General features: G+C 49.7%; 45 protein-coding genes and 1 rRNA gene. 13 read left to right on the forward strand and 33 right to left on the reverse strand.

Translation table 11 applies throughout. The features are described 5' to 3' along the window. Nucleotides 1-362: 362 nt before the first annotated feature. From ACO0K8_RS06425 to ACO0K8_RS06435, 3 genes are all read left to right on the forward strand, one after another. Nucleotides 363-878, forward strand: coding sequence for a DUF6160 family protein (locus ACO0K8_RS06425; protein ID WP_422945789.1), 516 nt, complete (start codon nt 363-365; stop codon nt 876-878). Nucleotides 879-1014: 136 nt separating this feature from the next. Next, nucleotides 1015-1770: a hypothetical protein gene (locus ACO0K8_RS06430; protein ID WP_422945790.1), complete on the forward strand. Its 756-nt coding sequence runs from the start codon at nt 1015-1017 to the stop codon at nt 1768-1770. 258 nt (nt 1771-2028) lie between these two features. Beyond that, nucleotides 2029-2661 carry a DUF2242 domain-containing protein gene (locus ACO0K8_RS06435; protein WP_422945791.1) on the forward strand — a complete coding sequence of 211 codons (633 nt, stop codon included), beginning with the start codon at nt 2029-2031 and terminating at the stop codon, nt 2659-2661. 70 nt (nt 2662-2731) lie between these two features. On the opposite strand, the gene ACO0K8_RS06440 is transcribed toward ACO0K8_RS06435, so the two are convergent. The 6 genes from ACO0K8_RS06440 to ACO0K8_RS06465 form a co-directional block, all read right to left on the reverse strand. Next, nucleotides 2732-3118, reverse strand: coding sequence for a hypothetical protein (locus ACO0K8_RS06440; RefSeq protein WP_422945792.1), 387 nt, complete (start codon nt 3116-3118; stop codon nt 2732-2734). Between the two features lie 253 nt (nt 3119-3371). Further along, nucleotides 3372-4193: an SAM-dependent methyltransferase gene (locus tag ACO0K8_RS06445; protein ID WP_422945793.1), complete on the reverse strand. Its 822-nt coding sequence runs from the start codon at nt 4191-4193 to the stop codon at nt 3372-3374. A gap of 78 nt (nt 4194-4271) precedes the next feature. Then, complete coding sequence (locus ACO0K8_RS06450) at nt 4272-5630, reverse strand: GGDEF domain-containing protein (protein ID WP_422945794.1); 1359 nt, start codon at nt 5628-5630, stop codon at nt 4272-4274. A 413-nt stretch (nt 5631-6043) separates the two neighbouring features. Then, nucleotides 6044-6259, reverse strand: coding sequence for a hypothetical protein (locus ACO0K8_RS06455; protein WP_422945795.1), 216 nt, complete (start codon nt 6257-6259; stop codon nt 6044-6046). Nucleotides 6260-6477: 218 nt separating this feature from the next. Then, complete coding sequence (locus ACO0K8_RS06460) at nt 6478-6687, reverse strand: hypothetical protein (RefSeq protein ID WP_422945796.1); 210 nt, start codon at nt 6685-6687, stop codon at nt 6478-6480. 17 nt (nt 6688-6704) lie between these two features. Then, the gene (locus tag ACO0K8_RS06465) at nt 6705-8429 is read right to left on the reverse strand and encodes a M14 family zinc carboxypeptidase (protein ID WP_422945797.1); all 1725 of its coding nucleotides are present in this window, start codon (nt 8427-8429) and stop codon (nt 6705-6707) included. Between the two features lie 150 nt (nt 8430-8579). On the opposite strand from ACO0K8_RS06465, the gene ACO0K8_RS06470 reads away from it, so the two are divergent. After that, nucleotides 8580-8810, forward strand: coding sequence for a DUF3820 family protein (locus tag ACO0K8_RS06470; protein ID WP_422945798.1), 231 nt, complete (start codon nt 8580-8582; stop codon nt 8808-8810). 11 nt (nt 8811-8821) lie between these two features. On the opposite strand, the gene ACO0K8_RS06475 is transcribed toward ACO0K8_RS06470, so the two are convergent. The 6 genes from ACO0K8_RS06475 to ACO0K8_RS06500 all read right to left on the reverse strand — a co-directional run bounded on the left by ACO0K8_RS06475 (nt 8822) and on the right by ACO0K8_RS06500 (nt 14752). Beyond that, nucleotides 8822-10147 carry a TAXI family TRAP transporter solute-binding subunit gene (locus ACO0K8_RS06475; RefSeq protein ID WP_422945799.1) on the reverse strand — a complete coding sequence of 442 codons (1326 nt, stop codon included), beginning with the start codon at nt 10145-10147 and terminating at the stop codon, nt 8822-8824. 29 nt (nt 10148-10176) lie between these two features. Next, a complete protein-coding gene (locus ACO0K8_RS06480; RefSeq protein WP_422945800.1) occupies nt 10177-10962 on the reverse strand; it encodes a competence/damage-inducible protein A in 786 nt (261 codons plus the stop codon). 227 nt (nt 10963-11189) lie between these two features. Then, nucleotides 11190-12002: an EI24 domain-containing protein gene (locus ACO0K8_RS06485; RefSeq protein ID WP_422945801.1), complete on the reverse strand. Its 813-nt coding sequence runs from the start codon at nt 12000-12002 to the stop codon at nt 11190-11192. Then, nucleotides 11999-13003 carry a sterol desaturase family protein gene (locus ACO0K8_RS06490; protein WP_422945802.1) on the reverse strand — a complete coding sequence of 335 codons (1005 nt, stop codon included), beginning with the start codon at nt 13001-13003 and terminating at the stop codon, nt 11999-12001. The genes ACO0K8_RS06485 and ACO0K8_RS06490 overlap by 4 nt, the downstream gene beginning before the upstream one ends. Then, nucleotides 13004-13819: a polysaccharide deacetylase family protein gene (locus ACO0K8_RS06495; RefSeq protein ID WP_422945803.1), complete on the reverse strand. Its 816-nt coding sequence runs from the start codon at nt 13817-13819 to the stop codon at nt 13004-13006. A gap of 12 nt (nt 13820-13831) precedes the next feature. Beyond that, the gene (locus tag ACO0K8_RS06500; RefSeq protein ID WP_422945866.1) at nt 13832-14752 is read right to left on the reverse strand and encodes a cytochrome D1 domain-containing protein; all 921 of its coding nucleotides are present in this window, start codon (nt 14750-14752) and stop codon (nt 13832-13834) included. Nucleotides 14753-15053: 301 nt separating this feature from the next. On the opposite strand from ACO0K8_RS06500, the gene ACO0K8_RS06505 reads away from it, so the two are divergent. The 3 genes from ACO0K8_RS06505 to ACO0K8_RS06515 all read left to right on the forward strand — a co-directional run bounded on the left by ACO0K8_RS06505 (nt 15054) and on the right by ACO0K8_RS06515 (nt 20478). Next, entirely contained in the window at nt 15054-15410 is a 357-nt protein-coding gene (locus ACO0K8_RS06505) for an FKBP-type peptidyl-prolyl cis-trans isomerase (protein WP_422945804.1), read from the forward strand. 315 nt (nt 15411-15725) lie between these two features. Next, complete coding sequence (locus ACO0K8_RS06510) at nt 15726-19793, forward strand: Pls/PosA family non-ribosomal peptide synthetase (RefSeq protein ID WP_422945805.1); 4068 nt, start codon at nt 15726-15728, stop codon at nt 19791-19793. Nucleotides 19794-19809: 16 nt separating this feature from the next. Continuing rightward, on the forward strand, nt 19810-20478 hold the full coding sequence (locus tag ACO0K8_RS06515; protein WP_422945806.1) for a 4'-phosphopantetheinyl transferase family protein: 669 nt from the start codon (nt 19810-19812) through the stop codon (nt 20476-20478). Nucleotides 20479-20652: 174 nt separating this feature from the next. Here ACO0K8_RS06515 and ACO0K8_RS06520 read toward each other — a convergent pair whose 3' ends face one another. Continuing rightward, nucleotides 20653-20880: a hypothetical protein gene (locus tag ACO0K8_RS06520; protein ID WP_422945807.1), complete on the reverse strand. Its 228-nt coding sequence runs from the start codon at nt 20878-20880 to the stop codon at nt 20653-20655. Nucleotides 20881-21151: 271 nt separating this feature from the next. On the opposite strand from ACO0K8_RS06520, the gene imuA reads away from it, so the two are divergent. From imuA to ACO0K8_RS06535, 3 genes are all read left to right on the forward strand, one after another. Next, complete coding sequence (gene imuA, locus ACO0K8_RS06525; RefSeq protein ID WP_422945808.1) at nt 21152-21982, forward strand: translesion DNA synthesis-associated protein ImuA; 831 nt, start codon at nt 21152-21154, stop codon at nt 21980-21982. A gap of 34 nt (nt 21983-22016) precedes the next feature. Next, nucleotides 22017-23429, forward strand: coding sequence for a Y-family DNA polymerase (locus tag ACO0K8_RS06530; protein ID WP_422945867.1), 1413 nt, complete (start codon nt 22017-22019; stop codon nt 23427-23429). Nucleotides 23430-23649: 220 nt separating this feature from the next. Then, the gene (locus ACO0K8_RS06535; RefSeq protein ID WP_422945868.1) at nt 23650-26820 is read left to right on the forward strand and encodes an error-prone DNA polymerase; all 3171 of its coding nucleotides are present in this window, start codon (nt 23650-23652) and stop codon (nt 26818-26820) included. A gap of 131 nt (nt 26821-26951) precedes the next feature. Here ACO0K8_RS06535 and ACO0K8_RS06540 read toward each other — a convergent pair whose 3' ends face one another. The 19 genes from ACO0K8_RS06540 to rpsB all read right to left on the reverse strand — a co-directional run bounded on the left by ACO0K8_RS06540 (nt 26952) and on the right by rpsB (nt 46730). Then, nucleotides 26952-27446: an energy transducer TonB family protein gene (locus tag ACO0K8_RS06540; protein WP_422945809.1), complete on the reverse strand. Its 495-nt coding sequence runs from the start codon at nt 27444-27446 to the stop codon at nt 26952-26954. Nucleotides 27447-27496: 50 nt separating this feature from the next. Then, nucleotides 27497-28792 (reverse strand): AAA-associated domain-containing protein, encoded by a 1296-nt coding sequence (locus tag ACO0K8_RS06545; protein ID WP_422945810.1) that lies wholly within the window; start codon nt 28790-28792, stop codon nt 27497-27499. Between the two features lie 55 nt (nt 28793-28847). Beyond that, entirely contained in the window at nt 28848-30581 is a 1734-nt protein-coding gene (locus ACO0K8_RS06550; RefSeq protein ID WP_422945811.1) for an ABC transporter permease, read from the reverse strand. Between the two features lie 515 nt (nt 30582-31096). Further along, nucleotides 31097-31798 carry an ankyrin repeat domain-containing protein gene (locus tag ACO0K8_RS06555; protein ID WP_422945812.1) on the reverse strand — a complete coding sequence of 234 codons (702 nt, stop codon included), beginning with the start codon at nt 31796-31798 and terminating at the stop codon, nt 31097-31099. A gap of 27 nt (nt 31799-31825) precedes the next feature. Next, nucleotides 31826-32605: a TatD family hydrolase gene (locus tag ACO0K8_RS06560; protein WP_422945813.1), complete on the reverse strand. Its 780-nt coding sequence runs from the start codon at nt 32603-32605 to the stop codon at nt 31826-31828. A gap of 82 nt (nt 32606-32687) precedes the next feature. Then, entirely contained in the window at nt 32688-33842 is a 1155-nt protein-coding gene (gene lpxB, locus ACO0K8_RS06565; RefSeq protein WP_422945814.1) for a lipid-A-disaccharide synthase, read from the reverse strand. 21 nt (nt 33843-33863) lie between these two features. Beyond that, a complete protein-coding gene (gene lpxA / locus ACO0K8_RS06570) occupies nt 33864-34652 on the reverse strand; it encodes an acyl-ACP--UDP-N-acetylglucosamine O-acyltransferase (RefSeq protein WP_422945815.1) in 789 nt (262 codons plus the stop codon). Nucleotides 34653-34654: 2 nt separating this feature from the next. After that, on the reverse strand, nt 34655-35137 hold the full coding sequence (gene fabZ, locus ACO0K8_RS06575; protein WP_422945816.1) for a 3-hydroxyacyl-ACP dehydratase FabZ: 483 nt from the start codon (nt 35135-35137) through the stop codon (nt 34655-34657). 2 nt (nt 35138-35139) lie between these two features. Continuing rightward, nucleotides 35140-36204 (reverse strand): UDP-3-O-(3-hydroxymyristoyl)glucosamine N-acyltransferase, encoded by a 1065-nt coding sequence (gene lpxD / locus ACO0K8_RS06580; protein WP_422945817.1) that lies wholly within the window; start codon nt 36202-36204, stop codon nt 35140-35142. A gap of 3 nt (nt 36205-36207) precedes the next feature. Beyond that, nucleotides 36208-36738, reverse strand: a complete 531-nt coding sequence (locus ACO0K8_RS06585; protein ID WP_422945818.1) for an OmpH family outer membrane protein — start codon at nt 36736-36738, stop codon at nt 36208-36210. 58 nt (nt 36739-36796) lie between these two features. Continuing rightward, nucleotides 36797-39127 carry an outer membrane protein assembly factor BamA gene (gene bamA / locus ACO0K8_RS06590; RefSeq protein ID WP_422945819.1) on the reverse strand — a complete coding sequence of 777 codons (2331 nt, stop codon included), beginning with the start codon at nt 39125-39127 and terminating at the stop codon, nt 36797-36799. An 82-nt stretch (nt 39128-39209) separates the two neighbouring features. Continuing rightward, entirely contained in the window at nt 39210-40577 is a 1368-nt protein-coding gene (gene rseP / locus ACO0K8_RS06595) for an RIP metalloprotease RseP (RefSeq protein WP_422945820.1), read from the reverse strand. Next, nucleotides 40571-41746 (reverse strand): 1-deoxy-D-xylulose-5-phosphate reductoisomerase, encoded by a 1176-nt coding sequence (gene ispC / locus ACO0K8_RS06600; RefSeq protein WP_422945821.1) that lies wholly within the window; start codon nt 41744-41746, stop codon nt 40571-40573. Before ispC ends, rseP begins: the two co-directional genes overlap by 7 nt. Before the next feature lie 23 nt (nt 41747-41769). Next, a complete protein-coding gene (locus ACO0K8_RS06605; RefSeq protein ID WP_422945822.1) occupies nt 41770-42600 on the reverse strand; it encodes a phosphatidate cytidylyltransferase in 831 nt (276 codons plus the stop codon). Between the two features lie 36 nt (nt 42601-42636). Further along, nucleotides 42637-43380 (reverse strand): polyprenyl diphosphate synthase, encoded by a 744-nt coding sequence (uppS, locus tag ACO0K8_RS06610; RefSeq protein ID WP_422945823.1) that lies wholly within the window; start codon nt 43378-43380, stop codon nt 42637-42639. 40 nt (nt 43381-43420) lie between these two features. After that, nucleotides 43421-43981 carry a ribosome recycling factor gene (gene frr, locus ACO0K8_RS06615; protein WP_422945824.1) on the reverse strand — a complete coding sequence of 187 codons (561 nt, stop codon included), beginning with the start codon at nt 43979-43981 and terminating at the stop codon, nt 43421-43423. A gap of 114 nt (nt 43982-44095) precedes the next feature. Then, the gene (gene pyrH, locus ACO0K8_RS06620; protein ID WP_422945825.1) at nt 44096-44812 is read right to left on the reverse strand and encodes a UMP kinase; all 717 of its coding nucleotides are present in this window, start codon (nt 44810-44812) and stop codon (nt 44096-44098) included. 159 nt (nt 44813-44971) lie between these two features. Then, on the reverse strand, nt 44972-45853 hold the full coding sequence (tsf, locus tag ACO0K8_RS06625) for a translation elongation factor Ts (RefSeq protein ID WP_422945826.1): 882 nt from the start codon (nt 45851-45853) through the stop codon (nt 44972-44974). A gap of 130 nt (nt 45854-45983) precedes the next feature. After that, nucleotides 45984-46730: a 30S ribosomal protein S2 gene (rpsB, locus tag ACO0K8_RS06630; protein WP_422945827.1), complete on the reverse strand. Its 747-nt coding sequence runs from the start codon at nt 46728-46730 to the stop codon at nt 45984-45986. A 257-nt stretch (nt 46731-46987) separates the two neighbouring features. On the opposite strand from rpsB, the gene map reads away from it, so the two are divergent. From map to ACO0K8_RS06645, 3 genes are all read left to right on the forward strand, one after another. Further along, nucleotides 46988-47800 (forward strand): type I methionyl aminopeptidase, encoded by an 813-nt coding sequence (map, locus tag ACO0K8_RS06635; protein ID WP_126128985.1) that lies wholly within the window; start codon nt 46988-46990, stop codon nt 47798-47800. Then, nucleotides 47797-50355 carry a [protein-PII] uridylyltransferase gene (locus ACO0K8_RS06640; RefSeq protein WP_422945828.1) on the forward strand — a complete coding sequence of 853 codons (2559 nt, stop codon included), beginning with the start codon at nt 47797-47799 and terminating at the stop codon, nt 50353-50355. Before map ends, ACO0K8_RS06640 begins: the two co-directional genes overlap by 4 nt. Before the next feature lie 81 nt (nt 50356-50436). Continuing rightward, nucleotides 50437-51183 carry a pseudouridine synthase gene (locus ACO0K8_RS06645; RefSeq protein WP_422945829.1) on the forward strand — a complete coding sequence of 249 codons (747 nt, stop codon included), beginning with the start codon at nt 50437-50439 and terminating at the stop codon, nt 51181-51183. Nucleotides 51184-51740: 557 nt separating this feature from the next. On the opposite strand, the gene rrf is transcribed toward ACO0K8_RS06645, so the two are convergent. After that, a 5S ribosomal RNA gene (gene rrf / locus ACO0K8_RS06650) occupies nt 51741-51843 on the reverse strand; the annotation flags it as partial.

Consider the following 51843-nt stretch of genomic DNA (forward strand, 5'->3'; position numbering starts at 1 on the left):
TTTTTAGCATTTCTATGTATTCAATGGCGTCAAAGCGTAACGCGATCATAGAGAAAACAGTGCGGACCGCTGATCTATTTTTTTGACAGTTTTTTTCAAAAAATGAGCGCAATTTATTACCCACCAGAAATCTGGAATAAATATTCTAAATAAAATCTGTGAGTGTAAAAACAATTCAATTAATCTTTATTACGTGATGCAGCGAGACGGAGCAAAACGCAAAATCTCTTGCAACACCTAGCAACACTGACGCTAATAGCCAGCGCCTTGTGAAGCGAGATGTCTTCCGAAGCGACATAGAACATCATGTTTGCTTGAGTAAAAAAACCTAGAAAACTAAATTAAATAACTGGAGATTTACTATGAAACTGATCAAAAAACTCGCACTCGCAGCAGCTTTGTCTTCTTTCGCAATGGCAGCATCTGCCATGACAACAATCGAAGATTCCGATCTGAGCCAAGTCAGCGGTCAAGACGGTGTATCTATCGCCGCCAACCTGAACATCAATGTCGGTTCTTTTGTCTACACAGACACTGATACTGCTGGTGGTTCTGTAAGCTTCAACAACATCGCTATCACAGGTTCATTCGCTGCGACTATCGACATCATCAACAACGCAACTTTCCAAGCTGACGCTAGCGCCGCAAGTGGCCCTAACTCAGTATTGGGTGTTACTGGTGGTGCTGGTTTAGCTGCTTTCATGCCAGCTGGCGATGTCGTAAAAATCGCTATTCCACAAATCACTGTGGCTGCTGGTCATGAGTTGAACATGTCCGTTGCTTCTATCAAAATGGGTAACAGCGCAGCATCTTATGGTTCATTCGCTATGAATGACATCAAATTGCAAGGCACTACAGTGTATATCTGGGCTCACTAATCTTTAGTTTCGACTAAAGTATAGCCAGAAGATGGCGGACATCGACTTAGCTTGATGTCCGCCATCTTCTGTTGGTAGCAACCAGCGCTGGCCTGGCGCATAATACAAATCATGCAAATCATGACGGGTGGATACCATGGAATGGCTTAAACAAAATCAAAAAAAATCTCTGCTTGGTCAATTATTGATCAGTAAAAAACTGATCTCTGAAGAGCAACTGACAGAGGCGATCAAGTTACAAAAAGAGACCGGGCAACGCTTAGGTGATATTTTCGCCGAGTGGAATCTGATTACCCAGCGCCAGATACAAGGCATATTGCGCAAGCAGCGCACCCTGCGTTTGACCGCCACCATTGCCAGCTCTTTACTGGCACCGATCCAAGCCTATGCCGCCGTGGTGCCAGCACCGGTGACGCAGCTAACGCAAACCTCAAACAGCCAGGGCCAAAACAATTGGCGCACACTGACCGAGCAAGAGCTCTCAGAAATATCGGGCCAGGGTATACTCGATGACACCCTCAACGACGCCCTCAATCTGAACCCGCAAAACGACAATAACCGCAATTTTCAGAACACCCAACATCAGCAAGTCAATCTGCAACAGCGTAAAGACCCGGGTCTACAGGTCTTGGGCAGCGTCGCCAAATTAATGAATCCCATGCTGATGATGCTCGATGCCAAAACCACTATCTCGGATGTGGTCTACGACTCAGCCAATGCGGCGGCCGTGATCAATAAAGATGGTTCTATCACGCTGAATCTGCCAAGTTCTATTGGTGAAATGAAGTTTGAAAACATCCGCATCAAAGGCAGTACCGGACCCAGCTTTGGCAGCATAGACATCAAGGGCATCGATTTGCGTGGCACCACGCTGACCATCAAATCACATTAATTTTTATCGCGCAAAATGACCGTATTGCAGAGCCGCAGAGATAACCATTCAGGTCAACTCTACCTCTCTGCATTTTTATATTTTGCGCGCTGTATGTCAACCGCCCACTGGCAATAGCAAAAACCCCGCGCCAGTCTGGCCTCACTCTCTGCTCAATTAAATTGAACTATTCGTGCAAGCGCCCGCCTAACTGGCAAATGCCGTAAAATTCGTGACGCAATAAAACCAGTTCATTTAGATTTTTGCAGGAAATTTTGTATGTATTCATTCTTAGGTAACGGCACCCGCCGCGTGGCGATGGCAGTCGCGACTATCGCCCTACTCTCCGGCTGTGCTGGAAATAAATCTGTCACCTTACAGCAAGAAGAATTTGGCGCTAGCAACGTCTTCTCTAACACCTTTGCCGGCTCAGAAACAGCGGCGTGCGAAGCGGCCAGGCGAGCCTTATTGAGCCAGGGCTATGTAATTTACGACGCCAAGTCCTCGTATATCAAAGGTCGCAGAAAATTTCAACGCGATAGCGATGTCCATGTAGAAATCGATTTTACCGTGGTCTGCGCTAAAGATGGCAAAGGCAGTAATAGCAGCAGCGTGTTTGCCAATGCGGTACTGGATCGCTACACCCTCAAAAAGAGCAGCAACGCCAGCTTAGGGGTGGGTGGTTTTGGCTCGGTCTCGCTGCCTTTCGGTGCTAGCGATGATGCGCTGGTCAAGGTATCGAGCGAAACAGTAGCCACCGGGAAGTTTTACCAGCGTTTTTTTGAGCTGCTAGAGCGCTATATGGATGACTCATCGATCGATAGCGATGAGAGCGAAACGATGAAAAAAGACCTGGCCACCAGCGCAAACCCGATTGTGAAGAAGCCCGACTCTAAAACGGAACAAAATTAAACGGCATAGCGCCACCAAAAATAAAAAAGGCAGCCGAGGTTGCCTTTTTGCATACAAAGAATAATCTCAATTAACGCTTACCCGCCGCAGTTGCTGGCAAATAATTCAGTGGATCGTTCATGCCAGCGGCATACGCGGTCTGCACCGAGCGTGGGCGCAAGCAAGTTGCGCTCAGCACTTTAACGTCAGGTGAGATTTCATTCACGCACACTTGCAGATCTTGGACTTTGTTTTGCGGGATACCGGCTGCAGCGGCGATAGACACCACCGTATGCAAGTTGGCACCGTGAGCGATCAGGGTATCGACAGTGTATTGCAAATCATTACTGGAAGTAAGCGCAGTAAAGATACCGTCCATAGAAATATCGACCGCAGCCTTAGGCGCTTGCGCCTGAGCCAGCGACAAAGTTACCAACAAAGCCGCACCAACTACCGTATTTTTTATCATTTTCTTCATCGCATATCTCCTCGTTAAGACAAACCACTTTGTCTGACCCGTCTGATTCTAAATAAAGTCGGCATAAATTCAAAGCACTAATTGCTCAGCATCAAAAAATCCATGAATTCAGAAAAATCAATAGTGATCAGCATGGCAACTATTGATTTTCAAAACGACCTGGCCAGACGCGCATAGTCCATGCGCCTTGCAGGTCAGGCAGGCTGGAAACCCGCATGGACTATGCGCAAGCGGCCTATGCCCATTTTCAAAACTAAGCAGCGTCGGCTAATGGCGCTATCGTCGTGGCATTGAGTAAATCGACGATCTCCTGGTCGATTTGCAAGGCATAGGCTGGCGGTATCACCAGCGTCGTGATTTGCTGCAAGCGCGCATACGGCAAATCTTTTAGCATCAGCCTATCGATACGGGTTGCCTCTAGGGGATGGGTGGCGGCCTCGTACAAGATCACCTCATGATCTAGCGGATAATCGCGCGCCAGCTTATCGACCAAAATCTGCAAACGGGCCTGATTGGTGTCAAAACGTTTCATGCTCAGCTCGCCCGCCAGGCCCGGCTGCCACAAGATCAGCAACGCGGACGGATCAATCTTGCGCTGATAAATCATGTACTGGGTGGTTTCCATAGATTGCATACCGAACTTGGCCGGATCGATGCCGATATCGGCCACCAGACAATCTTCGGCCGAGATCCCCGGCTCCATCACCGCACTAAAACCCTCGGCGCGCGCGTCCGCTATCGCCATATGCGAAATGCAAGCAAATATACCTGGGTGGCCGTAAAAAGCGGCGCACACCGTCTTACCGGCACGCACATGCTCCATGATAGTTGCGGTCATGCGTATATAAGTATCGCGGCGGTTTTTACCGTCTACATCGCAATCGCTGTAATGGCCGAGCAGGCAGATGTATTCTTTGGCGACGCCCTGCAGCCATTTGCGTGCAAAAATATTCGGCACCGCGGCGATCACGACATCGGCTGTTTCTATATGGCTCAGGGCGATAGGCGTCATCTGCCCGGCCATGCGCATGCCTGTGCCTACGCAAATTAATTTGCCGATTTTTGCTGTGTTCATAATCTTAAAATGTGAGGAAGTGATTGATTGATACTGCGATTGATAGCGACACTTAATGGCAGGCCTAGCCTGCCATTTTTATTGATACAGCGAGACGCGGTTACGGCCTTCTGTTTTGGAGAAATACAGGGCTTTATCGGCGGCCGCCAATGTATCTTCAAATTCTTTTAATTCGCGCATGCCGCAGCTGGCGACCCCAAAACTGGCCGTAATCGGAAAGGCAAAACCGCTGGGATTGCTGTCGATGGCGGCAATCGCGGCGCGGCAGCTTTCGGCCAGCGCCAGCGCCTGATGCTGATCGAACTTAGGCAGGCAGATGGCAAATTCTTCTCCGCCTAAACGCCCCAGCATCTCGGCTTTGGGCAAGAGCGCTTTGACCTTGTCACTGACCGATTTCAGCACCCAATCGCCGACCGAATGACCGAAGCTATCGTTGATGTTTTTAAAGTGATCCATGTCAAACAAAATCACACTGATACTGCCGGCGCTTTTGTCAAACTGCTGCATGCCGCAGGCGACAAAATGGCTGCGATTACTCACCTGGGTTAAACCGTCTATCTGCGAAGAGAGGCGAAATAGATTTTTTTGTTTGAGGGTTTTAAAACTCCAGGCAGCGAGTACCGCCATCAGGATGGCACCGAGGGCAATCAACATCAGCAGATTTTGGTTATTCTTTTGCTCGAGTTGTTTCTCGGTGCGCAGAATTTTATTTTTTTGTTCCAGCAAAGTGAGTTGATTGGCCTTGTCCTGGGTATCGAATTTAACCCTTTGATACGCCAGATTTTTATGCAACTGATCATCCAAGACCTTCTTTTTCAGCGCCAGATTGATGTCGTAATAGTCGAGGGCACTTGCCATATTTCCTTGGGCGCGCTTGATCTTGGCCAAGGTTTCGCTAGACTTTTCCATAAGCTGAACAACATCTTCCAATTTTGCACTTTGATATGCTTGCAAAGCATAACGCTCAGCTTGCACAAGATCATTCTTTTTTAGATATGCGCGAGCGATCGCGTCCTCTAATTGAGTCACAAAATCTGAAGTCTGATTCGATTTTGCAAACTCGAGCAATAAAGGAATCCCTGCACTTATACCTAATTCGGCCGATCCTGAATCAACCAAATCAATTGCAGCCATTGCTTTGATCATCAACGTAATAATTTTGCTACCAGTTGCATCGCAGACTTTAATTGCCTCCGGCACTAGAGATCGCGCACGGTCGTTTTCGCCTCGCAAAAAATTGATTTCGATAATATCTGCAATACCCGTACATTTTGCGACGCTAAAACTATCTGTACCAAGAGCATACATACGTTCAGCATATTGCATTGATTCATCATAAGCCTTCAGTGAATTATCTAATACAACTGCCGCCTGTAATATTTGTACGACACTATTAATATCCGTTAACTTTGGCAGCAACAAAATACCCTCGTTCATTGCAACTAGGGCGTTCTCGTAATCACCAAGACTATTATATCCATCAGATAATAAATAGATAAATCCAGCGCGGACGTTTGGATCTTTAATTTGATCAATAATCGATTTAACCAATGCAACTTGTTCTTTATACTTGCTTGTAAAAGAGAACGAAGACGCCAAGAGCAAATAATATTTTTGCTTTTGTTTTTCGCTAAATGTTTTCTCAAATTGACGTAATTTTTCAAACGTTTGAGAAGCATTTTGAGGCGCGACCTTTAAATCGTCGCTTACCTCTTTTAAAAGAACATCAATCGCACTATTCGCTTCTGCATAGGTATTTATTGGATGAGTAAATCCAAATGCTATCGAAATAATTAAGAACCCCTTAAGAAAAAAAGCCCTCAACTCTATCGGCAGAATTTTCATTAATTTTAAAATGACGAAATTGTTACTTTAATAGACGGAAGCGCATCTGCAGAAATTCCCAATAAATCCGCTATCTTTTTCTTATCGCCAGACATCACAGCCGCTTTTTCTTCTGGCGTTAATCCGAACTTTTTCATCGCTGCTTTTGGGTCTTTGGCGTGCGCTTCACGTGCTGCGGCATCTTTGTCCAGGGTGTTGAGGTAATCGAGTAATTTTGACATTTTTAAGCTTAATATTTATGCGTGGAAATAATTTGTAATAAATTGCAACAGAGGATTCTAGTGCATTTTTGTAGTCATGAGAGAAATATTATTCGGCTCGCATCTGAGCTACAGCTAGGCCATGCGTCTTTAGTGCGGCATCTCTACAACACACGCAGAAAAATCCATCGTAGCAATACGCCTGCGCTGATACCAGCGCCGCGCTGTCTTCTGATTTTTTATCGCAACTCTTGATCATCCGGGCATTGCGGCGGCAAGCCCAGCTTGATGCCATCGAGATCCTTGAGTTCACGTAAATTACTCACGCGCCCGACAAAGGGGCTGCGCTCGCTCCAGCCATCGTCGCGCGCAGGCACCAGCCAATAACCGTCTTCGTCACGCGCTATCCAAAAACGCGGTTGCTGCATATATTCGTAAAGCGTGATCACGGCTAGCCTCTCAATATTTAAATGTCAAACACAGAAAATACCGGATAGCGCAGCCATTCTGGCTCGTGATGGCGTTTGCCCTTGCTGAAGATAAATCCCAATACCGCATCCTGATCGTTTAATAGCTCAGGATTTTGGGTCTTCCAGAGAGCAAACTTGGCTTTGAGTTCCGGTTCTTGCTCCAGCATCTCTAGTGCGCTGTCTTCAAACACGTAATCTGAGTAAGCTTCTTTTTTCTCCAGCACGCTATTGAAAAAACCCCATCTGAAAAAGCTGTCATGTGCTTGCGGCTCTAGGGTCTCTACTGCGTAACGGGCATTTTCCTGATTCAGATACACCAACACATCACCGGCACGCGCCAGAACAGTGTCAGTCTGCGTTGTGATTTCGACGGCATCGTGAAACATATGCCCCTCATAAGGCGTGCTACGCGAGCCTATATTTTTAAAATGCGTGCTTTGCACCTGCATGGTCTGGTCGGCAGTGAGGGTGTGCAGTTCCAATTTATTCCATTGCAGACGCTGTATCACTTCGCGCCAGGCTTGCGGTATCAGGTAGGCCTTGGGGGTAGCAATCACAGTCTCCGCGACAAAGTGATCGTAGTAGGCAATGTCTTTTTCCCAGGGCTGGCTACGGTCATACGAGAGGCGCGTGTAATTGCCCAGTTTGCTGGGGCTATACACGGCTTGATAACCTTTGAAGCGAAAACTCGATACCTGGCTGTGATCGGCCTTCCATTGCACAGGCCATTGCCTTCTTTGGCTGGCAGCTAGCTTGGCGGCGGCGCGCAAAGTCTGGATCTGCGCTGCGTTAGTGACGGTAAATTCCAGCACTACCTCGACCAGCGTGCGCATAGAGGCATAACGATCAGCATAGGGTTTAAGCATATGGGTTTCGGGCATGAAACCTATGCAGTGATGCAGAGCGGCGTAACCAGTAGAAAAACGTGGCACTTCTAAAAAATCTTCTATGCCGTCATCCGGCGTCAGCTTTACCGGATTAACGTAGGGGCAAGTGGGCCAGCCGCGCTGCTCCATCTCCTGGTAAATCGCGGGCAGCATGCTGTTGCGCAAAAAGGGGCCGAGACCGTCGCCGAGCTTATCGGCCTGGGTCTGTATCAGCGTCATGGTATAGCTGTAGTCGGCACCGTTGGAGGTATGGGTATCGACCATCACATCCGGGTCCCAGCTAGTGAAAAACTGATTAAATACCTGCGCTGCGAGGCTGTCGCATTTAATAAAATCGCGATTCAAATCGAGATTGCGGCCATTGGCGCGAAAGCCAAATAACTCGGGGCCATCTTGATTGACACGTGAGGTATTTTGCCGATTCAAGCAGCCATCGACGTTGTAAATCGGGATGAATAAAAATACGGTCGTGCCGAGCGCCGCCAGACGTTCTGGCTGGGTGCAAAAATCTCTGACTAAGGCCATGCAGGCATCAATACCCTCCGGTTCGCCCGGATGAATGCCGTTGTTATTAAAAAACACTGGCCGCGCTGCGGCCTTGATCTGCGCACGTTCAAATACGCCATCGCTGCTGATCACGCCGGCATGCATGGGGATGCCATTGTCGGAGACGCCGATCTGGGCAAACTGCAAAATCTGCGGGAACGCGGCAGCCAGTTGTTGGTAAAACGGGATGCATTGTTCCCAAGTGCTGGTTTGATTCTGATTACCTAACTCGTAGGGCGTCGGATAGACGCTGGCAGAACTGGCGGTATGATTGAAGATGGCGGACATAGCGGCACTTTCTTTTTGCTATAGATATCGGGTAGAAAATCGTGGCGCAGATTGTAGCATTTGGTAGAGAAATGCTAGGCTTTTCTGTGACGCAAGCAGCATAAATCGGGTACATTGGCGCTCCCTGCCCTAAGCACTGTTGAAATTACCATGCAAGCCGAAGATCTCTTATTACTCGTCAGCCGTGAAATGCCTTACGGCAAATATCAGGGGCGCTTGATTGCCGACTTGCCCGGGCATTATCTGGGCTGGTTCGCGCGCGAGGGTTTCCCTAAGGGCGAGATCGGCAGATTACTGGCCTTGATGTATGAGATCGATCACAATAATCTGGGTGCATTGCTGGTACCCTTGCGCGGAAAAACGGCACCGCGCCCGCGCTAAACTCAGTTCAGCTAAGGGTTCATCAAACTCTGTACCCGCTTGCGGACAAAGTTGATATGACTGCGCAGGCCGTACAACTCTTCGGCATACGAGAGCGGTATCGAGATGCGATTGACTTTTTCTTCTATCTCATCAAGATTTTTTAATTGTTGTTGCGCCACTTGCTGACGCTGTTCTGGCGCCACCTCGTCTAGCGCCTGCTCGACCAGACGCAATTTGCCATACCACTGATACACGCGTGAACGGATGCGCCACACGTACAGTGGCGGGATGATTTTAGACAGTGGCAGAAACAGCGCACCGGCCGCTAAAAACACCACCCACATGCGCTCGACAAAATTGGCCAGCCAAAAGCTCAGGTAGCGCTGAAAAAATGGTGGGCCATTTTTATAGAATTTCTCAGCCTGTGCAGCCACCGGGATCTCGCTGTAACGATCAGACGGAAACTCGCCCTGCTTACTGAACCAGCCAGCGCCGCCGTGTATCTTTTGCGCGGCCTGTAGCAATTGTCCTATCAGCGCCGGATGCAGGCTCTCGTGCGCCACCAGCGTAGCGGTAGGCGAGATCAAATGAACATCACGCGAAGGGATATTTTTGCCGAAATCAACAATGCCACGTGGCAGCACCACATGCGATAAAAACGGGAAACGACGGCTGTATGCCTCGGCCTGAGTAAAATCAAACAGCTGTATGCCGGGCGTCTGCAATAGCATTTGCAGTATTAGCGAATCGGGTGCCGAGCTCATGATGAGGGCATCGATCTTGCCATCTAGCAGTGCCACGGTGGCTGGAGTATTGGCGAGCCGCGAGAGCTGCACATCCGACTCTTGCATGCCATTGACATCAAGAATTTGTTTAAACAACCTAGCTCCTCCCATGCCCTCGCTGCCTACATTAATCCTTTTATTTTTAAATTGGGTGATGCTAGTGAGTTCTTTTTTGTCGCGGTAAAAAATCCAGATAGGCTCATAAAATAAACTGCCCAGCGACACTAAACCCTTGCTACGCGCCTCGGCCTCATCGGTAGAGCCGCTCTGTACGAAACCGATTTCTATCACCGAATCGGGGTCGCTAATTTTATCCAGATTTTCTTGTGAGCCTTGCGAGGCCTGTAAGTTGAGGCTGATCTGGTTCTTCGCCATTTCTGCGGCGTAGCGCTTGGCGTAAGCCTCATAGGCGCTATTCTCTTGGCCGGTAATAAAATCGATCTGGCGTGGTGGTGCCGGATCAACCAGTTTATACGCCAAGCCACCCACCACCAGTATCATCAGCAGCATAGGGCCAAACGCGATTAACAGATCGCGCAAGGAGAACAGAGTGAATTTAATTTTCGACATGGCTAAGGGCTAATAGTGGGGGCAGAGTATCAGGCGGGCTGATATTCGGCATGAAAACCATCTAAGCCTGCCAGCATATCGGCAAACGCGGCCGCCACCTGAGTCGGTTCGCCTTTGACGCCCAGCTCTATGTGCCGACGGATATTCGCATCGCCAACGCTAGGCAGGCTGAACACTTTGATCTGCAGGTACTTGGCTTCTAGCGCTTCCATCATCGGCGTCAGGGTGGACTCCATCGCTTCAAACACCAGCACCGCCTGTTCGGCATACGGGGTTTGATGAAACAGATGGGGGTAATGGGTATCGAGTACCCACTCCAGCATAGGCCAGGCCATGACCGGAAACCCTGGCACGAAGTAATGCTGCCGGATCGCAAAACCGGGGATTTTATTGTAGGGATTGGGTATCAACTCAGCGCCCTGCGGGAACTTGCCCATATTGAGCTTGTGCAGGTTTTCCGGGCTATCCAGATTAACGGCGCTAGCGCTATCTGGCGCGGTTTCCAGGATGCGCTGTTGTATCAGTTTTTTCGCCTCGGGATGTATTGCCAGTGGCAGCTCTAAAGCCAGGCCAGCACATTGACGGGTGTGATCATCCGGCGTCGCACCTATGCCACCGGTACAAAACACGATATCGCCACTGGCAAAACTGCGTTGCAAGGTGGCGACAATGCGCGCCCTGTCGTCGCCGATATACTCGGCCCAATCTAGTTGCAGACCGCGCGCCGTCAGTAACTCTATGACATGCGGTAAGTGCTTATCGCTACGCTTGCCGGATAAAATTTCGTCGCCAATGATGATGAGACCTATTGCCATATTCACTCCTTAGGGAAGCCCACAAGAAAAAAACAGAGAAAAAGCCAGAAGCTGTGACTATGCAATCACGTTCAAAAGCAGGCAAGCCCAGGGCGCATATTCCATGCGCTCTGCAGGCCAGATGCCGCCAACTGCCGCATGGAATATGCGCCTCCGGCCTGCCTGCTGTTCATTTTAGCGGCACGGTTTCTACGCTGCTTTTTTTACCGCTTTTTTTTACCGCTTCTTTATACAGTTACAGTGCTGTTTCTATGCTGCTGCAAGGCAGCCATGCAATAGTATTGGAACCACAGTCCGGTAAAAATAAATACCAGCACATACAACCAGATTGCCAGACCAGCGAGAAACGGGAAGAACACGATGGACATCACGCCACCCAACCACAACAACATCGGTGCACCACCGATGATGCCAGAGATGGTGCCCATGATCAGAAACGGCGTGCGGTGCTGGCGCGTTAGCAGTTTCCGCTCGGCCGCATCTGCATGTTCAGCCAGCGCATCATACGCCATCACGCGGTAAGTGAGCCACCCTAGCAACAAGGGCTGCAGTACAAAATGCAGGGGCGGCAGCAACACCAGCGGCAGAGTGAGCAGCCATACGAGCAGAAAAATCAAAAACGAACTGAGCGAATGCCATAAACTGCCGAACCAAGAACCGCCCTGGCGTTGTTCTAAGTCTGAATAGGCACCGCGACTGACGTGGCGACTGATCACCGGCATGGCGATCAGCGCGGTTGCCAATAAAGAGCTTAGAACCATAAAAGGCAGCAGCAACCACATCGCGATTAAAGGCACGATCACCGTCTTAAACGCCAACATGCCAGTCCATGCCAAGAGTTCGCCGCTAGTTTTAAAACCGTCATGGGCGACAAAAAACGCCTGGATAAAATCGATCAGATCCTGCATGCCCCACCACAAGGCCACGCCCCACAAGGCCAGCGACAAGAAAAACGGCAGCAGGCTCAAAAGCAAGATACGAAAGTGAAATTGTGCCAGCAGTGCCTTGCCCCACGCACTGGCGATCGCGCTTAAATTCATCGTGTTTCCTGGTGTGGTCTAGCCTGCTCTTCAGGGCCATCGCGCCCGAACAGACGTTTGATGCCCAGCCATTGTTGTGAAAAAAAACCGCGGCCATAATCGCGTGAACGGCCTTCTGGCGCGACTAATTGATCGCGAATGCCGGTCATGGAATATTCCTGGAGAAATAAAGCGCTGCCAAACAACACGTCCCAGATCGGGAACAAGACCGCGAAATTATGTCCGCCTATGCTGCCCTTGCCATGCGTTTCGTGACCTACGCCTATCGCATGATGGGTGCGATGGTAGCGCGGCGAGACCAGTAAATATTCTCCTATGCGGCCAAAATGGATGCGTACATTGGCATGCTGCAGGCTTTGCAACATGCGCGAGACCACTACCAGCGTCACATATTGACCAGGCTGAACGCCGATTGCAATCGCGATTAAGCCCATGTAAATGTCGCGCAAGATATCGTCGAATAGGTGATTGCGATTGTCGCTCCACAAATTCATATTGCGCTGACTGTGGTGCAGGCTATGCAGCGCCCACCACCAGTTGAACTGATGTTCGGCACGGTGATACCAGTAATCGAAAAAATCCAGTACCAGCAAATAGATACAGAACAGCAGCACTGGGTAGTCCAACATTGTTGGCCAGATGTTTTCCAAATTAAACGGGTTCAATCCTTGCAGATGCAATTCGGCAGTCAGGCTATCGAGTAAGGGATCGAGTAGCAAAAAGATCGCCACCGAAAATATCCCCAAGCGGTGCAAGGCGGTGTAAATAAAATCATTCCAGCGCGCCGAGCGGTCGGTGATTTTATGCACAGGTATCAATGCTTCCAAGGGCCGCAACACCATATACAGCACCAACAATTCGCAGACGCCCATCAAAAACCATTCGACACCGTGAAAGGCATCTTCGACGAACTCACCAAGGCCGATTTGAAATACTAAAGGCTGTACGATAACTTCAAAAATCCAGGCTTGCACGCTGGTAAACAGATCTGAAAAATTCATTTATTTATTCGGGGAATTTGTGCGGGAATTTTTTTGGGAATACTGAGGATGTTCCCGCAGTGTAGCAAAGCAAAAGCCTTTTTGCTCCAGCCCACTGATTAAAGGTTCCAAGTTTTCGGGTGCCCACGGCGTCTTGCGCGACCAGATACCCAGATGCGCCATGAAGATATCGCCGTCTTTTAAACCGTCCAGTGCACGTTTGAGCAAAGCCGGATTACTCCAGCTTTCGCTAGGCAATTCATCGCCAGAAAAGCCAGCCAGCGACCAGCCTACATGGCGATAGCCACAACTGAGCACGGCTGTCTCAAGCTGAGCACTAAGTTTGCCGCCAGGTGCGCGCCAAAACGGATCAAGTTTAGCGCCGGTTAATTGCATAAAGCGCTGATCGACACGACGCAACTCATCGCAATATTGCTGCGCCGTCCAAGTTAATTTCTTACCGGCTTGCGCACCGAACTGCGGTTTGACTTCAACACGGCCATCCGGCAAATCGCGCGAAAAATACACGTGATCAAAGCTGTGACTGCCGAAAGCATGGCCATCTTGCAGCAACTGCTTCCAGTAGGGAGCCCAGGCCGGGTCCAAAGAATAATCGCCGTTGACAGTTTTTTCATTCGCCAGAAAAAACGTGGCCTTGATACGATGGCGACGTAAAGTCTGGGCAATGAATTCGGCTTGCGATTGGCTGCCGGTATCGAAACTGAGGTAGATAGTGGCCTTGCAGCTACTCGCTGCCGAGGCCTGCGCCGAGCCAGCAGAAAACGCCGCCATCAGGCTGAACAGCGTAGCGAGCACAACAGATTTGCGGGGCCTCATCGTCACCTGGTTTTACATGGTCGCAGCACGGTCATAAAAGTACACGCCATGCGGTGAGCGTCCGACAGGGATGAGTTTGATGACTTTTTTGCTGGCGACATCAATCACTGCGACTTTTTTGATCCAGCGCAGCGTCGCCCACAATGTTTTACCATCGGCGCTTAGCTCCATACAATCTGGGCCGCCCGGTACCGGGATCGTACCTACGTTTTCCAGCGTCAGCTGATCGATGATGTTAATCGTATTGGATGTGCGATTCGAGACAAACACGTGGCGCTTATCGCCCATAGAACGGAAATTATGCGTACCGGCACCGGCGGTGATGCGCTTAACCGTTTTTTGGGTGCGCCAGTCTATGACTTCGACATAATCCTTGCCCATAATACCGACCAGCAAATGCTTATCGTCCGGCGTCATAACGATACCGGCAGGCAGCTTACCGACGGGAATAGTCCATTTCACTTTTTGCGTGGCCAGATCGATCGCCGAGATCTGATCACTGCCCTGCTGGGTAATGAAGACGGTGGTGCTGGCGGCATCAAATGCCATATGACTAGGCAGCTTGGCCAGAGGAACCCGATTGGCCAAAGTAAAGTCTTTGCCATCGTATTTATAAAAATCGACGCGATCAAGTCGCAGAGAATTGGAGATGAACCATTTTTGGTTAGGCGAAAAGCCGATCTGATACGGATCGGCCACATCTTTGATGCGCCTTTGAATCTGACCCGTCTTAGGATCCAAAAACACCAGTTCATCACCGACAGCATTGGCAACGATCAGGGATTTATTATCAGGAGTGGCCATTAAATGATGTGGCTCTTTACCGATAGGGAAACTGCTGAGCTCTTTAAAGTTTTCCTGATCCAGCAAAGTGACCGTGGCATCGCGTGAATTGAGAACCACCACCACGCTGGCTTGGGCTTCTTGAAACATGGCAGACAACAGCGAAGAGAACACTAAAGATAAAGCTAAAAAACGAAGCTGCATGAAGAATTACCGCTTAAAAAGTTAACAAAATTGATAAAGCGTATTTTACCGCGCCTAGCCAAGCGAAGAGAGACTATCCATAAAATGCCTGCTTCTTTTTACACTATTTTGCGTAAAATCAAGCGCTCTTACGGATTATTACTGAAGATTACGCAATTTCACGCATGCAGCTTGCGCTGCGAGCGGAGCAGAACCAGGTTTTAGTCTACAATTGCGCCAGTTTTTTAATCACGAATAGGAAAAAATCATGACTAGCACAACAACAGTTTCAGGATTGCAATACGAAGATAAAGTCATAGGCGAAGGCGCAGAAGCGCAAGCTGGCAATAATGTTGACGTTCATTACACCGGCTGGTTGCAAAATCCAGACGGCAGTGCCGGTAAAAAATTCGACTCTAGTAAAGACCGTGGCACACCATTTTCTTTCGCACTAGGCGCTGGCCAAGTGATCAAGGGCTGGGATGAAGGCGTGCAAGGCATGAAAATCGGCGGCACCCGCGTCTTGACTATTCCATCGGCCTTAGGCTATGGCGCCCGCGGTGCTGGCGGCGTGATCCCCGCGAACGCGACTTTGATTTTTGAAGTTGAATTGTTGGGCGTGTAATACAACCATACAAAATCTGCTTTTTAGGGGAGTATGCCACCCGCCACCTTGCTTGCGCATATTTTATGTGCACAAGCAAGGTGGCAAGACTGATACCCCTAGGTAGTATAAGAATCCTCCTGAGACATGGAGGATTTTTTTTGTCTGGTAAAACGCGCCCCCAACTGATGCGCAGCCTATCGCGCAGAATTTGACTCAAAACAAGGTCAAAATGATAAACTGCCACGCTGCTGCCTATAAAAATAACAAGCTGCCGCAATCGCTAGCACATCTCGCTGCTGCGCCCCTATCACCTTCTAAGTCTGTCTTGTTTTTATGCCTCACACCAGCGCTACTGCCATTTCGACACAGTCCGAGACTAACTCCGGCACAACTACGCACCAGGACATTTTGTACGGCCCAACGCAAACCGAACTGATACGCAACGAGGTATTGGCAGATCTGCTGGAAGCCAGTGCATCCCAATTTCCCGAACAACCCGCCCTGATTTTGGGCGAGCACATCCTCAGCTATGCGCAACTCAATGACAGGGCCGACTGCGCCGCTTCGCACCTGATCGCAGCAGGCGTAAGACCAGGGCAGATTATTGGTCTATGGCTGCCGCGCGGTATCGATTTATTGCTCATGCAGGCAGCCATTGCCAAGACCGGCGCTGCCTGGTTGCCGTTTGATGCCGATACGCCCGTCGAGCGTATCGCAGTCTGCCTGGAAGACGCGCAGGCCTTCGGCATTGTCAGTTGCCAGGCTTTGGCAGCGCAACTGAGCGCCCTGCCCTGCCCGATCTGGCCTGCTGAAGACTTACTACTAACAAGCTCTGCGCCCTTACTGCGACGCCAGGGCGCATCAGCCAGCGATCCAGCGTATGTGATTTACACCTCAGGCTCGACAGGCAAACCCAAGGGCATTGCGATTACCCAGGGCAGTATCTGCCATTTTTTACGTAGCGAAAACAGTGTCTTGGGAGTGCGCAGCAGCGACCGTGTGTATCAGGGTTTTTCTGTCGCCTTTGACATGTCGTTTGAAGAGATCTGGATCAGTTATTTGGTCGGTGCCTGTCTTTGGATAGCGCCGCGCGAAGTAGCGCTGGATCCCGATGCGCTGCCGCATGAACTGAATCAAAATCAAGTCACCGTTCTGCACGCAGTACCGACCTTGCTGGCTTTATTTAGCCGCGATGTACCTAGCCTGCGCATCATCAATCTGGGTGGCGAGATGTGCCCGGAAACCTTGGTAGCGCGCTGGGTCAAGCCGGGACGGCAATTATTCAATACCTATGGCCCGACCGAGGCGACAGTGTCTGCCAGCCTGGCAGAACTGCATCTAAACCAGCCAGTGACTATCGGCAAACCCCTGCCAAATTATGGCTTACTGGTGATCGATACGGCCGTAGAAAACGGCTTACGCGTATTGCAGCGCGGCGAAACCGGCGAACTATGCATTACCGGCCCCGGCGTTGCTAAGGGCTATCTTGGCCGCCCGGATCTGACTGCGGAAAAATTCCTCGTCAACCCCTGGGCCAGCGGAGCCTACGATCAACGACTGTATCGTACCGGCGATCTGGCCCGTATCGAAGCCGATGGCAGTGTGCAATGCCTGGGACGATCCGATGACCAGGTAAAAATCCGCGGTTTTCGGGTAGAACTGGGTGAGATCGAAGCAGTATTGGCCAAGCAAGCTGGCGTAGGCACAGTGGCGGTGATCTTGCGTCAGGAAGAAGGCATAGATCACTTGATCGCCTTCATCGTAGCCGAAGCCGATCAGACACTTTCTAGCGCCGCACTCCGGGCAAACCTGGCAGCAGTGTTGCCACCGTATATGGTGCCGGGACGCTTTGAGAGTCTACTGGAAATGCCGCGCCTTACCTCGGGCAAGATAGACCGTAAAGAATTGAAAAATCGGCCGCTGACGGTACTAAGTAATTCGGCAGAATCGGATCGTGCGGACAACCTGGCCGAGGAAGTTTTATTTACTGCCTTGCACAAATTATTCCCTGGTCAAGCGATCCGCAGAGAGCTCGATTTTTTCGCCGATCTGGGCGGCCATTCTTTATTAGCGGCGCGTCTGGTGTCGGCCTTACGGGCCGATGCGCGCTTCGCCTACTTCAAGATCAGCGATATTTATCAGCACCGGCACATAGGCCAAATCGCCTTGGTTTTAGCGCAATCACAGATAAGCAATAGTAGCGACGCCAGTGCCAATGCCGATATGTGGACCCCGCCATCGAGTTTAAAACGCTGGACTTGCGGTGCGGCGCAGGCGATCGCTATCCCCTGGCTGGTGGCAATCCGCATGATGCAATGGCTGACTCCGTTTTTTGCCTATCACTTCCTGACTGGCGATGCCGATGACTCCATACCGAGAGCAATCGCTTTGTCGGTAGGCGTATTTTTATTGCTGACGATACTAGAGTTTGCTGTCGCCATCCTAGGGAAATGGCTGATCGCCGGCAGATTAAAAGAAGGCCTCTACCCGCTCTGGGGCTTCACCTATTTTCGCTGGTGGCTAGCAGATCGATTAGTCGAGGCCGCTCCCGTCTATATGTTAAGTGGCTCATCGCTGTATGTTTGGTGGTTGCGCGCATTGGGAGCAAAGATAGGAAAGGACGTGAATATCGGCTCGCTGACTTTACGTGCTCCTGATCTGCTGGAGATTGGCGACCAGGCCAGCATAGGCAATGCCAGCAATTTTGAAAATGCCCGTATCGAACGTGGTCAATTGCGACTCGGTCGTATCAGCATAGGCAAGAATGCCTGCGTCGGCTCGTATGCAGTGCTCGAAGGAGGCGTCACGATAGGCGAATACGGCCATCTGGAAGGCCAATCGGCGCTCAGCGAAGGACAAACCATCCCAGATCGACGGATCTGGCGCGGCTCACCGGCGCATGACGTCGCCGCTTTTGAGCCGGATTCGATTCCAGCGCGCCCGGCAGTATCAAACTTGCGTCTGGCAGCTGAAGGGATATTCTTCATCTTTGGCAGTGCCTTGGTTGCGGCCCTATTTTTTCTGCCGGTTTTCCCTAGTTTTGTCGCCATCGATATGCTCGATAACGTCGAGACTTTTCCGTGGTTGCAAGGGAGTTCGATTGTTTTTCAATTGACTAAATATTTTATTCTGGCCTTCCCTGCGACGGCGATACTGATACTCTGCACCGCCCTGCTGTCAGCCGGAATACGCTGGAGCGTTTTACCGAAACTCAAACCTGGCAGTTATTCTGTGCATGGCAATACCTATTGCGCAAAATGGCTGGTGAATCAAATTCAGGAATCGAGTCTGCATGTCTTGCATGGTGTGTATGCCACCGTGTATGCCCCTTTCTGGTATCGTTTATTGGGTGCCAAAGTGGGCAAAGGTGCCGAGATCTCGACTGCACTCGGGGTCGTGCCAGATATGCTGACACTGGGCGATGAGACCTTTATCGCCGATGCGGTATTACTCGGCGACGAACAAATCGATGGCGGTTGGATGAGCATGCAGCCAACGGTCATTTCGCGCCGCAGCTTTGTCGGTAACGGTGCGTATATTCCGGATGGCACCATCTTGCCGGAGAACGTACTGATAGGCGTGCACAGTACTGCTCCGGCCAATGAGACCATGCGCAATGGCGACACCTGGTTGGGCTCACCGGCTATCCATTTGCCGGCACGGGAAGAAGTCAAAGGCTTTCCTGAAGAGCTGACCTTCCATCCCTCGATCTGGCGTCGGATAGGCCGCACCCTGGTGGAAACTTTCCGCATCATCGCACCGCATGCGATGGTGATCTCGGTCGGCTATACCATCGTGCTTGATCTGATGCCACTAGCAGGCGACGACTTATGGGGAGAAGTTTTGTATTACCTGATCTTGGCAGGTTTGGGCTACGGGCTGGGCTGCTTTGCCTTTGTATTGGCATTGAAATGGATCTTAATGGGGCGCTACCAAAAGAGCAGCACGCCTATGTGGACCAGATTTGTATGGATCTCGGAAGCTATCACTAATTTGTATGAAGGCATCGCCGTACCGAACTTCATGCGCTATCTGCGCGGCACCCCGTGGCTGCCGCTGGCGTTTAATTTACTTGGCACTAACATCGGCAAAGGCGTGTATCTAGACACGACCGACATCACGGAGTTTGATTGTGTCAGCATCGGTGCGTATAGCGAAATCAATGCACTAGCCTGCCCGCAAACCCATTTATTTGAAGACCGCGTCATGAAAATCGATCATGTCAGGATTGGTGAACGCGTGTACATGGGACCGCGCAGCGCGGTACTGTACAGTGCGGTGGTCGGTGACGATGCCAAACTGGGAGCACTCACACTGGTGATGAAGGGCGAATTTATTCCCGCCAAATCGAGCTGGCGCGGTTGTCCGGCCTCGATTGCGCTTGCCACTTCACACGTTTAACTAGCTCGACTGAGCCATGTCGGCGCTGACTGTGTATCCATGGCCAGAGCAAAGCGCAGCGGCGTGCGCTGCTCTGGCTGAGCATGCTCTAGTGGTATTGAGCGTAATCACGCCAGCCTCGGCCAGCCGTGATTTTGCCCGACAACAGATACGTTTAGCATTAGGTAATGTCTTGAGCCAGTACTCTGGCTGCCCAGTCGAACAGCTGATACTAGAGCGTCAAGCCGGTCAGGTACCGGGCCTGAAATTATCGATTCCTGGTCATCAGATTGCCATTTCCATCAGCCATGAAAGCGGCTTATCGATTGCAGCAATCGCGGCAATCAATCATGGATCTCGTGATAATTTTAGCGATCGTCAGCCAGATAGCGATAAGCAGCGCGCAGGACTAGGAATAGATCTGCTAAAAATAGCGCATCTGCCAGACTGGCAAGAAGTTGCTGCACTCTATTTAGGGCCGCAAGTGAGTGCCGCCATCGCTGCCACTCCCTTGCCGCAGCAAGCGGCCTGCTTCGCCCGGCACTGGGCACAACTGGAAGCTAAATTAAAATACCAGGGACTGGCTTTGAGTGAATGGTCAGAGCAAAGCACAGCGGATGTACAGGCCTACCTGTTGCAAGAACTCGCCTTGCCGACTGGCTATGCGGGCGCGATCGCGACCAGCATCCAGGCTAAGTCAGAATAACTCAGGACAAGTTAGGCTAGCATCAGCCTAGTCGATACGGCCTCAAGATAGTTGATATGCAGCTGTAATTCAGCTGTCATTCAGCTGCAATCGAATTTCAAGGCCGTTCTGTACGCCATCCGCCCGAACTAAAACTGCTCAAGCTGCTTCCACACTGTTTCAGTGCTGCCAGTATCACCACTTGGCTTTAGACAAAATCACCAGCCACTTACGCAAGACTAAAATTTCCAGATGCCCGGCTTGTACTCCGGTGGAGCAGTCCATAATGGGATTAACCCGATATTGACGTCGTCTGAAATCAAGACACACAAATATTTCTCTGCTACCCAAGCGCATTAAAAATGAGGTAGGTGCAAATTGCAGGCTAAAACGCGCATCAAAAGATTGTTCGAGGTTAGTCATTTGAGATGATCTCCATTTCGTAAACTAGGTGGATTAAGGAATTCTATGAACTCTATAAAACCTGTAAGTACATAAATTTCTATCGGATTACATGTTGATCACTTTAGCATAAAGTACTGTATATGCAATCAGTATTTATATTTTTCGTGGTTTTCCCACTTTTTCTGCGTGCCTTTTACAACAAGTCACAACAAGTCACAACAAGTTTGAATTTGTCTGAATAAGCGATTATACTGATTTTATATACAGTAGTTTTTTTATTCGGCAATTCATGAAATCGACCTCATCCCCCGCCCCGGAAAGCATACATCCCTCGCTATGGCGTGCCTCACAATTGGCGCGTGGCCATGGCGACTATGTGGCTTGCGGTTACTCAGGCTTAGCAGCAGAGCTGCCCGGTGCGGGCTGGCCCAATGGCGCTTTGAGCGAAATCCTCATACAACATCCGGGTACGGCGGAGTTACGCCTGTTGCAACCGGCCCTGGCAGGTTTGCAGCGTGGTCACATTATCTTGCTGCAGCCGCCTTATCAACCGCAAGCCCTGGGTTTATCTGAACTAGGCCTGGATATCTCCCGCGTACTGTGGATACGCTGCAATACACATAAAGATGCGCTGTGGAGCGCAGAACAAATCTTACGTAGCGGTAGTTGTGCGGCTCTGCTGTTTTGGCAAACGCAAATCAGAACCGAGAATCTGCGCCGCCTGCATCTGGCGGCACAAAGCGGCACGACGCTGTTTGCCGTGATCCGTCCGCAGCAGCAAGCGCTGAACCCATCGCCGGCCCCCTTGCGTCTAAAACTCCAGCGCGTCGCACTTGGCCTACAAGTAGAGATCATCAAGCGACGCGGTGCACAACAACATGCACCCTTGATTATTCCAGTGGCGCGTCTGTCCTCCATGTACCGCGCCCGCCCTGACACCGCCATTTATGAGCATGACCATGTTGACCACCCACTCAATATCAACGCCAGCATCAACGCTGGTATCAACGCCTGCATCAATTCCGGCATCAACCTCCGCGACCAAGCCGGCAGTGCTATGGTTGGCAGTGCATCTGCCGCAGCTCAGCATAGAAACTTTCCAGCCGAACTGGCTAGCTGACCTTGGCACGGTAGTGCTGGACAAAAATCGCGTGGTGGCGCTGTCAAAGCACGCCAGCGCGGCAGGTGTACAACTGGGGATGCGCAGTGGCAGTGTGCAGATGCTATTACCCGAGGCAATGCTCAGGCAATATGATAGCGAGCAAGAGCAGGCATCTTTGCAGCGGGTCGCGACCACACTGCTCCAATATTCACCGCAAGTAGCCGCTGCCGGGCCGGCCAGTCTGCTCATGAACATAGGTGCCAGCCTGCGCTTGTTTGGCGGAGTCCGGCAATTGCGGCGCTGCGTGCTAAACAGCATGGCGCTACTGGGCATCAGTGCCACCCTGAGCTATGCACCTAACGCAGCCGCAGCCGGGCTACTGGCGCATGCCGCTAATGCATATGGTCGACGCGGCCTGTATTGCCTCAATCCTATGCGCTTAAGTCGCCGGCTCGACCCACTCGCACTGAGCCTATTACCAGCCGCCACGCCCTGGCGCGACTGGCTACAAGGTATCGCTTGCCATGATTTAAAAAGCTTACGCCAATTACCGCGTGCAGGAATACAGCGACGCTGCGGTAAGGATTTATTATCACAGTTAGATTACGCCTATGGAGTCGCCACCGAGTTACATCAATGGCTGGAAGTGCCAGCAGAATTCATCGCACGCATAGAGCTGCCCGAGCGCATAGAGCAAGCCGAGGCCCTGCTCAATTATGCTAACGCTCTATTGCAACAACTCAGCGGCTGGTTAAGAGCGAAGCAGTTGGCAGTTAGCCAGATACAACTGGAATTAGAACACGAACGCGGGCGTCTGGCAGTGGCACCTAGCCAGTTGACCATCACCTTAGCTGAAGCGAGCTGGCAAGCAGAGCATCTGGCGCGACTCTTAAAAGAACGGCTGGCACAACTGAGCCTGACAACACCGGTGATGGCCTTACGCCTGCATGCCATGCAGCTAGTGGCCATGCAGGCGCCCAGCGCCAGCTTATTTCCAGAACCCAGCGGCAGCCCGCAACAACAGCACAGACTATTAGAGTTATTAGTGGCGCGCTTAGGCGCAGACCAGGTATTGCAAACGCTGCCGCAAGCCGACTATAGACCGGAAGTGGCAAATCACTGGATAGCGGCGATACCCTCGCAGCCCAAAGCGCGCGCTACGGCACAGTTGCCACACGCGCCGACAGCCATGATGAACCGTCCGAGCTGGCTACTGGCAGAGCCTATTCCTCTGGAGCTAAGACAACATAGGCCATATTATCGCGGTGCACTGAGCATACTGTCGCCGCCCGAACGTATCGAAGCCGGTTGGTGGAATGGGCAATTAGTCACCCGTGATTACTTTATCGCCGAGAACAGCGAACACCTGCGCTGCTGGATCTACCATGAAAGAATCAGCGTCGCCCAACACACAGGGCAGCAAGATGCCGATGCGGTCTGGTATCTGCATGGCTGGTTCGGCTAAGGTGCGCCAATGAAAAACCTATACAAAACAGTGGCAGGCCCAGCGCGCATATTCCATGCGCCTTGCAGGCTGGTATGGCTGGAAACCCGCATGGAATATGCGCGTCCGGCCAGGCTACTTTTAAATCTCAAACACGCCCGGGCGCCACACTTAGCGCTCATCTGGTCGCCAGCACTGAGCTTGAATCAGCATGGATAAGCCTGAACCCGGGCCCGGCCAGATGCGGCAGCCAAGCACCACCTCTCTGCCCGCTTACCTACCTGATTACGCAGAATTATTTTGCCTGTCTAATTTCACGTTTTTGCAAGGGGCGTCACATGCTGAAGAATTAGTCGCGCGTGCCGTCAAACTGGACTATCGGGCGCTGGCGATTACCGACGAATGCTCACTGGCAGGCGTAGTGCGGGCCCATGAAGAAGCGAAAAAACATCATCTGCCGCTACTGATAGGTGCGCATTTCAAACTCAGCGCCACTGATGAGCAAGATGGCGGCACCCTAATTGCCCTGGCACAAAATCGTGAAGGCTATGGCAATCTGTCTGAACTGATCACACTGGCACGCACCCGCACCACCAAAGGGACCTACTTCATTACAGCACAAGATTTTAGCGCGCCACCGCCCGGATATACCCATCTGCGCGGCTTACCAGACTGCCTGATGATCCTGGTGCCCGATTATCCCGCCGATATCGAGCTGCTATCGAAACAAGCGGCATGGGTCAAGGCGCTCTTCCCGCAACGTGCCTGGCTGGGTTTGAATTTACTCACCCGTGGCATGGATGAGTTGCATCAGGGCCGGGTCACCGCAATTGCCCAGCACCAGCGCCTGCCTTTGGTAGCGATAGGCCAGGTCTGTATGCATGTGCGTTCGCGCAAGCCCTTGCAAGATACACTCACTGCGATACGCCTGAGTAAAAGCATCGCCGATTGCGGCTACCAACTGGCACCGAATGCAGAACAACATCTACGTTCGCGCTTACGCCTGGCCAATCTGTATCCAGCAGCCGCGCTGGCAGAAACCATCAAGATTGCCAGCCTGTGTCATTTCTCGCTCGATGAATTGCGCTATGAGTACCCGGATGAACTGGTGCCAGCAGGACAAACTCCGGCCAGTTATTTAAAACAAGAAGTCTATCTGGGCGCAAAGCTGCGCTACCCGCTGGGGCTCAGCGCCAGCGTCACACAAAAAATAGAGTACGAGCTGCACCTGATCAACGATCTCGCTTACGAGCCCTACTTCTTAACCGTGCACGACATTGTCAGGTTCGCCCGCTCACAAGGCATCTTGTGCCAGGGGCGCGGCTCAGCCGCCAACTCGGTGGTCTGCTACTGCCTGCACATCACCGAAGTGAGCCCAGATAGCGACACTCTGCTATTCGAGCGCTTTTTATCAAAAGAGCGCGGCGAACCACCCGATATCGATGTCGATTTTGAGCACCAGCGGCGCGAAGAGGTGATCCAGTATCTGTATAAAAAATACGGCAGAAATCGTACCGCGCTGGCCGCAGCAGTCCACACTTACCGACCCAAAGGCGCTTTGCGCGAAGCCGGCAAGGCGCTGGGCGTCGACCTGGCACTGGTCGATGCGGTCGCCAAAGCACATCACTGGTTTGATAGTAAACACGATTTACTCCAGCGCTTCAGCGAAAGTGGGTTAGATCCCGATTCTGCGCTGGCGCAGCAATGGGCTAGCCTGGCGACCCAGTTACTCGGTTTTCCGCGACATTTGTCACAACACAGCGGCGGCTTCGTAATCGCCAAAGGTAAATTATCGCGGCTGGTGCCGATAGAAAATGCGGCGATGAAAGAGCGCAGCGTGATTGAGTGGGATAAAGATGATCTTGAGTCGCTAGGCTTACTCAAGGTTGATGTGCTGGCACTGGGCATGCTCTCGGCTCTCAAGCGCGCATTTGATCTGATGGCCAGCTTGCCCGGCCGGCCGCGCAACATGCAAGAACTACCACGCGAAGATGCCACCACTTACAAGATGATATGCCAGGCCGATACCATAGGCGTATTCCAAATTGAATCGCGTGCGCAAATGAGTATGTTGCCACGCCTGCGCCCGCAGACTTTTTACGATCTGGTGGTACAAGTGGCGATCGTCAGACCCGGCCCAATACAGGGCGGCATGGTGCATCCGTATTTACGCAGAAGACAAGGTTTGGAAGCCATCAGCTACCCGAAACCCGAGATAGAAAAAATACTCGCGCGCACGCTGGGTGTGCCTATCTTCCAGGAGCAAGTGATGCGCATCGCCATGGTGGCGGCCGATTTCAGCCCGGGCGAAGCCGATGAGTTACGGCGCGCCATGGCCGCCTGGAAACGCAAAGGCGGACTAGCACATTATAAAGAGCGCATCATCGACAGTATGAAAAAAAATGGCTACGACGAGCAATTTGCGACGGCTATTTTCAATCAGATGTTAGGCTTTGGCGAATACGGTTTTCCCGAAAGCCACGCCGCCAGTTTTGCGATTCTGACTTACGCCAGCAGCTGGATCAAATGCCATGAACCTGCGGTTTTTTTATGCTCGCTGCTCAACTCACAACCGCTGGGGTTTTATTCGCCATCGCAACTGGTGCAGGATGCACGCCGTCATGGCGTAGTCGTCAAGCCGGTCACCATAGAGGCGAGCAACTGGGAATCCTGTCTGGAGCACGATGATCCAAGCAAGACATCCGCAAGCGCGGTGCGTTTAGGAATGTCACTCTTGCGCGGCATGTCTTTTGAGGCGGCACAGCGGATACAAGCGGCACGCACGCAGCGCGCCTTTAGCGACATGACGGATCTGGCCAGGCGCGCACAACTAAATCGTCGCGACATCGAAGCTTTAGCCGCTGGCAATGCGCTGATCTCACTAGCCGGACATCGCCGGCTAGCCTTGTGGCAGGCAGTGGCAGCGATACCGGACAAGGATTTACTCCATACCGTCACTCTGGAAGAGCAGACTCCAGTGTTGGCCGCGCCGAGCGAAGCGCAAGAGATCGTCAGCGATTACCACAGTGCCGGCTTGACACTGGGACGGCACCCGCTCGCCTTATTGCGCCAGCGCCTGCTTAAGCTGCGCTTCCTGCCGGCAGAGTTACTCAACACTTTCCAGAATCGCCAATTTGCACGCGGTTGCGGCATGGTCACGGTACGCCAGCGCCCCGGCACCGCCAAAGGGGTGCTGTTCATCACGATAGAAGATGAGACCGGGCCGGTGAATGTAATTATCTGGCCATCGCTGGTAGAACAGCAACGCAAAGAAGTGCTCAGTGCCAGACTGCTAGGGGTGTACGGCATCTGGCAGCGCGAAGGCGAGGTCTGCCATCTGGTGGCAAAGCGCCTGGTAGACCTGTCGCATTTACTGGGCCAACTAGAAAGCGCCAGCCGGGATTTTTGTTAGATCTAGGACTTACGCAAAACCGCCCCAGCGTTGTTGCACTCGCCTTGCCGTACTAGCGTACTGTCTTCGGCGATGCGCCTAGCTGGAGCAATTTTGCGTAAGTCCCAAGATCTAACGAACACCAGTGCCCATTATTCGGTCATTTGCGGCTGGGCGATAGTTCTTAATTGAAAACGAGCATCGTCATTGAATAACCAGGTCTCGGTGATCTCTAATTTACCGTTTTTTACCAGCAGCGAACTAGGCTTAGGAAAAGGTGCGGCATTGCTGATACTCGCCAGGGCAATGTTTTCTGTGACTTTATCATGGTTACTACGCAGCACATCGCTGCGCAGCAATTTACCATCGGCATTCATGGTGTATTTTAAGACGACCACCGAGCGCAGCAAAGCTTGCGGCCTATCCGTATACACCTTGCCAGAATTACGCTCAGAGATACGCTGCGCCAATTCACGCTTATAGCCATTGAGAGTAAATGAGTTTGACGATCCGACTTTTTCATTGGTCTTTTTGCCGATTTCATTGGTCTGTTTGCCGACTTCATCGCTTTTTTTTCCGCCCGGTATAGGCGTAGAGCAAGCGGCAACGGCACAACAGGCTAACAGTAGTAAGCGTCTTATTTTCATGTCCACCGCTTTCAATTCAGGTCTCACCTGCACTAGTAAAGCAAACACTATTATTCGTCATCATCCGGCAAGCTCAAGCGCCCGGTATGGTAATCATACTCGTAGACCTCACCATAACGTCCCCACTCTATCGCAATCTCAAGTACACGCTTGGCTTCATCTGCTTTCAAAAACTCTTCCAGCAACTCGATGAACGGCTGCTCAGGCAGGCTACCGCTGCCATCCAACTCTAGATTACGCCGTATATGCGCGGCCAGCGGCACATGTGTCAGCAATTGCTGGCCAAACAACTCTTGCCTTAAGGTCTGATCGGCATCGGCATAATGCTGACCCAGAGCACTAAGAATAATATCGCCCTTTTCCAGAACCGCCAATCCTAATAAGCTCAGCGCCTCATAGGTAGGAAATAGCTCTTCATCGGTAAGATCAACTTCTTCTGCCAGTTGCGGCAAATCGGCACGCCCATTGAAAGGCGCTTGCGCCAGCAGATCCAGCATACCTTCAATACGGCTGACATCGGTCTCCGGCAAACGGTAGCCCAAATGTCGCGGATGCGTGGTGCCGGTCGCAGCTTCCTGTGCGGTGCGCATGGTCATCAGACCATACACTTCATCGATCAGCGCCCTGACCTCGATAGAGTCGACATCGCGCGGACGTGGCAAATCTATCTTCACTTCCGAACGTATGCAGCCAGGGTTGCTGGACATGATGATGATACGGTCAGCCATCATGACTGCTTCTTCAATATTATGCGAAACGATCAAGATGCCCTTGGTCGGAATACGGTTTTCATCCCACAGTTCCAGCATATCGTTACGCAGTGTCTCGCCAGTCAGGACATCGAGCGCAGAAAACGCCTCATCCATCAAGAGCACATCGGGATTGGTCACCAGCGCACGGGCTATCCCTACACGCTGCTTCATGCCGCCCGACAATTCCCGCGGCAAGGCACCGCCAAAACCGGCCAGACCGATTAATTCCAACACGGCGTCGGCACGTGTCTTGCGTTCATCGCTGGCCACGCCCTGCGCTTCTAATCCCAACTCTACATTTTGTTGTACCGTCAGCCATGGAAATAAGGCGAAAGACTGAAACACCATCGCAATCCCGGCCACCGGCCCATAAATTTCCTTGCCACGATAGGCAAGCTGGCCGGTATCGGCGGGTATCAAGCCGGCCATGATACGCAGCAAGGTGGACTTGCCTGAACCCGACTTACCCAGCAAGGCAACGATCTCGCCTTCCTCCAGTTGAAAGTCTAGCTTTTCCAGCACACTACGTGCGTGTCCATCCGCCGCTTTAAAAGACTTGGCAACTTGATTGAGTTCTATTAATTTTTGCTTCATGTTTTCTCTCCTGCTAATCGTCACATATTTCTACTTAGTCCGCCTACCGAAGACCCTAGCTACTACGGTCTTCCGCCAGCGAATACAATCTGCGCCAGAAAAAACGATTGAGTAGCATGACAAATACGCACATCACCGCAATCCCGAGTGCGATACGATGAAAATCCCCTAGCTCTGTCATCTGCTTGATATAACTCCCTAAGCCATCGGCTACCAGGGTGGTTTTACCCCAGGTCACGTATTCGGCCACGATACTGGCATTCCAGGAGCCACCACTGGCGGTAATGGCCCCCGTTACATAACTAGGGAACACCGCCGGCAGATACACGCGCTTCCATTTCAGCCAACCCTTCAAGCCTAGATTGTCGGCTGCCAGACGCAATTCATTCGGGATGATTGCGGCACCAGCGACGACATTAAACAAGATGTACCACTGGGTACCAAACACCATTAAGGGACTGAGCCAAATATTGGCATTGAGCTTTAGCGACACCATAAAAAACACCACCACCGGGAACATCAAGTTGACCGGAAAAGCCGCTAAAAACTGCGCCAATGCCTGCACCCGCTGCGAGTATTGCGGCCGCAGCCCTACCCACACTGCAATCGGCACCCACACCAGAGACGCCAGGCCTATCAGCAGCATGACACGCAACAAGGTAATCAACCCGAGGCCGACTACATGTACCACTTCGGCCCAACCGACATCGATATGCACAAAACTGACCAACCTGTACACGGCCCACACACAAGCCAAGGCCAAGCTCACATCCCAAGCACGGCCCCACAGCGGACTATGGCTAGACGCTAAAGACCGGCTAGAAGTGCCATCATGCTTCAGACTGAACCAGCCCAAGGCACGACTTAACCAGGCCCACATGCGCTCAGACCAGGAGCGCAACCAATAACTACTACGCATCCAATCGAGTAACCAGGATTGTTGAGCAGTATCGCCCTGTGATTCTTCAAATCGAAATTTATCGGCCCAAGCCAGCAAGGGGCGGAAAAACAATTGGTCGTAAAGTAAAATCCCCGCCAACATGGCCGTAATTGCCCATGCGATCGCGATGCCATTCTCGGCCTCGATCGCCACCGCAATATACGAGCCTATACCGGGCAATTTAATATCCTGGCCAGCAACCGAGATCGCCTCCGCCGCCACCAGAAAAAACCAGCCGCCCGACATCGACATCATCATATTCCACAGTAGACCAGGCATGGCAAAAGGCAGCTCCAGACGCCAGAAGCGCTGCCAACCGGACAGTCTGAAAATACGTGCCGCTTCGTTGAGTTCGGGCGGTACGGTGCGCATCGATTGATACAGACTAAACGCCATATTCCAGGCTTGCGAAGTGAAGATTGCAAACACCGCAGCACACTCTACGCCGAGTAAATTCCCGGGGAACAAGGCGATAAACGGCGCAATCGCAATTGCCTGAAATCCCAAAATCGGTACCGACTGCAAGATATCGAGTGCCGGTATCATCACTTTTTCGGCGGCGGCATATTTCACCGCAATGGCAGCGAATAGCAGGCTAAACAAAAGAGCGAAAGCCAAGGCCGTAAACATCCGTAAAATCGTGCGTAACAGGTAGTACGGAAGGTAACTAGGATCCAGCGATATCTGCAAAGTCTCGCCAACCGCAAACGGATGGCTCATCTGCATGGCGGCAAACGCAAACAACACGATCAATGCTAACACTAACGGCAGCAAGGCCCAATCCCAGCGATTCGGACCGCCAGTCGAGGCGGCATCCTCACGCCTTTGCAAATTAAAAAGCTCAAACATCAGCACGCTCCCAATTGCAGCCACGGCCAAAGTTAGCCTGAATAAAAAATAATAAGGACAAAACGACCTCCTTAATCACCCCGACCACGTGTACGCATGCGCCACTGAGCTAGATGAATAAATTGTGCGCACGAACAAGACTAGCCACCCGTTACGGGGTCAGATATCGTGTTAAACACGCGCTTAAAATGTGGGGAAGAAGGAAGAAGCAGTTTGAACAAACTGCTTGATGCAACTACCCGCCGGTGACGGCAAGGTAGCGACAGAAATCTGCGTTTACTTTGCCAGGATGTGATCGATCAAAGATCGACAACTATAACTGTCCACAGATTGTGCTCCATTAATTAGAAGCGCTTACTGTAACACAGAGCTAGTTTCCCTAGCAACACGTATTAATATACTGGAATGGAGTATATTTTTGTTGCGCAATAGCTATATGCGCAAACCACGGTGTTTTTTGCCATACTCCCCCTAAGCGTTTAAGGAGAGGGCACGTCAAGTCCACACCGTAGCAATTATTCCGATTTAGGGGCCGCGCCGCCTGGCGGGCTGGCGCGTGCTTGCTGACGCGCCTTTAATTCTGCAGCGATTTCTTTTTGCTCCAGCTGAATCGCAAAATCGAGTGCCGACAAGTTCATACTATTGATCAGCGCGATATCCGCGCCCTCATCGAGCAATAATTGAACCGCAGCCAATTTCCCTGAACGCACCGCCATCATCAGGGGCGTGGTTTTATTGGGGGAGATGGCATCGATATAGGCGGCATGCTCCAGCAGTAAGGCAATAATTTTGACGTCACCATTGATGGCGGCATAGTGCAATGCGGCCCAGCCAGCCTGATTCACTTCGGCACCAGCATCGAGCAACTGAGTTACAGCAGCACGATTGCCCAGATAGGCAGCCAGCATCAAGGCGGTATCGCCATTCTGCGCGCGCGCCTCTAGCTTGATGTCGGGCTGTTTAAGCAAGAGATCGACCACTTTCATGGATTTTTCGCGCAGCGCTATCATCAGCACCGTCTCGCCGCGCTCTGCTTCCAGAGTATTGACGTCCATGCCCTTCGCTAACAAGCTTTGCACGGTACGCACATCGTTAAACTTGACCGCAAATAAAAAGTCGTCGTAGGCTGCCGCGTGCGCCGAACCACTTACTCCAGCGAGGAGCAAGCATAAGCCAGAGAACAGCAGTGCGGACAAAGAAAAGGAGAATTTAGGCAAATTCATTTCAGAAAAGTCATCGCAGACTTATGGCGTAATTTTAAACAGATCAAAAAAGTTTTTGCTGGTGGTTTCTTGCACCTGCTTGACTGGCAAGCCCTTCAAGTCGGCCAGATATTCGCCAACATGTCTGACAAATCCGGGCTCATTCATTTTGCCGCGATGTGGCATCGGTGCCAGATAAGGCGAATCGGTTTCTATCAAAATACGCTCTAGAGGCAGCGCTTTGGCGACCGCCTGCAAATCCTTGGCACTCTTAAATGTCAGTATGCCCGAGAAGGAAATATAAAACCCCATCTCGATCGCGGCCAAGGCCACCTCCAGCGATTCGGTGAAGCAATGCATGACACCGGCCGCGCCACCATTATCCGTGCCTGCGCCCTCCTCGCGCATGATACGGATAGTGTCTTCCGATGCGGCACGGGTATGAATAATTAAGGGTTTGCCGCTGATGCGTGAGGCCCGAATATGCTGGCGAAACCGTTCGCGCTGCCATTCCAGATCACCTTTGAGGCGAAAATAATCCAAGCCGGTTTCACCGATCGCGATAATCTTGGGGTGCTGAGATAAAGCAACCAATTGCGCTGCACTCGGCTCTTCGGTGTCTTCGTAATCCGGATGCACCCCGACCGAGGCATAGATGTGAGGATATTGCTCTGCCAGTGCCAACACTTGCGGAAAATCAGGCAAGTCCACCGACACGCACAGCGCATGAGTAACACCGTTATCCTGCATTTTTTGCAAAATCTCGGGCATCCTCACCGCTAGTTCAGGGAAGTTTATATGGCAATGCGAATCTATATACATGGACTAAGTGGGTAGCTAAGTGGGTGGCTAAGTGCAAAATCAAGGTAGAAGCTACAGACAGCAAAGGAAGTTGCAGCAGGGCTTACTTTGAAGCGGCGATCACATTCAAGACCGCTTGCGCCGAGATACTGGCGGTGTCACGCAATAAAGTGTGGTGCATATCGGTAAACCTTTGCTTGAGTCTAGTCTGCAAGGGCAAATCCGTCAATTGCTGCCACAAGGCTTGCGCCATCGCCTCAGGAGTAGCGGCAGATTGTAAAAATTCTGGCACCAGAAACTCTTCGGCAAGAATATTCGGCAGACCTATCCAGGGTTGATAACCCATATGCTTTAAGATTTGCCACGAAGCTTCCATCATCTTGTAGGCAATCACCATAGGTTTTTTAAATAAAGCCACCTCTAGTGAAGCGGTTCCGGAAGCAACCAAGACCACATTGGCAGCTGCGATCACCGTATGCGATTGTCCATCGACCAATAAGACCGGTACGCCATCCAACTTTGCGGCCACCACCAGATTGATGTAGTAACTACGCTGCTTTTCGCCCACCATAGGCACTACGATCTGCAACTGAGGATCGCGCTCACAGAGAATTTTCGCGGTTGCGATGAAAGCTTCGGTGTTATATTTAATTTCAGAGATACGGCTACCTGGCAGCATCGCCACCACAGTCGCATCCTGCGCGATACCAAGCGCATCGCGTGCCGCCGCCATATCCGGCTCCATCTCTATCACCTGCGCCAAGGGATGACCAACGTAGGTAGCAGGAATGCCGGCCTTGCGATAAATTTCTTCTTCGAACGGGAATACCACCAGCATGTGCGAGACAGCTTGTGCAATTTTTTTGATACGACCGCCGCGCCAGGCCCAAATCGAAGGGCTAATGTAATGCATAGTCGGAATGCCGGCCTGCTTGAGCTGAATTTCCAGATCAAGATTAAAATCGGGCGCATCGACACCGATAAAGACATCGGGTCTCTCATCGAGTAAGCGTTGGCTCAGTTGTTTGCGAATCCCGGAAATTTCGCGGTAATGCATCATCACTTCAAAGATGCCACGCACCGACAACTTCTCCATAGGATAGTCGCTGACGAAGCCATGCGCCATCATATGTGGACCACCGATGCCGTGCATTAGCGCATCGGGCAATTGCGGTCTGAGCCCGGACAATAAGCGTCCAGCTAAAAGGTCGCCGGAAGTTTCACCTGCGACCATGGCGATGCGAGTTTGATTTGACACGATTTGTGCTTACTTCCTAGATTAACGAACGATGCCGCGCGTGGAGCCATCCAGAAATTCGCGTATCGCCTTGACGTGTAAGGCTTGCTCAGGCGCCAAATCAGCGACTTGCTGATCCAAGGCCAGCTTTGCCTCTTCGAGCGTCAAGCCAGACTTGTACAATAATTTATACGATTGGCGTATCGCGGAGATTTGCTCACGGCTAAAACCACGACGCTTAAGCCCCTCGACATTGATGCCATGGGCAGCTGCCGGATTGCCATTAAGCATGACGAACGGTGGCACATCCTGGGTTAAGCTGGTGCTCATACCGACCATCGCATGGGCACCAATCTTGCAAAACTGATGGGTATTTGAAAACCCGCCCAGAATCACCCAATCTCCTATGTGGACATGGCCAGCCAGGGCTGCATTATTCGCAAAAATCGTATGATTTCCGACCTGGCAATCATGCGCGATATGCACATAAGCCATGATCCAATTATCATTGCCCAGACGCGTCACACCCACGTCCTGCGAAGTGCCGAGATTGAAAGTACAGAACTCGCGTATTACATTGCGGTCGCCAATTTCTAACCTGGTCGGTTCACCCGCGTATTTTTTATCTTGCGGCGCTGCGCCTATCGATGAAAATTGAAACAGGGTATTTTCGCGCCCTATCGTAGTGTGTCCTTCTATCACTACATGCGGTCCGATTTTTGTCCCAGCGCCTATGCGCACATTCGGACCGATAATTGTGTAGGCACCTACCTCGACCGAACTGTCGAGACTGGCTTTCGGATCAATCAGGGCACTAGGATGGATAGCCATGTTTACACCGCTGCGACCGTAGTTACCCCCGCTGCCGCATCATCGGCAGTACGTAAAGTACACATCAAATCACCTTCCAAAGCCAATTGACCATCGACCGACGCTTTTGCCTTGTATTTCCAGATACCGCGGCTTACCCGGGTAATCTCGATTTCCATTTTCAATTGATCGCCTGGTTCTACCGGACGTTTGAAACGCACGTTATCAATCCCGACAAAATACACGATGGTGTTTTCATCTGGTTTCTTGCCCATCGTCAGAAACGACAAGATGGCGGCAGTCTGCGCCATTGCTTCTACCATCAGCACGCCTGGCATGACCGGCTTATTTGGGAAATGTCCGTTGAAGAACTCTTCATTCGCGGTCACATTTTTGATCGCGGTAATACTCTTACCGCTCTCCCATTCCAGCACGCGATCAACCAACAACATAGGATAACGGTGTGGCAGGTATTGTTTGATTTGATTGATGTCTAGAGTCTTCATAATTATTTTTCTGCTTTTTCTGTGAGTAACTTAATTGTTTTTTCAAGAGTGCGAATTTTTTCTCGCATGCTAGTCAGATTACGTACGATAGCCGCCGATTTTTCCCACTCAGCATTTTTCGCCAGGGGATAAAACCCGGTATATTGCCCCGCTTCGAGTATCGATCTAGAGACCATGCTGGCAGAAGAAATATGCACATGATCAACGATAGTGAGATGCCCGAGTACCATCGCAGCACCGCCAAAAGTGCAGTGTTTACCTATTTTGGCGCTACCGGCGACTCCGACGCAACCAGCCATGGCGGTATGGGCACCAATCTGACAGTTATGCCCGATCTGGATTTGATTATCGAGCTTAACACCCTCTTCGATGATGGTATCGGCCAACGCGCCGCGATCTATACTGGTATTGGCACCGATATCGACATCGTCACCTATCAGTACGCGGCCAGTTTGAGGAATCTTGATCCACTTACCAGCGTCGTTGGCGAAGCCAAAACCGTCGGCACCTATCACCGCACCGGAATGGATATTGCAGCGTTTGCCAATCACGCAATAGTCGTAAATTGTGACGTTGGCATGCAACTTGGTATCGGCATCAATGCTGACACCGCGACCGATCACCGAACCAGCACCAATCACCACATTCTCGCCTATCACCGCTTCGGCCTCTATCACCACCTGCGCCGCGATACTGGCACTTGCAGCGACCAGCGCATGTGGACTGACACTGGCACTTGGATGTATCCCCAAAGGTGGCGCAATCGCAGCAAGGGCAGCAAAATACTGCGCCGCACGGGCAAAATAAACATAAGGCTGAGCGCTGATAATGCGAGCGCCAGAAAACGCTGCACCTAGCTGCAGATGGTCGGATTCAGTGAGTATCAGTACCGCGGCACGGGTAGATTCGGCCTGTGCGCGCAGTTTAGAATTGGAGAGAAACGTCGCGTGACGCTCATCGGCATCGCTTAAAGGTGCGATGCCTATCACTACTGTATTTGGATTGCCAATTAATTGACCACCGAAGCGATCGACTAATTCACCCAGTCGCGTTCCGGAATGAGTCATGACTTACTTAGCCAGCGCTTTAATCACTTTATCGGTGATATCTATGCGCGGATTGAAATACACGGCATCTTGCAAAACGATGTCATATTTTTCTAGCTCGGCGATTTGCTTCACTACTTTTTGCGCACGTTCGACCAAAGAAGCAATCTCTTCGTTTCTACGTTGATTCAAATCTTCATTGTAAATACGTTGTTTGCGCTTGAAATCTTGATCCATATCGGTCAGATCACGCTGACGCTTGACTCTATCAGCATCAGTAATCACCGCAGACTCTTTATCCAATTTCTCCGCCAAGCCCTTAATTTTCGTCACAGTATCGAATAGTTCTTTACTGCGTTTAGAAAACTCTTGCTCAATTTTTGCTTCAGCAGCCTTGGAAGGGCTAGATTCACGCATCACGCGCTGCGAATCAAAATAGGCGACCTTAGAATCCTGAGCGTAAACAGGCGCAACGCTGACACAACAAGCTGCAAAAACCATCAGGCCTTGCAACAACTTGGACGGGGTAGTAAGTTGACTCAAAATAATCTCCATAATACAAACTAAGGCAAACCACACAAACGCAGAAAACACCGATTATATAAGTATTTTTTTAAAATCCAGTACCCATTTGGAACTGGAAGGTTTGCGTCTTATCACCCACTTTAGAATTCAAAGCTTTACCAAAACTTAATTTCAAAGGTCCCACCGGTGAGATCCAGCTGATACCAATACCTGCTGAAGCGCGCAACTCTTTGAATTGAATTTTTTGACCTTCATCAAATACGTTACCAGCATCAAGAAAGGTGAACCAACGCAGCGATTTATCTGCGCCTGGGAAAGGCACCTGCAATTCTGCATTAGCCAGCAACCGAGCGGCACCGCCCAGAGAATCCCCATAGGGATCTTTACTTCCCAAAGACGAGGCATCATAGCCGCGCACCGAACCTATTCCACCGGCATAAAAGTTTTTAAATAAAGGGTAACGACTACCACCCAAGCCATGCCCATAGTCAAATTCCCCATTGAGTGCCAGGATTACCGAACGATACACAGGTGTAAAGTATTGGTGATTATAAATTCCACGATAATATTTAAAATCACCGATCGCTGACAACTCCAGATTGGCACGTTGGTAGCGCCCTATACTAGGAGTTAAAGGGCTGTCGCGACTATCTCTTTGCCAGGCAGCAGTCAGAGGAAAGGTAGTATTGACCGCCTTGCCGTATCCGTATTCATCCACCTTACCAAAGTCTTTCACATATTGCAGATATCGAGGGGGACTAGTCGGAATTGTTTCCACCTGTGTGCGCTCAACACCAAGACCGAAAAATACCGTATCCAACTCCGAAAACGGGACACCAAAACGGATGTTTCCACCGGTAGAAAGAATTTTATAATCGCCTTGGCTACCAGCGATCGGTCTAGTAGTCCTATGATACAGATCAAAACTACGACTGACACCGTCATCAGTAAAATACGGATCGGTATGCGAGATAGCAATAGTACGATTTTGCTTGCTGGTATTGATATCCAAACCTACCGTATCACCGCTACCAAATACATTGCTCTGCTGAATCGAGCCTGTCAGCGTCAGTTTCTCAGTTTGCGAATAACCGGCACCAAACATGATATTGCCGGTTGGTCGCTCGGTTACCGCCAGATTGACATCGACCTGATCGGTACTTGTGGAGACTTCTGGCGTTTCTATCGTCACTTCTTTAAAGAAGCCTAGTCTCTCGACTCTATCTCTGGAAACTTTGATTTTTTCTCCGTCGTACCAAGAACCTTCAAACTGCCGGAACTCTCTACGGATTACTTCATCTCTAGTTTTGGTGTTGCCCGCTAAATTGATACGGCGTACATAAACGCGCTTACCGGGGTCGACAAACACCGTAAAAGCAACTTCTTTTTTCTCTTTATCCAACAAAGGATTGGCGTTTACATTGGCAAAAGCGTAGCCAAAATTCCCCATCCGTTCGGAAATGCGTCTGGTACTCTCAGTCAGTCTGGCGGCGTTGTATACATCACCTTTATTCAACAACAGTAACTGCGAAAGCTCAGCTTCACGCCCGAACATTTCACCTTCCAGCTTAATATCTGAGACCGTATATTTATCGCCCTCAATAATATTAACGGTGATGTAAATTTCTTTTTTATCCGGTGTAATTGAAATCTGAGTAGACTCAACTTGCATCTCAAGAAAACCGCGATTTTGATAAAAGGACTTGAGATTTTCTATATCGCCAGCGAGTTTTTGCTTGGAATACTGATCGGCTTTGGTGTACCAACTAAACCAGGTCGGCGTACTCAAGGCCATTAATTCAAACAGTTCGCTATCGGTAAAATATTTGTTCCCGATCACGTTGATACGCGCGATTTTCGCGATCTCACCCTCTTCTACTGCAAAGGTCACGTTCACGCGATTACGCTCTATCGGTGTAATGGTGGTAGTGATTTGCATACCGTACAAGCCACGAGAAAGATATTGACGTTTCAATTCTTGCTCAGCCCTATCCACCGTCGCTTTATCAAAAATCTTGGTCTCACCTACGCCCACATCTTTAAGCGCTTTCACCAATGCGTCTTTTTCGAATTCTTTAGTGCCGGTAAAATCAACCCCCGCAATGGTGGGACGCTCTTCCAGTAAGACGATTAAAACCCCATCTTGCGCTTCTATCTGCACGTCCTTAAAAAAACCAGTCGCATACAAAGATTTGATGGCGGAGACGCTCTTAGCGTCATCAAAGGTTTCACCGACGCGGACAGGCAAGTAACTAAAAACCGTTCCAGCTTCAGTTCGCTGCAAACCTTCAACACGGATATCCTTAACCTTAAATGGTTCAACTGCCAGGGCCTGCCCTGAGCACAATGCAAACGCTGCTAGCGCCAAGGCGCGACGACGTAAATTAGGCAAAGTATAGTTCTCTATATGTGATTTCATTAGGTATTATCTAATCTTAATATTTCTACTAGGCATTTCTAATGGAGCAACGCTGCATCAAGTTGATCAAATGACCAAACGATTATGACATGAGTCTTGCTATGTCATTAAAGAAAGCAACGGCCATTAAACTCATCAACAAAACAACGCCGGCACGTTGCGCAATCTCGCCGAACCGTTCCGACACTGGTTTTCCTGTTAAAACTTCCAGCGAATAATACAACAAATGTCCACCATCCAACACGGGGATAGGAAGCAAATTCATAACACCCAGACTGATACTGATGAGGGCAATAAAACTGAGGTAACTAATCAACCCAGTCCTGGAGGTTTGTCCGGCGTAATCAGCGATCGTAATCGGTCCGGTCAAGTTTTTCCAGGACACATCACCAGTCAGCATTTTGCCTAACATTTTGAAGGTGAGCATACTGGTTTCCCAGGTTTTTACGCTAGCTTTGATAACCGCACTCATAGGAGAGTTCACAACGCTCAGCATCTCAGGAGCGAGCATCAACTGCACCTTTATCCGCCCTATCTTTTCTCCACGGATGACGTCCGTTTCTGGAGTAACGTTTAGAGTAAGTTCTTGTTGGCCACGTTTGACTAGGAGTCGAAGACTTTTATCCGAAGAAGCGTTAATGATCTCGGTAAATTCGAGGCCATCCAACACTGCCTTACCATCGATTGTCAAAATTTGATCGCCGGGCAGTAAACCAGCACGACTAGCAGGACCTCCAGCCTCCAAACCTTGCAATATCGCAGCTGGTCTGGCCACAGAAAAACCCAACTTAGTCAAAAAATCTGACTCAAGTTCAGCATCAGTAAGACGACTCAAGCTTAAACCGAGTTCCCGTGACTCCACCTTAAGATTAACATTGTCATTGATGCGCTGTACAACAAGGCTCGCGTCAGATTTTGCTAATCCCAATTGTAATAATTTCCAGTGCAACTCAGTCCATGTCTGCACGCGCTGGCCGTTCACCGCAGTAACCAGATCACCATGACGCAAGCCTGCTTGATAAGCAGCGGAAGTTTCTGAAGGCACCCGTATTTTTGCCATCGGTTCAGGAACGCCATGCAAATACAGGCCAGTAAACAGCAGAATAGCTAATAAAAAATTGGCGATCGGTCCAGCAGCTACGATCGCGATACGCTTCCAGACCGATTGTCGTGAAAACTCCCGTAGCAGATCTTGTTCCGAGATCTCAGAAACATCTTGCTCTCGGGCGTCCAGCATTTTTACGTAACCACCTAATGGCAAAATAGAAATTGCCCATTCGGTCTGATCTACCCCCAACTTACGAGAGAAAATTACTTTTCCCATCCCCACGGAAAAACGCAAAATCTTTACGCCACACCAACGAGCAACAAGGTAATGCCCTAGCTCGTGTATCGTCACTAAGCTGCCGAGCGCCACAACAAAAGCAAGAATGGTCTGCAACATCACCATGCGCGTATGATCTCAAGGCTTAAAGCACGCGCTTCTTGATCGCATTCAAAAATCGCATCAATATCGAGGACCTCGCGAATTGAAGACTTATCCATAACGCGAGCGATGATTTGGTCTATCATTCTGAAACCTATTTTTCCATCTAAAAATGCTTGGACAGCGATCTCATTACTTGCGTTCAATATAGTTGGAGCAGATTGTCCAGTTTTTAGTGCTGCGTACGCTAACTCCAGGCAAGGGAAGCGTTTAAAATCCGGCGCGAAGAAATTTAGCTGCATGACTTTAGTCAGGTCGAGCGCTGCGACTCCCGAATTGATACGTTCAGGGTAAGCCAAGCCATAGGCTATCGGTGTGCGCATATCTGGATTTCCCATTTGCGCCAGAACCGAGCCATCCAAATATGAAACCATGGAATGGATAACACTTTGAGGATGTATCAGCACCTCAATTTGTTCCGCAGGCGCGTTAAACAACCAATGCGCCTCAATTACCTCTAGGCCCTTATTCATCATCGTGGCCGAATCCACCGAGATCTTCCGTCCCATAACCCAATTTGGATGCGCAACCGCCTCTGCAGGAGTCACATTATCCAGTGAATTCAAAGCGCGATTGAGAAAGGGACCGCCAGAAGCGGTCAGGATGATTTTATCTACGCCATGCTGTTGCGGGCGTCTGTCATAAGTTTGCGGCAGACATTGAAAAATCGCATTATGCTCACTGTCGATTGGTAATAAAGTCGCCCCACTCATCCGTATTGCATCAATAAACAACTGACCTGACATTACCAAGGCTTCTTTATTTGCCAGTAAAACCTTCTTACCTGCTTTCGCTGCCGCCAATGAGGCCGGTAATCCAGCAGCACCAACTATCGCCGCCATAACTGCATCACACGCATCGGCGCTGGCAACCTCACATAAAGCCTGAGGTCCGTATAAAACCTCTGTTGTCAGCTTTTTTTCACGCAACAACAATTGCAGCTCCGCCGCGGCTAACGCAGTCCCCACCACCGCAAACGAAGGTCTGAATTGCACGCACTGTTCAGCCAACTTCTGCACCTGACTATGTGCGGTCAATGCATAAACGGTGTATAGATCAGGATGCCTGGATATCACATCTAGCGTGGATACACCTATCGATCCAGTCGAGCCCAAAACACAAATTTTCTGCATATTTTTATTCACCGAACTCGCGATCATCGCAACCACAGATCCAAGAGTGCCGCCAGAGGCAACACAGGAATCAAGGCATCGATACGATCCAAAACACCGCCATGACCGGGGAGCAAAGCACTACTATCCTTCATGTTTGCCCGCCGTTTCAAAGATGACTCAAATAAGTCGCCAACAACACTGGCGCTAGCCAGCAAAGTAAAGACCAGCACAAAACCCAACACTCCCAACTTAATAAAAATCTTCGCCGGAAAAATATCTGTCGCGACACCAAGATAAACAGCAAGCCCGCCGACAAGCAGCACCCCAAGCCAACCACCTATGGCACCTTCCCATGATTTCCCGGGTGAAATTGAGGGCGCAAGTTTACGCCTGCCAAATGCCTTACCCGAGAAATACGCCCCCACATCGGCAACCCAAACTACGGCCATGACGGACAGGAAAAACAATGGAGAGTGCGCAAACAAGACAGTCATGGCGACAAAGCAGCCGAAGATGCTTAATCCATAAATACCATTTAATGTGCTATTTGAAATACTGTTTAATGCTGGCAAGCCAAAGGCTAGAGATGGAATCAACCTTAGCAACCAAAACAATACGCACAACGCGAACAATAGCGGAGTGGTTGGACTAGAGAGTAAGAAGCCGTTAAGGCTGAGGTAATAAAACAGCGCTGACCAGACCAGCGCCATAAGAAGTGGGGCTGGCTTATTAAATAAACGTTGCCCTTCCCACATCGCGGCGCCGAAGAAGAGCGTTGCGACAATTGAAAACAGCTGAATTGAACCTAAGTACAGGATAGGAACTAGCACTGCCAACAACAGCAAAGCTGTAATGACACGAGTTTTAAGCATAATTTACCTTATCGCGAATGTAGTTTTATTGCCTACCTAGGCAAGGACTTGCGCACTTGTACGACCAAAGCGCCGCTCTCTTGCTTGGTAGGATTTAATCGCGTCATCTAAAGCATGCGCATTGAAATCCGGCCAAAATGTATCCGTGAAATACAATTCACTGTATGCCAGTTGCCATAACAAGAAATTGGAGATTCTAGTTTCGCCGCCAGTGCGAATGAACAAATCGGGTTCAGGCGCATACGCCATAGACAAATACGGCGCAAGCTGCTCTTCGGTTATGGCATTATCGGGCGTTAGCTCTTGTTTAAGTCGATTAAATGCTTGCACAATATCCCAACGGCCACCGTAATTAGCACAAATCGTCACGGTCAACCCTTGATTGCTTTCCGTAAGAGTTTCGGCCGCGTGTATCGTTTTTTGCAATTGCGCGTCAAACCGCGACAAATCACCAACCACTTTAAGACGAATGCCATTCGCATGCATTTTCACGACTTCTTTTTCAAGCGCAGTGACAAAAAGACGCATAAGCAAAGAAACTTCCTCTGCAGGCCTGCGCCAATTTTCAGAACTAAAGGCAAATAACGTCAAATACTTCACTTCACGCTTAACGCAGGCTTTAACCATGACACGGACAGCGTCCACACCCTTAGCATGTCCAGCCACTCGAGGCAAAAATCGTTTGGTCGCCCAACGACCATTGCCATCCATGATGATCGCGATATGCTGTGGAACACTTCCCACAACAGGAACTTCTTTTGTCGAACTAATGTGAACCATGTATATCCAGAATGAGTGAAAAAATACTCTCGACGACAAGCTATACCGTCAATACTTCTTTTTCCTTATCAGCCAGTGATTTATCCACATCAGCCACAAACTTGTCCGTCAATTTTTGGATTTCATCCGATGCGCGACGCTCGTCATCCTCGGAACATTCCTTATCTTTTACCAGCTTCTTCAGTGACTCATTCGCGTCACGACGAATATTGCGAATAGCAATCTTCGCATCTTCACCTTCGGTCTTGACCAATTTAACCATTTCTTTGCGCCGCTCTTCAGTCAAAGCTGGAGTAGGGACGCGTATCATTTCGCCTTGCGTAGATGGATTCAAACCTAGATCTGCATCACGAATTGCCTTCTCTATCGCCGATATCATCTTCTTTTCCCACGGCTGAACGCCAATGGTACGAGCGTCGATCAAAGTCACGTTTGCCACCTGAGTGATATTGGTAGGCGCGCCGTAATAGTCAACCATCACGTGATCCAAGATCCCTGTATGAGCGCGACCAGTACGCACTTTAGAAAGATCTACCTTTAGAGTCTCGAGCGACTTTTGCATCCGCAATTGAGTATTATTTTTTACTTCTATGATGGACATACCATCCTCCTGTACAAATCAATGCAGACAAATATCATTATTTATCTTATTTATTTCAATATAAAACAAGGGCAGATATAGGCCAACGAGCTTACCTATATGCCATGAAGCAAATTATACGTGGACAAGCGTGCCTTCGTCGCCACCCATAATCAGATTTTTCAATGCACCCGGCTTGACAATAGAAAACACTTTGATCGGTAATTTCTGATCACGACAAAGAGCAAATGCTGTGGCATCCATCACTTGTAAATGACGAGAAATGGCCTCATCAAAAGAAATAGTGGAATAACGCGTAGCTGTAGGATCTTTCTTCGGATCTGCGGTATAAACACCATCAACCTTGGTCGCTTTTAATACGATTTCAGCACCGATTTCAGAACCGCGCAACGCAGCAGCAGTATCAGTGGTGAAGAATGGATTTCCTGTTCCCGCAGCGAAAATCACCACCTTACCTTCTTCCAGATACTGCAAAGCCTTAGGACGCACGTAAGGCTCAACGACCTGCTCAATTGCAATTGCCGACATCACCCGAGCCACAACGCCAGCCTGACGCATCGCATCACCCAAGGCAAGCGCATTCATGACGGTTGCCAGCATTCCCATGTAATCCGCCGTAGCCCTATCCATTCCCTGCGCACCAGGCGCGACTCCGCGAAAAATATTGCCACCACCAATTACAATTGCGAGCTCAACACCCATTCTCGACACTTCAGCGACATCGGCGACCATACGTTCAATGGTAGCGCGATTAATACCGTAAGCATCATCGCCCATCAAGGCTTCGCCAGAGAGCTTCAAAAGCACACGCTTATAAGCAGGTTTAATCACGGTCCGGGCTCCTTAAAAAATAAATGAAGATATTATTGTGAATACGCTAGATAAAAAAACACTATCCAAATCCAACGTACTGGCAAAAATAACCTAGTAACAAAAGCCTCAAAATTGAAGCTTAAAAAAACGGGCCTTTCGGCCCGTTTTTTTGCCTAATTACGCTTGCTTTGCGGCGGCGACTTGCGCTGCCACTTCTGCTGCGAAATCATCTTGCTTCTTCTCTATGCCTTCACCTACAACATACATAGTAAAAGACTTGATGGAAGCGTCAACAGATTTCAACATTTGCTCAACAGTTTGCTTATCATTCTTAACAAAAGTCTGATTCAACAAAGAAACTTCTTTCAAAAACTTTTGAACCGAGCCTTCAACCATTTTGGTTACGATATCAGCTGGTTTACCAGACTCAGCCGCTTTCAAGGATGCGACTGAACGCTCCTTTTCAATCAATTCAGCAGGTACTTGATCGGCAGACAAAGAAACTGGCTTCATCGCAGCGATATGCATCGCAACGTCTTTGCCGACTTGTTCGTCACTGGCCGAAAATTCAACCATAACGCCAATACGTGTGCCATGCAGATAAGAAGTCAACTTATCGGCAGTGTCAAAGCGCTGAAAACGACGGATTGACATATTTTCACCGATACGACCGATCAAAGCAGCACGAACAGTTTCCACAGTAGAGCCATCCAAAGGCAGCGCAGCCAATGCGGCCACATCTGCAGGATTGTGCTCAGCAACCAATTTTACGCATGCATTTGCAAAGGCGATAAAATCGTCGTTTTTGGTAACGAAATCAGTTTCGCAGTTAACTTCGATCAAAGCACCAACACCACCGACAACAACTGAAGCAACTACACCTTCAGCAGTTATACGCGAAGCTGCCTTGGAAGCCTTACCACCCAACTTAACGCGCAAAATCTCTTCAGCACGCTCCAAATCACCATCAGCTTCTACCAATGCTTTTTTGCATTCCATCATAGGCGCATCTGTCTTTGCGCGCAATTCACCTACCATCGCTGCTGTAATCGCCGCCATGTATCTCTCCTAGTTACGTTGCATCACAAAGATGCCATCAATAAATTCTGTTTAAAAAAAGGGGCGAACGATTGTTTGCCCCTTTTATTTTGACTTTACCGAATCAAAATCCGGCAAAAATCATTCGCTATTACGCTTGCTCTACTTCAACAAACTCGTCAGCACTTGGCTTAACTGCTTCCAGCACTTCATTCACAGCATTTGCACGACCTTCCAAGATTGCATCAGCAACGCCACGAGCGTACAGAGCAATTGCCTTAGACGAGTCATCGTTACCAGGAATAATGTAAGTTACGCCATCTGGTGAGTGATTAGTATCAACGATACCGATTACTGGAATACCCAATTTAGCGGCCTCAGTAATAGTACCTTTATGAAAACCGACATCCACAACAAAAATCGCATCAGGAACACCAGCCATATCCTTAATACCGCCGATAGACTTTTGCAACTTGATCATTTCGCGTTGAAACATCAAAGCTTCTTTTTTCGACAACTTCTCTACTGAACCATCTTCCACAATCGCTTCCATGTCTTTCAAGCGTTTGATTGAAGTTTTTACAGTTTTAAAGTTAGTCAACATACCACCCAACCAACGCTGATCAACGTATGGCATGCCAGCACGTTGCGCTTCAGCAGCGATCAACTCACGCGCTTGACGCTTAGTACCAACCATCAATACTGTACCGCGATTAGACGACAATTGACGAATGTACTTGATTGCTTCCTGGTACATGCCCAGGGTTTTTTCAAGATTGATAATATGGATTTTATTGCGATGACCAAAAATGTACGGAGCCATTTTTGGATTCCAGAAACGGGTTTGATGACCAAAATGGACACCGGCTTCCAACATTTCACGCATTGATACAGACATAATAACTCCAGGGTTAGGTCTTGAATCCAAGTCAGTGATCCCATTCGGGACACCCTTTTTGACCAGATTCGTGTTTAAAAAATTACTAAATTTAAGTCATTAGCTAAAGAAACACTCTAGCCAACCATCTATTGTACTACGATTAGCAAACATACTTCAAGCTTGTTGATCGCACTACTCGCCGCTCAGCATGAGCGAATAGTGCAGTCCTGGACTATAATCGCGTATTACTGATTTTTCAATTTACATGGTTAAGCATGACATCTATTTCTATTAAAACACCAGAAGACATCGCGGGAATGCGCATAGCCGGTCGACTCGGATCTGAAGTTCTCGATTACATCACACCCTTTGTAAAAGTTGGTGTGACCACGGGCGAAATTGATAGACTTTGCCACGAGTACATGCTGAACGTACAGGGCAGCATACCTGCCCCTTTAAACTACTGCCCTCCTGGCTATACTCCTTACCCAAAAGCAATTTGCACTTCAGTCAATGATGTTATTTGCCATGGAATTCCAGGTGATAAAGTATTAAAAAGTGGCGACGTCGTTAATTTAGACATTACCGTCATCAAAGATGGTTATCACGGTGACAATAGCCGCATGTTTTTAGTGGGCGAGCCGTCGATACTGGCAAAAAGACTCAGCGAAATTACTTACGAATGCATGTGGCTAGGCATCTCAAAAGTTAAACCTGGTAATCATTTGGGCGACATTGGCCACATTATTCAACAACATGCAGAAAAAGCAGGCTATAGCGTAGTCCGAGAATTTTGTGGACATGGCATAGGTAAGGTTTTTCATGAAGAGCCTCAAGTTCTCCATTACGGACGCCCGGGCACTTTGGAAAAGCTCGCGCCAGGGATGATTTTCACGATCGAACCTATGATTAACGCCGGTCGTCGTGAAATCAAGGAAATGGGAGATGGCTGGACCATCAAGACTAAAGACCGCAGCCTATCAGCGCAGTGGGAGCACACCATACTCGTCACCGAAACTGGCTATGAAGTCTTAACCCTATCCGCCGGTTCACCACCACCACCTGCATTCATTACCACAGCCAAATGACAACGCCAGTCCCCGCGCTCGTCTTCAAACAAGAACTGAAGGCAGCGCAACAACTTGTAATCAGTACATTCAAAGAAAATACCAAAGCAGAAGCCTTACTTCAAAATCTATGCCGCTGCGTAGATGGCATCCTAGGAAAAATCTGGAAGAGCTATGACTTTCCAAAATCGACCGCGCTGGTGGCAGTCGGCGGCTACGGCCGTGGCGAGTTATTTCCCCATTCCGATGTCGATGTACTAGTCTTACTTACAGAGTCGCCCGATTCTGCATTGCGTGCAAAATTAGAAAACCTGGTGCAGGTTTTATGGGATATCGGCCTGGATATAGGTCATAGCATACGCACTGTCGACGAATGCATTACTGAAAGTAACGCGGACATCACTGTCCAAACCAGCCTACTCGAAGCGCGACTACTAACAGGCAGTAGAAATTTATTTCGACAATTACAAATTCGTTTCGATGAGAATATGAATCCTCAGCAGTTTTTCCAAGGTAAGCTCCTGGAATTGCAGCAGCGACACGTCAAATATGAAGACACTCCGTACAGTCTAGAACCCAACTGCAAAGAGAGTCCTGGCGGGCTAAGGGATTTACAAGTGATCCTCTGGGTCGCCAAAGCTGCAAAACTGGGCAATTCGTGGAAAGAATTAGCTGAGCATGGGCTAATTACCGCCACCGAAGCCCATCAGCTGAAACGCAATGAACGCGCCTTCAAGGATATCCGCATACGCCTGCACATACACGCCGGTCGACGCGAGGATAGGCTTATTTTTGATATACAAACAGCAATAGCCGAAACCTTCGGATTCAAAACTACTGAATCCCGACGTGCCAGCGAGTATCTCATGCAGCGCTATTATTGGGCCGCAAAGGCAGTTACCCAGCTCAATACCATACTATTACAAAATATTGAGAGCACTCTCTTTCCACAACCCTCAGTTCCTCAAGCGGTTAATGAGCGCTTCAATGAAGTCAATAGCTTCATTGATGTCGCCAATGATGACGTCTTTAAGACCTCGCCATCGGCGATGCTAGAAGTGTTTTTACTGCTGGCTCAGCACAACGAACTAAAAGGAATGACAGCGCGCACACTACGCGCTTTATGGCATGCGCGTTTCTTAATTGATGCCGGATTTAGACACGACATTTTTAATCGCGCCCTGTTTTTACAGATATTGCAGTCTCCGCAAGGCATTACCCATGCTTTACGGCACATGAACCAAATGAGCATACTTGGTCGTTATTTGCCAAATTTTCGCCGCATCATAGGACAGATGCAACACGATCTGTTCCATGCCTATACGGTAGACCAGCACATTTTGATGGTGGTACGTAATCTGCGCCGTTTTACCATGACCGAGCATGCGCATGAATACCCATTTTGCAGCCAGTTAATGGCCAATTTCACGCAGCCTTGGGTGCTGTACATTGCAGCCTTGTTTCACGACATAGCGAAGGGCCGCAATGGCGATCACTCCATATTGGGCATGAGTGACGCCAAGAAATTTTGTCATGATCACGGCATTTCAAAAGCCAACTCTGAACTCATTGTCTTCCTGGTGCAAAACCACTTGACTATGTCTCATGTTGCGCAAAAACAAGATTTATCCGATCCAGAGGTCATTCAGCGTTTCGTGACGCTAGTCAAAGACGAACGCCATTTAACGGCATTGTACCTATTGACCGTATCAGATATACGCGGCACCAGCCCGAAAGTCTGGAACGCCTGGAAAGGCAAACTACTGGAAGATTTATATCGCATCAGTCTGCGCGTGCTGGGCGGAGAAGCGCCATCCAAAGACCGGGAATTAAAAAACCGCCAACAAGATGCCTTGAAATCTTTGCGCCTGCACGGATTGGCAAGCAATGCCCACGAAAAACTATGGCAACAGCTCGATATGGCCTATTTTTTGCGCCACGACGCATCCGATATCGCCTGGCAAACGCGCGCCTTACATGACCGCATAGAGAGTCAGACGCCGGTCGTAAAATGCCGGCTCTCCCCGATCGGCGAGGGATTGCAAGTGGTGGTCTATGTCAAGGATCAAGCAGATTTATTTGCCCGCATTTGCAGTTACTTCGATGGCAAAAATTTTAGCATTTTAGATGCCAAAATTCACACAACTAAAAGCGGCTATGCGCTAGATACTTTCTTGGTGACTGAACCTGCGTTTGCGAATAATTATCGCGACATTATTAGCTTAATCGAACATGAATTAGCAGAAATTCTCATACGGCAAACCCCATTATCAGAACCAAATCGCGGCCGACTTTCGCGTCTATCGAGAACCTTCCCTTTAGCCCCTATCGTCGACTTACGACCTGACGAAAAAGGCCAATTCTATTTGCTCTCGATATCAGCCAACGATAGAAATGGCCTGCTATATGCGATCGCCAATGTTCTCACCAAATACAAAATTAACCTTCATACTGCGAAGATTATGACCTTGGGTGAACGGGTAGAAGACGTTTTTCTCATTGACGGTGCAGCCCTGCAACACGCCAGAACCCAAATACAATTAGAAACCGAACTACTCGATACTTTACGTATTTAAGCTAACACCCAGCCAAAAAAAACGACCACTTCAAGAATCAGTGCCCGCACTAAACCATTTACTCAGTACTAACTCACTATCATGACCGAACAATTACGCCTCTCAAAAAGAATGTCCGAACTCGGACTTTGCTCCCGCCGCGAGGCCGATGAATGGATAGAGCGCGGCTGGGTGCGCGTTGATGGCAAAATCGTCTCGGAACTTGGCAGCAAAGTCTTCCCGCATCAACGCGTCTCCGTTGAGCGCCAAGCCGCAGCCGAACAATCTAAACGCGTCACCATCCTCATTAACAAACCGGTAGGATTGGTCAGCGGACAAGCGGAAGATGGCCATCAACCAGCCATTTCATTAGTCAAAGCAGAAAATCGCTGGAGCGAATGCCCAGTGGATAATCAATTCCATCCAACTCAACTCATGAGCCTGGTCGCCGCCGGCCGCCTCGATATAGACTCGGTGGGCTTATTAGTACTCACCCAAGATGGCCGTATCGCCAAACACTTGATTGGACAAGACACCACAGTAGAAAAAGAATACCTGGTGCGCGTTCAATACAGCAAGCCAGGACGATTACCAGAAAAGGATTTGCGTTTATTGAATCACGGCTTAAGTCTGGATGGGAAAAAACTTATTCCTGCAAAAGTCCGCTGGCAAAATGACGATCAACTCAATTTCATCCTAAAAGAAGGAAAGAAACGCCAAATCCGCCGCATGTGCGAAATGGTAGGCCTCATCGTTTTAGGCTTGAAACGCGTCAGAATTGGGAAAGTGAAATTGGGCAAGCTACCAGAAGGCCAGTGGCGCTACTTGCAAGAAGACGAACAATTTTAAAAGCGAAATTTCGAACAAGTTATTCCATCACTTCATATACTCCCCCTAGAAAATTTTAAAACTAGATGATTACGCATAGAGATAGTGCGCTCTCTGAATCTACTAGGTAGGAGTATCGTCATATTACTCGTAGGTACTTGAAATGAATCGGGGCTATTCCGATTCATTTCAGGTCGCGCCGCCTCCTCCCTTCAAAAAACTTTGCGCCACGGATCTGAGAGTGAGCAAGGGAAATTAGGTAGAGAGCCTGAAGCACGACAAGACAACGACAAGAAAAATATCTAAAAGTCAATAATCCAAACTCTCCAAGAGCTCGAATTCCCACATACTCCCCTAAAATTAAATTGAAACAGCCCAATTGCGCATACAGGTTGTGCGCATTAAAAATATACAGGAGGGAGTATCTTCACGACGACGGTGCCGCGGACGGATAATTCGGCAGTGTCGATCTACACGAATGGCGTCAAGGCGAGTAGTAAACGGTTTTCTGGTGCGCTTCACACCCCGCAAAGCAAAAACCCCTCAACAGTACTCTGTTGAGGGGTTTTCTAATAAAAGCCTGACGATGACCTACTTTCACACTGGTTGCAGCACTATCATTGGCGCGGAGTCGTTTCACGGTCCTGTTCGGGATGGGAAGGGGTGGTACCGACTTGCTAT

Source organism: Undibacterium sp. Ren11W (genome assembly GCF_049340485.1).
In the GTDB taxonomy this organism is placed as follows: domain Bacteria; phylum Pseudomonadota; class Gammaproteobacteria; order Burkholderiales; family Burkholderiaceae_D; genus Undibacterium.

What these genes read in the sequence shown, in the direction of transcription:
- ACO0K8_RS06585 (WP_422945818.1), bottom strand. Translation starts at nt 36,738, where the DNA reads ATGGAGATTATTTTGAGTCAACTTACTACCCCGTCCAAGTTGTTGCAA.
- rseP (WP_422945820.1), bottom strand. Translation starts at nt 40,577, where the DNA reads ATGGTGATGTTGCAGACCATTCTTGCTTTTGTTGTGGCGCTCGGCAGC.
- uppS (WP_422945823.1), bottom strand. Translation starts at nt 43,380, where the DNA reads ATGGTTCACATTAGTTCGACAAAAGAAGTTCCTGTTGTGGGAAGTGTT.
- lpxA (WP_422945815.1), bottom strand. Translation starts at nt 34,652, where the DNA reads ATGGCTATCCATCCTAGTGCCCTGATTGATCCGAAAGCCAGTCTCGAC.
- ACO0K8_RS06515 (WP_422945806.1), top strand. Translation starts at nt 19,810, where the DNA reads ATGTCGGCGCTGACTGTGTATCCATGGCCAGAGCAAAGCGCAGCGGCG.
- ACO0K8_RS06640 (WP_422945828.1), top strand. Translation starts at nt 47,797, where the DNA reads ATGACAACGCCAGTCCCCGCGCTCGTCTTCAAACAAGAACTGAAGGCA.
- ACO0K8_RS06605 (WP_422945822.1), bottom strand. Translation starts at nt 42,600, where the DNA reads ATGCTTAAAACTCGTGTCATTACAGCTTTGCTGTTGTTGGCAGTGCTA.
- ACO0K8_RS06540 (WP_422945809.1), bottom strand. Translation starts at nt 27,446, where the DNA reads ATGAAAATAAGACGCTTACTACTGTTAGCCTGTTGTGCCGTTGCCGCT.
- frr (WP_422945824.1), bottom strand. Translation starts at nt 43,981, where the DNA reads ATGTCCATCATAGAAGTAAAAAATAATACTCAATTGCGGATGCAAAAG.
- ACO0K8_RS06510 (WP_422945805.1), top strand. Translation starts at nt 15,726, where the DNA reads ATGCCTCACACCAGCGCTACTGCCATTTCGACACAGTCCGAGACTAAC.
- ACO0K8_RS06505 (WP_422945804.1), top strand. Translation starts at nt 15,054, where the DNA reads ATGACTAGCACAACAACAGTTTCAGGATTGCAATACGAAGATAAAGTC.
- ACO0K8_RS06465 (WP_422945797.1), bottom strand. Translation starts at nt 8,429, where the DNA reads ATGTCCGCCATCTTCAATCATACCGCCAGTTCTGCCAGCGTCTATCCG.
- ACO0K8_RS06435 (WP_422945791.1), top strand. Translation starts at nt 2,029, where the DNA reads ATGTATTCATTCTTAGGTAACGGCACCCGCCGCGTGGCGATGGCAGTC.
- ACO0K8_RS06450 (WP_422945794.1), bottom strand. Translation starts at nt 5,630, where the DNA reads ATGAACGAGGGTATTTTGTTGCTGCCAAAGTTAACGGATATTAATAGT.
- ACO0K8_RS06440 (WP_422945792.1), bottom strand. Translation starts at nt 3,118, where the DNA reads ATGAAGAAAATGATAAAAAATACGGTAGTTGGTGCGGCTTTGTTGGTA.
- ACO0K8_RS06645 (WP_422945829.1), top strand. Translation starts at nt 50,437, where the DNA reads ATGACCGAACAATTACGCCTCTCAAAAAGAATGTCCGAACTCGGACTT.
- ACO0K8_RS06445 (WP_422945793.1), bottom strand. Translation starts at nt 4,193, where the DNA reads ATGAACACAGCAAAAATCGGCAAATTAATTTGCGTAGGCACAGGCATG.
- lpxD (WP_422945817.1), bottom strand. Translation starts at nt 36,204, where the DNA reads ATGACTCATTCCGGAACGCGACTGGGTGAATTAGTCGATCGCTTCGGT.
- ACO0K8_RS06520 (WP_422945807.1), bottom strand. Translation starts at nt 20,880, where the DNA reads ATGACTAACCTCGAACAATCTTTTGATGCGCGTTTTAGCCTGCAATTT.
- ACO0K8_RS06490 (WP_422945802.1), bottom strand. Translation starts at nt 13,003, where the DNA reads ATGAATTTTTCAGATCTGTTTACCAGCGTGCAAGCCTGGATTTTTGAA.
- ACO0K8_RS06475 (WP_422945799.1), bottom strand. Translation starts at nt 10,147, where the DNA reads ATGTCGAAAATTAAATTCACTCTGTTCTCCTTGCGCGATCTGTTAATC.
- rpsB (WP_422945827.1), bottom strand. Translation starts at nt 46,730, where the DNA reads ATGTCTGTATCAATGCGTGAAATGTTGGAAGCCGGTGTCCATTTTGGT.
- ACO0K8_RS06425 (WP_422945789.1), top strand. Translation starts at nt 363, where the DNA reads ATGAAACTGATCAAAAAACTCGCACTCGCAGCAGCTTTGTCTTCTTTC.
- ACO0K8_RS06470 (WP_422945798.1), top strand. Translation starts at nt 8,580, where the DNA reads ATGCAAGCCGAAGATCTCTTATTACTCGTCAGCCGTGAAATGCCTTAC.
- imuA (WP_422945808.1), top strand. Translation starts at nt 21,152, where the DNA reads ATGAAATCGACCTCATCCCCCGCCCCGGAAAGCATACATCCCTCGCTA.
- ACO0K8_RS06545 (WP_422945810.1), bottom strand. Translation starts at nt 28,792, where the DNA reads ATGAAGCAAAAATTAATAGAACTCAATCAAGTTGCCAAGTCTTTTAAA.
- map (WP_126128985.1), top strand. Translation starts at nt 46,988, where the DNA reads ATGACATCTATTTCTATTAAAACACCAGAAGACATCGCGGGAATGCGC.
- tsf (WP_422945826.1), bottom strand. Translation starts at nt 45,853, where the DNA reads ATGGCGGCGATTACAGCAGCGATGGTAGGTGAATTGCGCGCAAAGACA.
- bamA (WP_422945819.1), bottom strand. Translation starts at nt 39,127, where the DNA reads ATGAAATCACATATAGAGAACTATACTTTGCCTAATTTACGTCGTCGC.
- ACO0K8_RS06480 (WP_422945800.1), bottom strand. Translation starts at nt 10,962, where the DNA reads ATGGCAATAGGTCTCATCATCATTGGCGACGAAATTTTATCCGGCAAG.
- ACO0K8_RS06430 (WP_422945790.1), top strand. Translation starts at nt 1,015, where the DNA reads ATGGAATGGCTTAAACAAAATCAAAAAAAATCTCTGCTTGGTCAATTA.
- ACO0K8_RS06495 (WP_422945803.1), bottom strand. Translation starts at nt 13,819, where the DNA reads ATGAGGCCCCGCAAATCTGTTGTGCTCGCTACGCTGTTCAGCCTGATG.
- fabZ (WP_422945816.1), bottom strand. Translation starts at nt 35,137, where the DNA reads ATGAAGACTCTAGACATCAATCAAATCAAACAATACCTGCCACACCGT.
- ACO0K8_RS06535 (WP_422945868.1), top strand. Translation starts at nt 23,650, where the DNA reads ATGCGGCAGCCAAGCACCACCTCTCTGCCCGCTTACCTACCTGATTAC.
- ACO0K8_RS06455 (WP_422945795.1), bottom strand. Translation starts at nt 6,259, where the DNA reads ATGTCAAAATTACTCGATTACCTCAACACCCTGGACAAAGATGCCGCA.
- ACO0K8_RS06485 (WP_422945801.1), bottom strand. Translation starts at nt 12,002, where the DNA reads ATGAATTTAAGCGCGATCGCCAGTGCGTGGGGCAAGGCACTGCTGGCA.
- ACO0K8_RS06560 (WP_422945813.1), bottom strand. Translation starts at nt 32,605, where the DNA reads ATGTATATAGATTCGCATTGCCATATAAACTTCCCTGAACTAGCGGTG.
- ACO0K8_RS06500 (WP_422945866.1), bottom strand. Translation starts at nt 14,752, where the DNA reads ATGTTTCAAGAAGCCCAAGCCAGCGTGGTGGTGGTTCTCAATTCACGC.
- ispC (WP_422945821.1), bottom strand. Translation starts at nt 41,746, where the DNA reads ATGCAGAAAATTTGTGTTTTGGGCTCGACTGGATCGATAGGTGTATCC.
- ACO0K8_RS06550 (WP_422945811.1), bottom strand. Translation starts at nt 30,581, where the DNA reads ATGTTTGAGCTTTTTAATTTGCAAAGGCGTGAGGATGCCGCCTCGACT.